Source organism: Stenotrophomonas sp. GD03777 (assembly GCF_029842485.1).
GTDB classification, from domain to species: domain Bacteria; phylum Pseudomonadota; class Gammaproteobacteria; order Xanthomonadales; family Xanthomonadaceae; genus Stenotrophomonas; species Stenotrophomonas sepilia.
The window spans coordinates 1-45,800 of the sequence record NZ_JAOCGL010000021.1 but is presented as its reverse complement, the minus strand read 5'-3'; the positions used below and the strand labels follow the sequence as shown (position 1 = coordinate 45,800).

General features: G+C 66.1%; 38 protein-coding genes, 5 tRNA genes and 1 pseudogene. 23 read left to right on the top strand and 21 right to left on the bottom strand.

What is annotated here, in order from left to right; all coding sequences use genetic code 11:
* The first annotated feature begins 141 nt into the window (after positions 1-141).
* The 6 genes from lexA to N5E02_RS07325 all read left to right on the top strand — a co-directional run bounded on the left by lexA (position 142) and on the right by N5E02_RS07325 (position 5,901).
* Positions 142-777: a transcriptional repressor LexA gene (lexA, locus tag N5E02_RS07350; RefSeq protein WP_005416045.1), complete on the top strand. Its 636-nt coding sequence runs from the start codon at positions 142-144 to the stop codon at positions 775-777.
* Between the two features lie 204 nt (positions 778-981).
* Entirely contained in the window at positions 982-2,019 is a 1,038-nt protein-coding gene (recA, locus tag N5E02_RS07345; RefSeq protein WP_005416046.1) for a recombinase RecA, read from the top strand.
* 110 nt (positions 2,020-2,129) lie between these two features.
* Positions 2,130-2,621 carry a recombination regulator RecX gene (gene recX, locus N5E02_RS07340; RefSeq protein WP_005416047.1) on the top strand — a complete coding sequence of 164 codons (492 nt, stop codon included), beginning with the start codon at positions 2,130-2,132 and terminating at the stop codon, positions 2,619-2,621.
* A gap of 109 nt (positions 2,622-2,730) precedes the next feature.
* The gene (gene alaS, locus N5E02_RS07335) at positions 2,731-5,379 is read left to right on the top strand and encodes an alanine--tRNA ligase (RefSeq protein ID WP_053499106.1); all 2,649 of its coding nucleotides are present in this window, start codon (positions 2,731-2,733) and stop codon (positions 5,377-5,379) included.
* A gap of 147 nt (positions 5,380-5,526) precedes the next feature.
* Entirely contained in the window at positions 5,527-5,730 is a 204-nt protein-coding gene (csrA, locus tag N5E02_RS07330) for a carbon storage regulator CsrA (protein ID WP_004152909.1), read from the top strand.
* Between the two features lie 78 nt (positions 5,731-5,808).
* Positions 5,809-5,901 (top strand) — tRNA-Ser (locus N5E02_RS07325).
* Between the two features lie 120 nt (positions 5,902-6,021).
* On the opposite strand, the gene N5E02_RS07320 is transcribed toward N5E02_RS07325, so the two are convergent.
* Complete coding sequence (locus N5E02_RS07320; protein ID WP_279946126.1) at positions 6,022-8,352, bottom strand: TonB-dependent receptor; 2,331 nt, start codon at positions 8,350-8,352, stop codon at positions 6,022-6,024.
* A 223-nt stretch (positions 8,353-8,575) separates the two neighbouring features.
* On the opposite strand from N5E02_RS07320, the gene N5E02_RS07315 reads away from it, so the two are divergent.
* A complete protein-coding gene (locus tag N5E02_RS07315; protein ID WP_005416092.1) occupies positions 8,576-9,058 on the top strand; it encodes a hypothetical protein in 483 nt (160 codons plus the stop codon).
* 113 nt (positions 9,059-9,171) lie between these two features.
* On the opposite strand, the pseudogene aceE reads toward N5E02_RS07315, so the two are convergent.
* A pseudogene (gene aceE / locus N5E02_RS07310) lies at positions 9,172-9,465 on the bottom strand (pyruvate dehydrogenase (acetyl-transferring), homodimeric type); the annotation flags it as partial.
* A gap of 244 nt (positions 9,466-9,709) precedes the next feature.
* Positions 9,710-10,009 (bottom strand): hypothetical protein, encoded by a 300-nt coding sequence (locus N5E02_RS07305; RefSeq protein WP_005416094.1) that lies wholly within the window; start codon positions 10,007-10,009, stop codon positions 9,710-9,712.
* Between the two features lie 139 nt (positions 10,010-10,148).
* On the opposite strand from N5E02_RS07305, the gene N5E02_RS07300 reads away from it, so the two are divergent.
* The 4 genes from N5E02_RS07300 to N5E02_RS07285 all read left to right on the top strand — a co-directional run bounded on the left by N5E02_RS07300 (position 10,149) and on the right by N5E02_RS07285 (position 16,364).
* Positions 10,149-10,664 carry a sigma-70 family RNA polymerase sigma factor gene (locus tag N5E02_RS07300; RefSeq protein WP_095377465.1) on the top strand — a complete coding sequence of 172 codons (516 nt, stop codon included), beginning with the start codon at positions 10,149-10,151 and terminating at the stop codon, positions 10,662-10,664.
* Positions 10,661-11,683 (top strand): FecR domain-containing protein, encoded by a 1,023-nt coding sequence (locus tag N5E02_RS07295; protein WP_005416096.1) that lies wholly within the window; start codon positions 10,661-10,663, stop codon positions 11,681-11,683. The genes N5E02_RS07300 and N5E02_RS07295 overlap by 4 nt, the downstream gene beginning before the upstream one ends.
* A 141-nt stretch (positions 11,684-11,824) precedes the next feature.
* Positions 11,825-14,758, top strand: coding sequence for a TonB-dependent receptor (locus tag N5E02_RS07290; protein WP_279946124.1), 2,934 nt, complete (start codon positions 11,825-11,827; stop codon positions 14,756-14,758).
* Between the two features lie 10 nt (positions 14,759-14,768).
* Complete coding sequence (locus N5E02_RS07285) at positions 14,769-16,364, top strand: alkaline phosphatase D family protein (RefSeq protein WP_138953697.1); 1,596 nt, start codon at positions 14,769-14,771, stop codon at positions 16,362-16,364.
* Positions 16,365-16,473: 109 nt separating this feature from the next.
* Here the strand turns inward: N5E02_RS07285 and N5E02_RS07280 are convergent, their stop codons facing one another.
* Complete coding sequence (locus N5E02_RS07280) at positions 16,474-18,582, bottom strand: phospholipase C, phosphocholine-specific (RefSeq protein ID WP_164230025.1); 2,109 nt, start codon at positions 18,580-18,582, stop codon at positions 16,474-16,476.
* Between the two features lie 8 nt (positions 18,583-18,590).
* Positions 18,591-20,969 (bottom strand): TonB-dependent receptor, encoded by a 2,379-nt coding sequence (locus N5E02_RS07275; RefSeq protein ID WP_279946123.1) that lies wholly within the window; start codon positions 20,967-20,969, stop codon positions 18,591-18,593.
* Between the two features lie 150 nt (positions 20,970-21,119).
* Between N5E02_RS07275 and N5E02_RS07270 the strand changes: the two genes are divergently transcribed.
* Positions 21,120-22,649 carry an OmpA family protein gene (locus N5E02_RS07270; RefSeq protein WP_279946122.1) on the top strand — a complete coding sequence of 510 codons (1,530 nt, stop codon included), beginning with the start codon at positions 21,120-21,122 and terminating at the stop codon, positions 22,647-22,649.
* Between the two features lie 12 nt (positions 22,650-22,661).
* Here N5E02_RS07270 and N5E02_RS07265 read toward each other — a convergent pair whose 3' ends face one another.
* On the bottom strand, positions 22,662-23,588 hold the full coding sequence (locus N5E02_RS07265; RefSeq protein WP_065185218.1) for a c-type cytochrome: 927 nt from the start codon (positions 23,586-23,588) through the stop codon (positions 22,662-22,664).
* Complete coding sequence (locus N5E02_RS07260) at positions 23,585-24,931, bottom strand: cytochrome c (RefSeq protein WP_279946127.1); 1,347 nt, start codon at positions 24,929-24,931, stop codon at positions 23,585-23,587. Before N5E02_RS07260 ends, N5E02_RS07265 begins: the two co-directional genes overlap by 4 nt.
* Positions 24,932-25,113: 182 nt before the next feature.
* Between N5E02_RS07260 and N5E02_RS07255 the strand changes: the two genes are divergently transcribed.
* Positions 25,114-26,232, top strand: coding sequence for an alpha/beta fold hydrolase (locus N5E02_RS07255; RefSeq protein WP_005416104.1), 1,119 nt, complete (start codon positions 25,114-25,116; stop codon positions 26,230-26,232).
* An 81-nt stretch (positions 26,233-26,313) separates the two neighbouring features.
* Here the strand turns inward: N5E02_RS07255 and N5E02_RS07250 are convergent, their stop codons facing one another.
* Both N5E02_RS07250 and N5E02_RS07245 read right to left on the bottom strand, forming a co-directional pair.
* The gene (locus N5E02_RS07250; RefSeq protein WP_279946121.1) at positions 26,314-27,453 is read right to left on the bottom strand and encodes an MFS transporter; all 1,140 of its coding nucleotides are present in this window, start codon (positions 27,451-27,453) and stop codon (positions 26,314-26,316) included.
* Between the two features lie 169 nt (positions 27,454-27,622).
* Positions 27,623-28,324, bottom strand: coding sequence for a pirin family protein (locus N5E02_RS07245; protein WP_005416106.1), 702 nt, complete (start codon positions 28,322-28,324; stop codon positions 27,623-27,625).
* Between the two features lie 139 nt (positions 28,325-28,463).
* On the opposite strand from N5E02_RS07245, the gene N5E02_RS07240 reads away from it, so the two are divergent.
* Positions 28,464-29,384, top strand: coding sequence for a LysR family transcriptional regulator (locus tag N5E02_RS07240; protein ID WP_005416107.1), 921 nt, complete (start codon positions 28,464-28,466; stop codon positions 29,382-29,384).
* A gap of 666 nt (positions 29,385-30,050) precedes the next feature.
* Here N5E02_RS07240 and N5E02_RS07235 read toward each other — a convergent pair.
* From N5E02_RS07235 to N5E02_RS07190, 10 genes are all read right to left on the bottom strand, one after another.
* Positions 30,051-30,127: transfer RNA gene (locus N5E02_RS07235), tRNA-Arg, on the bottom strand.
* Between the two features lie 32 nt (positions 30,128-30,159).
* Positions 30,160-30,236: transfer RNA gene (locus N5E02_RS07230), tRNA-Arg, on the bottom strand.
* A gap of 69 nt (positions 30,237-30,305) precedes the next feature.
* Positions 30,306-30,382 (bottom strand) — tRNA-Arg (locus N5E02_RS07225).
* Positions 30,373-31,299 carry an alpha/beta fold hydrolase gene (locus N5E02_RS07220; protein ID WP_065179405.1) on the bottom strand — a complete coding sequence of 309 codons (927 nt, stop codon included), beginning with the start codon at positions 31,297-31,299 and terminating at the stop codon, positions 30,373-30,375. Before N5E02_RS07220 ends, N5E02_RS07225 begins: the two co-directional genes overlap by 10 nt.
* Positions 31,296-32,105 (bottom strand): bifunctional hydroxymethylpyrimidine kinase/phosphomethylpyrimidine kinase, encoded by an 810-nt coding sequence (thiD, locus tag N5E02_RS07215; protein ID WP_065179406.1) that lies wholly within the window; start codon positions 32,103-32,105, stop codon positions 31,296-31,298. Before thiD ends, N5E02_RS07220 begins: the two co-directional genes overlap by 4 nt.
* A gap of 127 nt (positions 32,106-32,232) precedes the next feature.
* Positions 32,233-32,901 (bottom strand): YoaK family protein, encoded by a 669-nt coding sequence (locus tag N5E02_RS07210; protein ID WP_053500054.1) that lies wholly within the window; start codon positions 32,899-32,901, stop codon positions 32,233-32,235.
* Between the two features lie 12 nt (positions 32,902-32,913).
* Positions 32,914-33,420 carry a hypothetical protein gene (locus N5E02_RS07205; RefSeq protein WP_005416111.1) on the bottom strand — a complete coding sequence of 169 codons (507 nt, stop codon included), beginning with the start codon at positions 33,418-33,420 and terminating at the stop codon, positions 32,914-32,916.
* Positions 33,417-34,817 (bottom strand): PhoH family protein, encoded by a 1,401-nt coding sequence (locus tag N5E02_RS07200; RefSeq protein ID WP_005409049.1) that lies wholly within the window; start codon positions 34,815-34,817, stop codon positions 33,417-33,419. Before N5E02_RS07200 ends, N5E02_RS07205 begins: the two co-directional genes overlap by 4 nt.
* Positions 34,818-34,901: 84 nt before the next feature.
* The gene (locus N5E02_RS07195; RefSeq protein ID WP_005416113.1) at positions 34,902-35,381 is read right to left on the bottom strand and encodes a peroxiredoxin; all 480 of its coding nucleotides are present in this window, start codon (positions 35,379-35,381) and stop codon (positions 34,902-34,904) included.
* 79 nt (positions 35,382-35,460) lie between these two features.
* Entirely contained in the window at positions 35,461-36,021 is a 561-nt protein-coding gene (locus N5E02_RS07190; RefSeq protein WP_005409051.1) for a glycine cleavage system protein R, read from the bottom strand.
* Positions 36,022-36,185: 164 nt separating this feature from the next.
* On the opposite strand from N5E02_RS07190, the gene dapA reads away from it, so the two are divergent.
* Positions 36,186-37,079: a 4-hydroxy-tetrahydrodipicolinate synthase gene (dapA, locus tag N5E02_RS07185; protein ID WP_005416114.1), complete on the top strand. Its 894-nt coding sequence runs from the start codon at positions 36,186-36,188 to the stop codon at positions 37,077-37,079.
* A 32-nt stretch (positions 37,080-37,111) separates the two neighbouring features.
* Positions 37,112-37,627, top strand: a complete 516-nt coding sequence (locus N5E02_RS07180; protein ID WP_005416115.1) for a hypothetical protein — start codon at positions 37,112-37,114, stop codon at positions 37,625-37,627.
* 198 nt (positions 37,628-37,825) lie between these two features.
* Here the strand turns inward: N5E02_RS07180 and fdxA are convergent, their stop codons facing one another.
* Positions 37,826-38,149 (bottom strand): ferredoxin FdxA, encoded by a 324-nt coding sequence (gene fdxA / locus N5E02_RS07175; RefSeq protein ID WP_005409054.1) that lies wholly within the window; start codon positions 38,147-38,149, stop codon positions 37,826-37,828.
* 194 nt (positions 38,150-38,343) lie between these two features.
* Here fdxA and N5E02_RS07170 point away from each other — a divergent pair, with 194 nt between their 5' ends.
* Complete coding sequence (locus tag N5E02_RS07170) at positions 38,344-39,768, top strand: sugar porter family MFS transporter (RefSeq protein ID WP_065179408.1); 1,425 nt, start codon at positions 38,344-38,346, stop codon at positions 39,766-39,768.
* A gap of 333 nt (positions 39,769-40,101) precedes the next feature.
* On the opposite strand, the gene N5E02_RS07165 is transcribed toward N5E02_RS07170, so the two are convergent.
* A tRNA-Glu gene (locus tag N5E02_RS07165) sits at positions 40,102-40,176 on the bottom strand.
* Between the two features lie 46 nt (positions 40,177-40,222).
* On the opposite strand from N5E02_RS07165, the gene pcnB reads away from it, so the two are divergent.
* From pcnB to pgi, 6 genes are all read left to right on the top strand, one after another.
* Positions 40,223-41,602 (top strand): polynucleotide adenylyltransferase PcnB, encoded by a 1,380-nt coding sequence (gene pcnB, locus N5E02_RS07160; RefSeq protein ID WP_164229560.1) that lies wholly within the window; start codon positions 40,223-40,225, stop codon positions 41,600-41,602.
* A 3-nt stretch (positions 41,603-41,605) separates the two neighbouring features.
* Entirely contained in the window at positions 41,606-42,091 is a 486-nt protein-coding gene (folK, locus tag N5E02_RS07155) for a 2-amino-4-hydroxy-6-hydroxymethyldihydropteridine diphosphokinase (RefSeq protein WP_005416118.1), read from the top strand.
* A 34-nt stretch (positions 42,092-42,125) separates the two neighbouring features.
* On the top strand, positions 42,126-42,941 hold the full coding sequence (gene panB, locus N5E02_RS07150) for a 3-methyl-2-oxobutanoate hydroxymethyltransferase (RefSeq protein ID WP_049439732.1): 816 nt from the start codon (positions 42,126-42,128) through the stop codon (positions 42,939-42,941).
* Positions 42,938-43,777 (top strand): pantoate--beta-alanine ligase, encoded by an 840-nt coding sequence (gene panC / locus N5E02_RS07145; protein ID WP_065179410.1) that lies wholly within the window; start codon positions 42,938-42,940, stop codon positions 43,775-43,777. Before panB ends, panC begins: the two co-directional genes overlap by 4 nt.
* A 161-nt stretch (positions 43,778-43,938) precedes the next feature.
* Entirely contained in the window at positions 43,939-44,319 is a 381-nt protein-coding gene (panD, locus tag N5E02_RS07140) for an aspartate 1-decarboxylase (protein WP_006432456.1), read from the top strand.
* Positions 44,316-45,800, top strand: a 1,485-nt coding sequence (pgi, locus tag N5E02_RS07135; protein ID WP_279946120.1) for a glucose-6-phosphate isomerase, incomplete at its 3' end; no start/stop codon positions are given. The genes panD and pgi, both read left to right, overlap by 4 nt.

Genomic DNA, 45,800 nt, shown 5'->3' with positions numbered 1-45,800 from the left:
TGGTCGGCTGCTCTCGCTTTTGCCTTTGCCGCCCGGCCATTGGCCCAACTGCCGAGCATGGCTCGGCACTACAGATCCCCATCACCTGTTTGTCGTACCCGGCACTTGCAGTTATGCGCATTAGTAGTAATACTACTAACCATGGACCTGACCGACACCCAGCAGGCGATCCTGCAGTTGATTGCCGAGCGTATCGAGAGCGAAGGCGCACCGCCGTCGCAGACTGAAATCGCACGTGCGTTCGGCTTCAAGGGCGTGCGCGCGGCCCAGTACCACCTGGAAGCCCTGGAGCAGGCCGGTGCGATCCGTCGCATCCCGGGCCAGGCTCGCGGCATCCGCCTGGTGCAGGCACCGCCGGTCGAAAAGCTCGCCGAGCCGGGCCTTCCGGACAGCGTGCTGCGCTTGCCGGTGCTGGGCCGGGTCGCTGCCGGCCTGCCGATCGGTGCCGACATCGGCTCCGACGATTTCGTGGTGCTGGACCGGGTGTTCTTCTCGCCGGCGCCGGACTACCTGCTGAAAGTGCAGGGCGACTCAATGATCGACGAGGGCATCTTCGACGGCGACCTGATCGGCGTACACCGCACCCGCGACGCCCGTTCCGGGCAGATCGTGGTGGCCCGCATCGATGACGAGATCACCGTCAAGCTGCTGAAGATCGCCAAGGACCGCATCCGCCTGCTGCCGCGCAATCCCGATTACAAGCCGATCGAGGTGCTGCCGGACCAGGATTTTGCGATCGAAGGCCTCTATTGCGGCCTGCTTCGGCCCAATCGTTGACCCGCTCCATAGTGCATTACCCCGCGGTCTTTTGTGGCGATTCTCTGGTTCCACTGAGGTTGGTACGGATGTCCGATAATTCCTTTAAGAGCGCCGGGCAGAATCTCAGCCTGTGCGATACGTCCGACTTAAAGTGAACCCATGGCAAAGAAGACCCCCAAAGACAGCACCCCCAACGACATGACCTCTGCAAGGACCAATACGATGGACGAGAACAAGAAGCGGGCCTTGGCTGCTGCTCTGGGCCAGATCGAGAAGCAGTTCGGCAAGGGCTCGGTGATGCGCATGGGCGACCGTGTGGTCGAGCCCGTCGAAGCCATCCCGACCGGTTCGCTGATGCTCGACATCGCACTGGGCATTGGCGGTCTGCCGAAGGGCCGTGTCGTTGAGATCTACGGCCCGGAATCCTCGGGCAAGACCACCCTGACCCTGCAGGCCATCGCCGAATGCCAGAAGATGGGCGGTACCGCAGCTTTCATCGACGCCGAGCACGCGCTTGACCCGATCTACGCCGCGAAGCTGGGCGTGAACGTGGACGACCTGCTGCTGTCGCAGCCGGACACCGGTGAGCAGGCGCTGGAAATCGCCGACATGCTGGTCCGTTCGGGCTCGGTCGACATCCTGGTGGTCGACTCGGTCGCCGCGCTGACACCGAAGGCCGAAATCGAAGGCGAAATGGGTGACCAGCTGCCGGGTCTGCAGGCCCGCCTGATGAGCCAGGCGCTGCGTAAGCTGACCGGCAACATCAAGCGTTCCAACACCCTGGTGATCTTCATCAACCAGCTGCGCATGAAGATCGGCGTGATGATGCCGGGCCAGAGCCCGGAAACCACCACCGGTGGCAACGCGCTGAAGTTCTATGCCTCGGTCCGCCTGGACATCCGCCGTATCGGTGCGATCAAGAAGGGCGATGAGATCATCGGCAACCAGACCAAGATCAAGGTCGTCAAGAACAAGCTGGCGCCTCCGTTCAAGCAGGTGATCACCGAGATCCTGTACGGCGAAGGCATCAGCCGCGAGGGCGAGCTGATCGACATGGGCGTGGATGCCAAGCTGGTCGAGAAGGCCGGCGCCTGGTACAGCTACGGTGAAGAGCGCATTGGCCAGGGCAAGGACAATGCCCGCGGCTACCTGCGCGACAACCCGACCGTCGCCGCCAAGCTCGAGGCCGAGCTGCGTGAGAAATTCCAGCCGGCCGAAGCGGCCCGCGAGGAAGGCGACGACGAAGGCGACGACGAGTAAGGCTTGCTGTGGGGCAGGGCGGCGCCGTCAGTGACGTCGCCCTGTCCCGCAGGATCGAATCGCCCAGGGATGGGCAGGGCGCCAAGGACGGCGCCACCCTTGGAGCACCGATGTCCGACGCCGAAGACATTCCCACCGGCCGCAAGCGCCGGCAGCGTGAGCAGACTCCCGTCCAACGGGCGCTGGGCCTGCTGGTCCGCCGCGAGCACTCGCGCAAGGAACTCACCCGCAAGCTGACCGCCCGTGGCATCGAAGACGAAGCCGCGCAGGCCGCTGTCGCCAAGCTGACCGAAGCGGGCTGGCAGGACGACACCCGTTTTGCTGAGAACCTGGTGCGGATGCGCGCCAATACGGGTTATGGCCCGATCCATGTCCGCGCCGAGCTGGGCACCCATGGCCTGGACAGTGCCGCGATTGCCGCGGCGATGGACAGTTACGATGGCGACTGGCAGGAAAATGCCCGTGATCTGGTCCGCCGGCGCTTTGGCGAGGCCGGTCCGCAGGACCTGACGCAGCGGCGCAAGGCCGCCGATCTGCTGGCCCGACGGGGCTTCGACGGCGACAGCATCCGCCGTGCGACCCGCTACGACCCGGATGACTGAGACTGGCGGCGCCGGGCCTGATACCCTTTAGGTTTTCGGCGCTCCCTCGCGACCCTGGCCAACACGGCCGGTGGTCCGGGTCCGCCGGCCCGCAGACTGCCAGCCCCCAATGAACGCATCCGCCAAATTCACGACATCCCAGATCCGCAGCGACTTCCTTGAATTCTTCAAGGGCAAAGGCCACACCATCGTGCCCTCGGCGCCGCTGGTGCCGGGCAATGATCCGACCCTGCTGTTCACCAACTCCGGCATGGTGCAGTTCAAGGACGTGTTCCTTGGCGCGGAGAAGCGTAGCTACGTGCGCGCGGCCGACGTGCAGCGCTGCCTGCGCGCGGGCGGCAAGCACAACGATCTCGACCAGGTCGGCTACACCGCACGCCACCACACCTTCTTCGAAATGCTGGGCAACTGGTCGTTCGGCGACTACTTCAAGAAGGACGCGATCGCCTGGGCCTGGGAGCTGCTGACCCAGGTCTGGAAGCTGCCGGCTGAACGCCTGTTGGTCACCGTCTACCAGACCGATGACGAAGCCTACGAGCTGTGGCGCGACATGGTCGGCGTACCGGAAGAGCGCATCGTGCGCATCGGCGACAACAAGGGCGCACCGTTTGCCTCGGACAACTTCTGGCAGATGGCCGACACCGGCCCGTGCGGCCCGTGCACCGAGATCTTCTACGACCACGGTGACCATATCGCCGGTGGCCCCCCGGGTTCCCCGGATGAAGACGGCGACCGCTTCATCGAAATCTGGAACCTGGTGTTCATGCAGTTCGACCGCCAGCCCGACGGCACCCTGGTGCCACTGCCGGCGCCATGCGTGGATACCGGCATGGGCCTGGAGCGCCTGGCGGCGATCCTGCAGCACGTGCACACCAACTATGAGATCGACCTGTTCCAGGCGCTGATCCGCAAGGCCTCCGAGCTGACCGGCACCGCCGACCTGGAGAACAAGTCGCTGCGCGTGATTGCCGACCACATCCGCGCCTGCTCGTTCCTGATCGTCGACGGCGTGCTGCCGTCCAACGAAGGCCGGGGTTACGTGCTGCGCCGTATCATCCGCCGCGCCCTGCGCCACGGCTGGATGCTGGGCGTGCGCCAGCCGTTCTTCAGCAAGCTCGTGCCGACGCTGGTCGAGCAGATGGGCGAGGCCTATCCGGAACTGCCGGCTGCGGTGGACACTGTCACCCGTGCGCTGCAGGCCGAGGAAGAGCGTTTCGCCGAAACCCTCGATGCCGGCATGAAGATCTTCGAAGACGTGGCCGGCAAGGCCAGCAATGGCGTGATCCCGGGCGTTGACGCCTTCCGCCTGTATGACACCTATGGCTTCCCGCTCGACCTGACCCAGGACATTGCCCGCGAGCGCGACCTGACCGTCGACATCGCCGGCTTCGATGCCGCGATGGAGCAGCAGCGCGAGACCGCGCGCGCCGCCGGCAAGTTCGGTGGCGGCGTGACCCTGCCAGCCGAGCTGGTGGCGACCCTCAGCCCGACCCAGTTCCTGGGCTATGACCGCCTGCAGGCCGACGGCCTGAGCGTGCTGGCCCTGCTCAAGGACGGTCGTCCGGTGCAGTCGGCCGATGCGGGTGACGCAGTCATCGTCATCACCAACCAGACCCCGTTCTACGCCGAGTCCGGCGGCCAGGTCGGCGACACCGGCGTGCTGACCGGCAACGGCGTGCGCCTGGTGGTGGAAGACACCCAGAAGTTCGCCGGCCAGTTCCATGGCCATGTCGGCACCCTGTCCGAAGGCGGCCTGAAGGTCGGCGACGTGCTGTCCGGCCAGGTCGATGGCGAGCGCCGTGGCGCCACCATCCTCAACCACTCGGCCACCCACCTGCTGCACGCCGCGCTGCGCGAAGTGCTGGGCACCCACGTGCAGCAGAAGGGCTCGCTGGTCGCGCCGGACCGCCTGCGCTTCGACTTCTCGCACTTCCAGCCGATCAGTGCCGACGAACTGGCGGTGATCGAGCGCAAGGTCAACCAGCAGGTGCGCGCCAACAACGCCGCCGAAGTGCACACCATGGGCATGCAGGAAGCGCTGGACTTCGGCGCGATGGCTTTGTTCGGGGAGAAGTACGGCGAGCACGTGCGCGTGCTGAAGATGGGTGACTATTCCACTGAGCTGTGCGGTGGTACCCACGTCAACCGTACCGGCGACATCGGCCTGTTCAAGATCACCTCCGAGGGTGGCGTCTCCGCAGGCGTGCGCCGCATCGAGGCCGTCACCGGCCAGGGTGCGCTGGATTACGTGGACGCCGAAGAGGCCCGCCTGGCCGAGGCCGCTGAACTGCTCGGTGGCAGCGCTGCCGACGTGGTCGAGAAGATCCGTGCCCTCGGCCAGCGCCAGAAGCAGCTGGAGCGCGAACTGGAAGGCGTGAAGGCCAAGGTTGCTGCGGGTGCCACGGCCGACCTGTCCGGCCAGGCCGTCGAGGTTGCTGGCGTGAAGGTGCTGGCCGCCCGCCTGGAGGGCTTCGACGCCAAGGCCTTGCGTGACGCCATGGACCGCCTCAAGCAGCAGCTGGGCGACGCGGTGATCGTGCTGGCCGGCGCCCAGGACGGCAAGGCCGCCCTGGTCGCAGGCGTGAACGGCAGCGCAATGGGCAAGGTCAAGGCCGGGGAACTGTTGTCCCATATCGCCGGTCAGATCGGGGGCAAGGGCGGCGGACGCCCGGACCTCGCCCAGGGTGGTGGCGAGGACGGGCCCGCCCTTGCCACTGCGCTGGCTGCAGTCGTCGAATGGGTCAGCCCCCGCCTGTGATGAACCTGGCCGTCCCCCTCCTTGTAGGAGCGGGACGGCTGACGGTACCATTGCGAATCTTTTCCCTTTGTCGTGGTAGCGCTTCTTGACGGAGCGTCAAGCCGGTGGGGGATACCCTTCCACACGGTTCCATGGAGACTTACAAAAATGTTGATCCTGACTCGCCGCGTCGGCGAAACCCTGATGATCGGAGACTCGGTGAGCGTCACCGTGCTTGGCGTCAAGGGTAACCAGGTGCGTATCGGCATCACCGCGCCGAAGGACGTCGCTGTGCATCGCGAAGAGATCTATCAGCGCATCCAGCGTGGTGATGAAGCCGGTGGCACCGGTAGCGAAAATTCTGCCGAATAACGCTTTACCTTCGCACTCGATTAACGTTATGATTCACGCCCCGCTGAGGTGCAACGCACCAGACGCGGAGAAAACCCCGGAGTGATGCCCGAGTGGCCGAAGGGGCTCCCCTGCTAAGGGAGTATAGGGTCAAAAGCTCTATCGAGGGTTCGAATCCCTCTCACTCCGCCAGATACAAAGAAGCGCCTGCAGATCATCGATCTGCAGGCGTTTTTCTTTGCACGGATGCAGGGTCCCGGCGTGCCATCCAGTGATCATTGAGCGCTGGATGGTGGCCGAATCAGGCTCTCCTCAGAGCTTTAGCGTCACACCCACCTGGAAGCCCCGCCCCGGCAGTGGCGCGATGTATTTCAGTGGCGAGTTGTGTGGACGCGCTTCCTCATTGAGCAGGTTGCTGCCGTTGACGAACACTTCCATGCCGGCGATGTAGCTGCTGCGCACCGGCAGTTCGCGGCTGACCTGCAGGTCAACCAGGTTGAACGCATCCAGCGGGATCTCCTCGCTGACGTTGCGGCCGAGGTACTCCTGCGTGTCGTAGTAGGTGCTCGACAGCTGCGCCTTCCAGCCTTCGCGCTGCCATTGCAGGTTGGCGCCGTAGCGGTTGGTCGGCATGTTCGGCAGGTACTCGCCATCGTTGTGGGCGCGCAGCGGATCGGGGTGGTCGGCCTTGTTCTTCACCAGATCGGCGAAGGCAGAGATGTTCAACGTGCCATAGCGGCCCAGGTCAAGTGCCTGCGATGCGTCGATCTCGAAACCCTTCACCGTGGTGTCGGTCTGCTTCCAGTACTTGAGCGGCAGACGGTTGGCGGTCTGCAGGCCGGAATGGCCGAGGTAGAGATAGTTCTCGTACTTCATCCGGTAAGCAGTGGCCGACAGTTCGAAGCCGCCGATGTGGAACAGGCCGGTCAGCTCCAGGTTCTTCGCGCGCTCCGGCTTGAGGTTCTGGTTGCCTTCTTCCTGGGTCATCACCGAATAGTGTGCGTTGCTGGCATACAGCTCGTTGATCTCCGGTGCGCGCTGCGAGGATGCGTAGCGCACCTTGGCGGCGAACAGAGGACCGAGCTCGACACGGGAGCCCACGCTGTAGCTGTTGAGCCGGTAGGAACGGTCCTGCAGCTTGGTATTGGCGGCGTTGCGTGCGGTCCTGAAGCGGCTGGGCTGCAGCTCGTGGTCGATGCGCTCGTGGCGCACACCTGCATCGAAGGTGGCCCAGCCGACGTCCAGTGCCTCTTTCAGGAACACCGCGTTGCTGCGGGTGTCGACGTCGGGCAGGTAGCGCAGTGAACCGCTGCCGGTGACCTGGCGCGACTGGTGGCTGAAGCCGAGCAGGCCGCTGAGCGGACCGACGCGCTGATGGCTCAGAAGCAGCTCGGCCTGGGAGCTTTCGAAGTCGTAGTCATTGGCCTTGGATGCACCGAGGCGCTCGCCCGACGTGTTGTCCAGCCTGGAAACTCGCAGCTCCGCGCGCTCGAACCACGGCAGCGGATCGCGCAGCAGGGCTTCCAGCGCGTAGCGTTCCTGCTTGATCACCACGCCCACCGGCAGGCCATCGGCATCGTTGGAACCGAACGACAGATTCTGCATCGAGAAGCCCGGCACGCCGTACTCGCTGTCTTTGGCATCGATGCTGACACCCGCGTAGCCACGGTCGAAAAAAAGCGTCGACCCGAAGGCCACCTGCGAGTTGCGTGCGTAGCTGTTGCCCAGCCGGTGATGGTAGTCGGGCGTGACATCGTTGTTGATCTGCTTCTGCACGTACGACGGCGTGCCGGGCACGTAGGCCGGGTTGGCCGGATTGATGTAGGTGCGGCGCTGCCAGACCGAGGTCGGATGGTTGGTGTAGAACGAGAAGTCGCCATCGGCCCAGTCCGGATTTTCGCTCATGAACTGGTCGATGTAGGGCTGCGAGGCCTTGTTGTAGATCTGCTGGACGCGCGCCTCTTTCTGGCAGCTGTCGGCCAGCGCCGAGTTGACGCCGCCGGTCGGCGGGAACAGGCGGGTGTTGCAGACGGCGGCCTTGCTGTTGCCCGGGATGTCGTAGTGCGAGATGCGCTGACGCGAGACCTGCAGGTTGGTCGAGAGGTTGCGCTGGTTGTTGAAGTTCATGCGGAAGCCCTGCGCGTCGGCGGCATTGAAGCCCTTGCGCAGGATCAGTTCCATCGACTGCTCCTTGTCTCCCATGCGGCGCGGGATCAGGCCCGAATCGATCTCCACGCTGCCGCCGATCGCATTGCCGCCATAGCGCACGGCGTCCGAGGACTTGTTGACGGTGACGCTGCGCACGAACAGTGGATCGAACGGAATGTTGATGTCGCCGCTGATCGCGTTCATGCCGAGGATGGACTGGCCATCCTGCAGGATCTGCACGCGGTTGCCGCTGAGGCTGCGGATGACCGGGGCGCCCGCGTTCGGCCCGAAGGCGCTGTTCTGCACGCCGGAGACATGTTCGAGCACGCTTCCGAGGGTACGGTTCTGCGCCTGTGGATTATCGACGGTGACCCGGCTGTCGATGCGCGAGAGCGGGGAGGCCTGTACCTGGAGGGTGGGAAGGGTAGGCGCGTCCGCAGCGTGGGCGGTGTGGACGGCGAACAGGATGGCGGCAGCAAGCAGGTGGCAACGCATGGCAGGACTCGTGACATAGAAGTGAAATGTTATAACGTAACTATTTGTATCGACAAGGACGTGATGAGGCCTTGCCGCCAGACCTGAATCGCGGGAGGCGCGAACGAGGTTGCCGCGCGTTCAGCGCCCTGCCTTGTGCGGGGCCCCGATGCTGTGCACGATCCGAAGCGCTGCGCCCCACAACGCGTCACGCAGCACCTTCTTCACTGGAACGGAGCAACGTATGAAGCTGTTGTCCGCTGTGTTGTTGTGTGCGTGTTCGCTGCCGGCCGGGTCGGCGCTGGCCGTGGAAGCGTCCCCGTCGCCGCTGCTGGGGCGCTGGTCGCTGGACACCGCGACCTCGGCACTACCCGAGGCGCAGCGTCCGAAGCAGGTGGTGCTGGAGTTCAAGGACGCCGGCGGTGGCCGCTGGAGCTCACACGTGGATATCGTCCTGCACGACGGCAAGACCATGAAGTCCGACGGCACGTTGGCGCTGGATGGCACGCCGGGTGCCTTGTCCGGCACCTACGGCGCGGACAAGGCAAACCTGAAACTGCCGGCCCCGAATACGCTGGTGATGCAGTTGGTGGATCACGGGACGCCCGCCTCCACCCGCATCTACACCGTGGCGGATGACCGGGCGACGATGACCGAGACCAAGGCGTTCTACGGCCACGACGGCACGCCGATCCTGCAGACCAATCTGTTCAAGCGCATGCCGTAGCGATGCTGCGTTCACCAGGCTCGCACAACGGGCGTGGTGAACGCAGCCGCCTTACACCGCGGCCGGATCGTGCTTGCCAGTGTCGATGCCGTACTTGTCGACGGTGTCCTGCATCCAGCACGCTGCACCATCACCATCGCGTTCCAGCGGATCATCGCGTTCAGGCGGCGCTCGATGGCCAGGTCACCGGGATGGGGCGGCTGGCGTTCGGGCGGGATGGTATTGACGTAGGCCGTCCATGCGCGGGTATGCAGGTCGCCGTGCTGTTGCGCGTCCAGATCGCTCAGCTGGTCGATCAGGTAGTGCGCGCGTGGGCGGCCACCGGCCTGCATCACCGCCTCCAGCGATTCACACCACTCCCGCGTTTCCAGCGGGTCGGTATCGAAGGGGATCGGGGCTTGGTTCATGACTGTCTCCAGAGCGCGCTGTTTGGACGTCTGCCTGAGCGACAACACCATCAGGGCGCACAGCACTGGAGCGAGGTCGCAACGGCAATGCCGTGACGCGAAGGGCGACCGTGGCGGCCACCGAGAAGACAAGCGTAGGCCTGGCCCCCGCGGCTTCGATAGGGGGCCCGGCTTGGGTCTCTGGCAAGCAAGGGTTGGTGCCGGGCGCCGCATCATGCGCGGATGCACTGCGTACCGCCGCTGATCAGGCCGGGTACAGTCCAGGCAGGAACATCGGGATGACCGCCACGCCGACGCACAGCAGGCACCAGGCGACGATGGGCAGCCAGCGCGCCAGACGCTGGGCCGGTTCTGGTACGCGACCGCCGCCGATCCACAGCAGCAGCGTGAGCACGCCCAGTGCATAGGCGAGGGCGACGATCACCGGATGCACATGGATGACCCGGCTGGGCGGCCACATCCGCTGCTGGTAGGCGGTGGTGTGGGCGACCAGCAGCAGGAACAGCAGGCTGCTGAAGGTGTGGATGGCGGTGCGTGCGTTCATTGCTGGGCACTCCTTGTGCCGGCTGCCAGGACATTGCAGGGGCGGCATTCTAGCGGCTGCCTGCCGGTCGTTGAAACGCCACTGTCATCGATGGCGGTCACCCTGCTGGGCTTTCCAGCCTCGGGGTGGTTGGCCGGCCGTGAACAGCGTGAGGATCTGGGAGAAGAGCTACGAACTGCGGCGCCGGCTGCTGCGTGGCTTCTTCCTGCGTCGCGGTTCAGCCAGCGAAGATGCCGAAGACCTGGCGCAGGAGGTCTATCTGCGGCTGCTGCGCAGCACCGGCGAGGATGCCGACGCGGTCCAGAACCCGGAAGCCTACCTGTTCACCGTGGCGGCCAACCTGGCGCGCGAGCACGCCCGCGTGCGGTCGTCGCTGCCGCCGCTGGAAGACATCGATCTGCTGGCCGAAGTGCTGAAAAGCGAAGAAGACATCGAGCGCGAATTCGAGCGTGCGCAGCGCTGGAACGATATCCGCAGCACCATCGCGCGGTTGCCGGCGACCACGCGCCGGGTGATGGAGCTGCACTACCGCGACGGGCTGGACTGCCCGGGAATCAGCCAGCAGCTGCAGGTGTCGGTGCACATGGTGCGCAAGCATATCGGCAAGGGGCTTGACGCCTGCAGGAAGGCGCTGGGCGCCAGGGAGCTCACATGAATCGGTATCCATCACGCAGGCCTGACGACGAGGTCGCACGTGAGGCGGCGCACTGGTTCCTGTGCAATCGCGAGGGGGTGCTGGACAAGGCCGGGCGTGTCGCGTTCCTGGACTGGATGAAGCGCTCGCCCGAGCATGTTCGCGCCTACATGCGCGCGCTCGCGTTGCACCGGCAGGTGGGCGAGGCGCTGCAATCGCCGTTGGCTGATGAGGCGCTGGTGCCACCGCGGCAGGTCGCCGCCAAGGTGGTGCCGCTGTTCGGTCGTGCGCACGCGCCGCCCCGCGCCGTGCTGCGTCGCGGTCGCGTGCGCTGGTGGATGGTCTCTGCCGCGGCCTGTGTTGCCCTGATCGGCGTGGGCCTGGTTTCGCAGGTGATGCCCACCCAGCAGCTCTACAGTGCCGGGCATGGTGAACTCCGCGACCTGGTGCTGCCCGACCAGACCCAGGTGCGGCTCAACGCGGACAGCCGACTGCGGGTACGCATGGGCTGGTTCAGCCGAAAGGTGGAGCTGCTGCAGGGGGAGGCCACGTTCGACATCGCCCGCGACCGTCGTCCGTTCGAGGTGGAAGTGAACGGCCTGGAGATCCGGGATATCGGCACGGTGTTCGATGTATCGCGACGGCTGCAGAGCACCCGCATCGGCGTGGTCTCCGGCGAGGTCGAGGTCTGGAGCCAGGGCGCGGGTGCACGCCGCCTGGCCCAGCTGGAGCAGGGCCGGGTGGTGCAGGTCGATGCGCGAAGCCATGCCGTCGAGTCAGTGGACATGCCGCTGTCGATGCTGCTGGATTGGCAGCAGCGCAAAGTGTCCTTCCTCGATGAGCGGCTGGACGAGGTAGCAGCTGCCTTCAACCGGCACAACCTGGTGCAGGTGCGCGTGCTGGACGAAGGCGCGGCATCGGCACGGTTGTCCGGCAGCCTCGATGCGCATCGCATCGGTGCGCTGCAGGCCTTCCTCGAACGCGACCCACGCTTCGTGGTGAGGCGCGAAGGCGACACAGTGCGGGTCGGCAGTCGCTGAGGCCCGCGCGGTGGTGGGCTGTCAGAAAAAATTCATCGAATCCGCGTTCTCCACTTCGGTGGATGCGGGCTCTTACTTGGAAGAAGCCGCTGCCGAGCCACGCAGCGGCGCCTGCTGCCTTCTCTCTTCCAAGGACCCGTGATGCGCAACACGCTCTACCTGTCGATCATCCTCGCCCTGTCTCCCTGCAGCGTGCCAATGGCGGCCGCGGCCGCTGCCGATGGCCTTGAAGCCCGCGTGTCGGCGCCGATCGCGGCGCAACCGCTGGCCCGTGCACTTGAGCAGTTGTCGCGCAGTTCCGGCGTGCAGTTCCTGTACTCGGGTAGCGGTGAAGCGCACATGGCCGGGGCTGTGCCACGTGGCGCCACCGTCAAGCAGGCGTTGGACGCACTGCTGGCGGGTACCGGCCTGGGCTACACCGTGGTGGATGGCAATGTCATCGCCATCGATCCGGCACCCGCACGCAACGCGCCGAAGCCAGCCGCGCCGATGCCGCGCGAGGCCGGAGCGGTGGTGGCGCCGACCCTGGACACGGTGAAGGTGATTGCCGCGCACGAGGTGATCGACCAGAAGAAGTCGTCGCCGGTGATCAAGGATTCGGTGGTCTACGACGAGATGGACAGCTACGGCGACGAGACCCTGGCCGAGAGCCTGATGGCCGCTCCAGGCCTGAGTGCGGTGGAGGATGCTGGTGAGCCACGTTACGTGACGGTACGCGGCGTGCAGGCCAACCTCAACTACACCACCATCGATGGCATCGCGATTGCCAGCGTGGGTGGCAGTGGCTCCGGGGAGCGCATGAACAACCTGCAGCTGATTCCCAGCGACATCGGCACCCGTACCGACATCTACAAGAGCTTCAGCGCGGAGCAGGCACCGGATGCGATCGGCGGTGTGATCGACATCATCAGCCGCAGTGCCTTCGACCGGTCGGGCAGGTACGTGTTTGCCGACGTGGCAGGCATCTATTCCACAGCCGAGACCAACGTCGAGCGCAGCGCTGGCGGCAACCACGAGACCCTGGGCCATTTCGGCAAGAGCGCCAAGATGGTGTTCTCCAACCAGTTCGGCGCCGACCAGGAGTTCGGCATCGTTGCGGTGGCACGCTATGAGCAGCGTTCACGCAACAGCGTCAAGCGCTGGGTGGAGTCGAACTACTACTACAACGACGCTGGAAAATACCTCACCGACGGCACCACGGGTCCGGACGAGGCCAAGGGCTGGAACGGCCTGCGTGCGCCTGGCAACTTCAGCACCGGCACCTATACCAACTTCATCACCAACTTCGGTGGCTCCGCCAAGCTTGAGTGGAAGCCCTCGGATGATCCGTTCTACGCATCGCTGTTGCTGTACTCGTACCGGTTCTACGAGAACTCGACGATGAACAAGACGGATCTGTATGGAAACGCCAAGTTTCCGATCCGCAACCAGACCGAGGACAGCGGCACCACGCAGATCAACAGCATCTACATCAAGAACCGCCACGACCGCTGGGACCGCAGCAACCGTGGCGCCATCGCCAGCTTCAACTGGGACGTCGGCGACCGTTCGCGCCTGACCCTGCGTGGTGGCCACACCGAAGAGACCTTCCACAACAACCAGGTCTACTGGGGTGTGCGCGCCTATCCAAGCAATCTGTTCGTCGACTACGAGAATGACAGTCACGGGTTCCCAAACGCGGTAGCGGTTTCTGATTCCAGCCTGTTGACCAGCTCCGCGTTCAAACTCAATCCGGCGCAGGCCTATGTCTCCCCGCGCGATGCCAAGGAGAGCATCGACAACCTGCGCGCGGACTTCAGCTACAACATCGACGCCGATGCGCGTGGCTTCGGCCTGGCCACCGGTGCCGAGTACCGCCACCTGAAGATCTGGCAGGACATCGACTTCGACTACTTCAGGAGCAGTGCCACGCTCAACGATTACCTGTATCCGGGTTCGACGCTGCTGGGCAGCGTGCCGGGCTTCCCGCTGATCGACAACCGCAAGTGGAACGAGGAACTGCTGCCGAAGCTGGGCAACAACAATGCGGCGTATCCGAATGCCAACTTCACCAGCGACTACAAGTACGTGGAGGACATCACCAATGCCTATGTGTCCGCTCACTACGCCTGGGACCGGCTGCTGCTGATCGGCGGCCTGCGTTACGACCACACCCGCTTCGATGCCTACAGCCCGTTCAGCGATGATGGCGGCAGTACGTATACCTCCGCCTTCCGCAACACGAGCGGTGGCTACAACAACCTGCTGCCTTCGTTGAATGCGACGTTCAAGCTGAGCGAGGACCAGCGCCTGCGCTTCTCCGCCAGCCGTACGCTGGGCCGGCCGACGCCGAGCAACATCGCCCAGGCCACCAGCACCAGCTGTGGCGATGACGAGGAGGGCAGGGGCTTCTGCACCATCAAGCAGGGCAATGCCAACCTGCAGCCGCGCCGTTCCACCAACATCGACCTGGCGTGGGACCTGTATTTCAACGGCAACAATGGCCTGGTCTCGGTGGCGCTGTTCGACAAGGTGATCAAGGACGATATCTACACCCTGACCACGTTCGAGAACGTGGGGGACACCCGCTACCGGGTCACCCAGCCGATGAACACCGACGAGTCGAAGCTGCGTGGCGTTGAGTTCGCGGTGGCCAATCGCAATCTGCAGTGGGGCCGCCAGCGCTTCGACATGTACTTCAATGCAACCCGGCTGGAAGGCCAGACCAACTACCGCATCAGCGACGGCACCGAGCGTCGCCTGGATCGCCTGCTGTACCAGCCGGACTGGTCGCTCAATGGTTCGGTGATCTGGCGCATGCCATGGAGGAGCGCCCAGCTGCGCCTGTCCGGAACCTACCGCAGCCGGATGCTGGTCGACTTCGGTGACACCGAATGGCTGGATTCGTACTACGACCCATACCTGACGTTCAACATGGCTTTCAGCCACAAGGTCGGCAAGCACGTGACGCTGAAGTACGAGGCCAAGAACCTGTTCAACACCCAGCCAACCTACAGCACCGGTCCGAACGGGCGTTTCCGAACCGAGATCGACGACTACGGCCGCTTCTTCTACTTCCACATCATCTACAACTGAGGGCACAGCCGTGGATACGATCAATCGCAGGCGATTCCTGGCGCTGGCCGGCCTGTCCGCTGCCGGTGCCTGGATGGGCACGGCACATGCGCTGGCCGCGCGGGCCGATGCCACCGCGCTGAACCCGCGCAACCTGCTGGCCAAGCCGCGCTTTGCCAGCACACCTTTCACCCTGGGCGTGGCCTCGGGGGATCCCTCGGCCGATGGCATGGTGCTGTGGACGCGCCTGGCGACCGAGCCGCTGGTGTTCGGCAGTGGCATGCCGGCCCGGCCGATGCTGGTCGATTGGCAGCTGGCAGCGGACGAAGGCATGCGCAAGGTAGTGCGCCAGGGTTCGGCGATGGCGCATCCCGAACTCGGTCACGCCGTGCATGTGGAGCTGGACGGGTTGGCGCCCGGAAGGCCCTACTGGTACCGCTTCACCGTGGGTGGCCATGCCAGTGCGGTCGGTTGCACCCGCACGCTGCCGGCAGCCACGGCAGCGGTGGATCGCGTGCGCTTTGCGGTGGCAGGTTGCCAGCACTACGAAGAAGGCCACTACACCGCGTGGCGGCGCATCGCCGAGGAACCGCTCGACTTCGTCTTCCACTACGGCGATTACATCTACGAAGGCGAAAGCCAGCCGGGCCTGCGGAAGATGAACGGCCAGCCGTTCACCAACCTGCGCAACCACGTCGGCCCGCAGATCTATACGCTGGATGATTACCGCCGCCGCTACGCCCAGTACAAGAGCGATGCCGACCTGCAGGCCGCTCATGCATCGGCTCCCTGGTTTGTCACCTTTGACGACCATGAAGTGGACAACAACTGGGCCGGCGCCGAAGACCAGGACGATACGCCCAGCGAAGTGTTCCTGCTGCGGCGCGCGCAGGCGTTCCAGGCCTACTACGAGAACATGCCGCTGCGCCGTTCGGCGTTCCCGCGCGACGGCCACATGCAGATGTACCGGCGCGCACGCTACGGCACGCTGATGGACCTGCACCTGCTCGACACCCGCCAGTACCGCAGCAAGCAGGTGAACATGACGCTGCGCGAGGAGGTGGAATCGCCGGAGCGCAGCATTGTGGGGGCGAAGCAGGAACGCTGGCTGTTCGACGGCCTGTCCGATGCTGCACCGCGCTGGCATACCATCGCCCACCAGGTGGCGCTGGGCAATTACATGCGCGAGAAGGACGGGGTAGTGCAGTCGTCCGATGACCAGTGGTCGGGCTACCTGGACAGCCGCCGGCGCTTGCTTGAGCACATCCAGAAGGTGGGCTTCGGCAACGTGGTGACCGCCTGCGGCGACGCGCATCGCCACTATGCCAGCGATCTGGTGCAGGACCACCGTGACTCGGGCGTGATCTCCAGCGAGTTCCTCGCCACGTCGATCACCTCTGGCGCCGATGGTCAGGGTGTGGATGCGTATGCCAGGAACCAATTAGCGCACAGCCCCTATCTGAGGGCGACCACCGACAAGCGTGGCTACGTGCTGTGTGATGTCACCCGCGATGCGTGGATCGGCGACATGAAGACGCTGGACTCCGTGATGCAGCCGAATGGCGTGCTGCAGAGCTGGAAACGCTATGCGGTGGAGCACGGCCGGCCGGGGCTGCAGGAGGCCTGAATCTGCCGATCTGCCGCGTAGAGCCGAGCCCATGCTCGGCTGCTTTGTCGGGGCAATGCGACCAGGGCGAGAAGCAGCCGAGCGTGGGCTCGGCTCTACAGAGGGCTCCTCAATCGTGCTCGAACCGCAAGGGCTCGCTGCCCATTGCCGGGTCACTGGTGCCGGGGCGCCCATCCTCGGCGCGGCCGGCCAGTCGCAGTGCACTGTCGCCCGTACCGATGCGCAGGTCGTACCACCCTGCGGTGGGCGCCGCGTCCCATGCCACCGTGGCCTCAGCATGCGCCGGCAGCGCCAGCGCCTGCTCAGGCATGTGCCCGGCATAGGCACCGGCCTGCACCCGCACATTCTGCGCGCTGTTGTGCAGATTGCGCAGGTGCAGCCGCAGCTGGCCGTCCGCGCGCTCGATTGAAGCCTGCACGGCAGGAGCCTTGAACGCACCTTGGAAGTGGCGGTGGAAACCGTTCGGACCAAGCAGCCAAAGGTCATAGCGGCCCTGGGCGTCCAACGGCCAGCGCTCGCGCAGCGGCGTACCTGGAAGCAGCGTGTAGCGGCGTGGTACCGCATCCAGCCGCAGCCGATCGTAGACATGCAGCACGGCCGCCGCGCCTTCGCAGGACAGCGTCAGATCCACACCCAAGGCATCGACTGCGGCAATCGATGCCTGCGGACGATAGGGCAGGGCGCGCGCCGGGCGTACACCGCTTTCCTGTTTCGCTGGTTTCAGCCCCTCTGGCAGCGTGGGCACGGTGCGTCCCGGCAAGGCAGCGGCGCGTGCGGCAACCGCACTTACGTCGGGCAGGCCGCGGACGAACGGGCGGGTATCACGCTGGGCAAAGTCGAACGCAGTGCTGAGGTCGCCGCAGACCGCGCGGCGCCACGGCGAGATGTCCGGTGCGGCCACGCCAAAGCGGCGCTCGATCAGCCGTATGACCGAGGTGTGGTCGTACACCTGCGAATCGACCCAGCCACCGCGACTCCACGGCGAGATCACGTACAGGGGCACGCGCGGTCCCAGACCGTACGGGCGCCCGCGCAGTTCGGCGAGATCGTACTTTTCGTCACCCGGTGCCGGGTGCCGGTGGTACTCGCCTTCGGTGCTGACCGAGGACACACCCGCCCAGCCACCGTCCACCGGCGAAGGCGGGGCAGGGGGCGGCATGTGGTCGAAGAAGCCATCGTTCTCGTCGAACATCAGCAGCAGGGCGGTACGGCTCCACACTTCCGGATCGGCGGTCAGCGCATCCAGCACGCGTGCGGTATAGGCCGCGCCCTGTGCCGGGCTGGACGGGCCGGGATGTTCGCTGCCGGCCGCGTCGGCGATGATGAAGCTGACCTGCGGCAGGCGCCCGTTAATGACGTCCTGGCGCAGCTGCGCCAGGCCCCGCGTGCTGACCCCGCGCGCGCGCAGCTGCGGGTCATGCCCCGGTGCCGCGCGGTGGGCCTGGCGGAAGGCCTCGAAGCCCGCCAGCGGGTTGTCGGTGAAGTTGTCGGCCATGTCCTGGTAGATCTGCCAGGACACGCCGGCCCTCTGCAGGCGCTCGACATAGCTGGTCCAGCGGTACGACGCCGGGTACCCGCCCTGTTCGGGAAAGTTGTCGTGCGAATTGGCGATCACCGGGCCGCCGGCACGCGCATGCCCATCGTTGTGGCCGGTCCACAGGAACACCCGGTTCGGGTTGGTGCCGGCCTGCATTGCGCAGTGGTAGGCATCGCAGATCGTGAAGGCATCGGCCAGGGCGAACTGGAACGGCAGGTCGCTGCGCTGGAAGTAGCCCATCGAGTGGTTCTGCTTGGCCTTCGGCCATTGCCCCATGCGCCCGTGGTCCCACGCCCGATGGGCATCGGGCCAGGTATGCGGCGTGCCTTCCACCCGCATGTAGCCGAAGTGCGCGGCGGTATCCAGCGGGAACGGCGCGATCGCGCGCTCGCCGCTGGCATCGGGCTGCAGCCACAGGCTGCGGACGCGGCCACCTGCTTGCAGCGCGGCGGCCGGGGCGACGAACCGATCACCGAAGCCACGTACGCCCGGCAGCGTGCCGAAGTAGTGGTCGAACGAACGGTTCTCCTGCATGAACACCACGATGTGCTGCAGGTCTTCCAGGCTGCGCGTCTGCGCGGCGGGGGCGATCGCGGCGGCCCGGGCGATGCTGGGCAGCAGTGGAGAGAGGCCGGCGGCAACGCCGGCCTGCAACAACCGGCGTCGGCCGATATCGGTCACGGGCTCACTCACAGGTCCACGCGGAAAGAGATGCCGACGGTGCGCGGAGCGCCGATGAAGGCGTTGTCGCGCCCGTCCACCCCTGCAAGATACCGCTTATTGGTGAGGTTGCTCACCACCAGGTTGGCGCCCATGCCCTTCAGGCGCGGCGACAGGCCCTGCAGGTCGAAGCCGATGTTGGCGTTGAGCACGGTCGCCGACGGCAGCTTGTTGACGTTGGCGGCGTCGAGATAGCGCGTGCCCAGGTAACGGCCGGACAGGCCGAAGTTCCAGTTCTCACCCTGCCAGTCCGCCGACAGGACGAGGGTCTGTTCGGGCTGGCCGATCACCTTGGCGCCATCGACGATGCCCAGCTGGGTATCGCGCGCGGCATCGCCGCTGCCGAGGTACCTGGAGCGGTTGTAGGTATAGGCGGCGTTGAGGCGCCAGCCGTTGTCCCAGCCGTAGCCGAACGCGGCTTCCAGCCCGTTGCTCTCCACGCCGCCGAAGTTCTCATAGACGCCGTCGGTCTCGCCGAGATAGTCGATGCCGCTGACGAAACCTGCCGGCAGGTAGACGATGCGATTGTCGAACTTGATGTTGTACAGGGTCACCGAGGCGGTCAGCGGCCAGCGGCTGATGCGCATGCCCACTTCAATGTTGTCGGCGGTCTCCGGCTCGACGTTGCGGAAGCGCTGCGGGTCGGTCTCGCCGAGCACGCCGGAAGGAATCGCGGCAAAGTTCTGCGAGAAGCCGGCGAACAGCTCCATGCCTTCCACGCCCGGTGCCCAGGTCAAGCCGGTGGACAGCAGCGGGTCGGACCTGGAATCGGATTTGACGTGTTCGCTGGCACCGATCACGCGGCGGCGCGACTGGTCGACGAAGAACTGCTTCACGCCCAGGCGTGCGCTGAACGGCCCGAATCGCGCCACGTCCTCGACGTAGTACATCTGCTCGTCAACCTTGTACTTGTCCTCGAACTGTACCCAGTACGGCTGGTGGTCGAAGGCGATGTCCTGGCCGACGTTGAGCAGGCGATGCCAGTCGCGGCGCGCCGAACGGTCCAGCTTCTCCACCCACAGACCGCCACGGATCGTGTTGTCGACCGTGCCGAAGGTCTGCCGCCACTCGACGTCGGCGGTCACGCCCATGCGGTCGTTGTCGTAGTGCGTGTGGCGATACGACTGCGCGCCCAGCACGTTGCCGGCGTAGCAGTTCGGATCGTATTCGGCGGTGAAGCCCAGCCGCGGCGTGCAGTTGGCCAGGCGCTGCGCGGCGCTGCCGTCGGGATTGACGAAGAAGATCTGGCCACGGTTGCTGCCGCCGTACACGGTTTTGCCACCGAGATATTCCGATTCGGGGCGGCCCGCACCCTCATCGCTGACCTGCGCCAGGTAGGGTGGAAGCCAGTCGCCACGACCTTGCATGCGGTGCCCGTAGGCGGCCACCGAGGCCTTGAAGCCGTTGCCGCCGTCGAAGGCCGCACGCAGGTAACCGAAGGTGTTCTCGCGCAGCGCACGCGAGCCCGAACGGTAGTTCTGGTCCAGGTAGGGAATGCCGGTGAGGGCACCGACCAGGTTGTCGCGATCCGGGTTGGTCGCGAAGCCCTTCGGTGAGACGCTGGTGTATTCCGGCTCGTCGGCATCGTTGTAGGACAGGTAGCCGGTCAGGGTCCAGCGATCCAGTTCGGTGATGAACTTGCCGGCGATGTGGTCGTTGCTGGTCTTGCCGCTGCCATCGATCCAGTCATGCACGCGCGCCGACGAGGCACTGACCCAGGCGCGGGTGTGGCCGCCGAGCAGGCCGGTGTCGTAGCGCACGTAGTACTTGCGCGCATCGTTGTCACCGGCGCCGACCACGAAGCGCAGACGGCTGTCCTGCAGCGGGTCGCTGGTAAGGAAGTTGAGCGTGCCGCCCAGGGCCTCGTTCGAGCGCGAGGAGATATCGGCAGTGCCCTGGCTGACTTCCACCGTTTCCAGGTCGAGGGTGTCGATGTAGCGGTTGGCCAGCGAGCCGCCGCCGTAACCCGAACCGCCGTTGGGGAGGCCGTCGATGGTAGTGCCGATCTGCTGTGTGTCGCGGTTGGTGACAAAGCCACGCATGCTGATCTGCGTGCCCCACACCGATGAGCCGGTGGCATCGGCTTCGCTGACCACCACGCCGGGCACCTCGTTGAGTGCATCGTTGACGCTGCTCATCACGGTCTGCCGGTTCAGCGTTTCCGCGCGCACCGATGTCTTGGCGTAGCTGGTGGCCTGCCCGATCACCTGCACCTGATCGAGGGTGCGGGCATCGCTGCTGCGCGCTTCGGCCGCCTCGCCCTGCGGTGCTTCGGCCAGGGCGTCCAGTGCGGGGGCGATCAGCAGGGCCAGCAGCGAGACACGGGGAAAACGCGCAATCGTTCGCATCGAAACCGGACCTTCAGAGGGAGGAAACCCCGGAGTGTCGGCAGCGCCAATGACATCGGCATGACGTGGCAGCGCAGGAACGATGGCACTGTGGGGGCGGTCACGGCCTTCGGGTATGCTCGGCGCTTCAATGGACCTGAGGTGGTGGCGATGCAGAAGCGATCGAAGATCTGGCTGGGCGGGGCAGCCCTGGTGTTGCTGGCAGGATGCAACCTGGCGCCCTCGAATGGAGAGGTGGCACCGCCCGCGCCAGCCACGGCGGATGAGACCGCAGCAGCGGCCGCCGCCCCGGCCGGTTCAACAGCCGCCGCCGATGGCGTCGCGCTCACCGACCGTGAGGGCAAGGCTGTGCCGCTGGTGCCCTTCGACCCAGCCAGCGTGCCGCTGAGCGACGCCGCGCTGGGCGAACTACCGTTCTTCAGCCTGCCGCAGGGCTATGCGCCGCAGAACGCACCACACCCGCGGGCATGGGCCCGCTTCCCGTTCCGCATGGGCGAGGGGGTGCATTGGGTGGAAGGCCCGAGCTGGTCGGCGCGCATCGTGGCCGACAGCAACAACGCTCCGGACAAGACATTCTCCGCAATGGAAGTGCAGCGCAACTTCGATGGCGTGATCACCGCTGCCGGTGGCCGCAAGGTGTTCGAAGGCGAGCTGCTGCGCGACATCTACTACGGCCCGCAGCTGGAAGGCGAGATTGGTGGTGGCTTCATCGACGCAGTGAACGGTGAACAGGACGCGCCCACCACGGTCTATGTGCTGCGCCAGGCCGACCGCACCGTGTGGGTGCAACTGGCGGTGGACAGCAATGGCGCCGGCCTGGTGGTCGTGGATGAAGTGCCGTTCAAGGCCACCGCGCAGTGGTCGGACAGCTTCCCGCATCTGTCCTTGCCCGCCGGTTATCGTGACCGCAACAAGGCCGAGCAACGTGATTTCGATGCCTTCCCGTTCTGGACCGGTGATCGGTTCGAACAGGTCGAGGGCCGCACCTTCGCGGCTGATTTCGACAAGGGTGAGCGCGAGTACTCGATGCACGAAGTGCGCCGCAACCTTGAGGCGATGATGGCCCAGGCCAACGGCACCAGGGTATTCGAGGGACGCATCCCGCATGAGGCGGCCGAGAGCGTGCCGAAGCAGGTGCAGTCGTCCTACGGCAACGCGGCCAGCTACAGCTGGGACAACCATGACACCGTGGTCTACCGCGTCGATCTGGCAGACGGCCGCCAGGTCTGGGTACACGCCCGCCTGGAATACCTCAGTGCCGGCTGGGTGGTGGCCGAACGCACGGGCTTCACCCAGACCGCGGCGCTGTTGCCGGCCGATGCGCTGAAGAAGAAGCTGGACAGCGACGGCCGCGTGGCGATCCAGGTCAACTTCGCCACGGACAAGGCGCAGATCCTGCCGGCCTCCGAACCGCAGCTGGCGCAGGTGCTCGAGCTGCTGCGGGCTGATCCGGCGTTGAAGCTGTCGATCGAAGGCCACACCGACAACAGTGGTGCCGCAGCACGTAACCGCAGCCTGTCGGAGGATCGCGCGGCCTCGGTGGTGGCCGCGCTTACCGCAAAGGGCATCGCCGCCGACCGCCTGCAGGCGGCCGGATTCGGCGCCGACAGGCCGGTGACTGACAACGGCAGCGAAGAAGGCAAGGCACGCAACCGGCGGGTCGAGCTGGTCAAGCGCTGACCCACGGGGTGCTCAGTACCGCGCGTCCTTGGGTTTCGGGTCGCGCGGCCAGTCCTTGCTCTTGTTGGCGAAGTCCGGCCGCGGCTGGTTGATGAAGTAGCTGGCGATGTCCACCGCATCCTGGTCGGGCATCACCTGCTGCCCCAGTGGGGGCTCGCGGGTCACCGCCGGCGGCATGTTGTGCTTGACGAAGCCGGCGGCCTTGTACAGGCGCGCCATGCCGGCGCCGATGTTGAAACTGTGGTCGCCCCACAGCGGCGGGAAGGCGATGTCACCGCTGGCGTCGCGCCGTCCTTCGCCGTTGTCGCCATGGCACGCGGCGCACTGCACGGCGTACAGTGCCTGGCCGCGGATCGGGTCCGGGGCCAGCGTGCTGTCGATGGGCCCCTCACTGGGGGCGGACACCTTTGCACCCTCTGGCACAGGACTGCTCAACCACGCCATGTAATCGAGCATCGCGCGCATCTGCGGCGAGTCCTTCGGCAGAGGCTTGCCGTTCATCGAACGCTGCAGGCATCCGTTGATGCGCTCGGTCAGCCCGATCACCTTGCCCGGGCGCGGCATGTAACGCGGATAGGCGCCGCCGCCGGTGTTGAAGTAGTGATTGCCGAAAGGCCGCTTGCCTTCGGCCATGTGGCACGAATTGCAGTTCAGATCGTTGCCGACATTGTCCGGCAGCAGCCGTGCAGTCTCGTTGAGGAGGCGGCGGCCGAGCATCACCGATTCGGCATTGCCGAGACCGGCGATCTCCTCGGCACTCGGCGCATGGTAGTGGCCGACCACTTTGCCCTGCGCATCGAGGATATCGATCGTGCTGGCGACGGCGGCATCCAGGTCCGGGTACAGATGACGGTAGGCCAGGGTACCGGCGCCGGTCAGCACCATGAGGGTGATCGCACTGCCGATCAGCAGGCGGGGACGCGTGCGCGAACGCTTCATTGTGCGGCCTCCTGCGGAACGTAGTGCACCGGCTTGTCGCGCACCACCCGACGCATGCGCGCCACGTCGACCTCGCTCACTGCGCTGGCCTGATTGCCCCAGCTGCTGCGGATGAAGGTCAGGATCTGTGCCAGCTGCGCGTTCGGCAGCTGCTCGAAGCCTGGCATGCTGAAGGCCATGCGGTCGTGCCGGGTATGTGGTGTGCGGCCGCCGATCAGGGTCACCTGCACCAGCGAGCTGGGGTCATCGGCGAACACGATCGAGTTGCCCGCCAGCGCCGGATAGACGCGGGCCATGCCGCGGCCGTCGGCGCGGTGGCAGGCCTGACAGTGCTCGGCATAGGCCAGCGAACCGGCCACGCGATAGTCGCCGCTGCGCAGTGCGGCGGTGGTGGTGTCGGTACCGGGGGACCACTGCGAACTGCGGCCCTCACGCGCCGGCAGCTGTTTCAGGTAGCGGGCCATGGCCAGCAGGTCCGCGTCGGACAGGTACTGCGTGCTGTGCTCGACCACGTCGGCCATGCCACCGAAGGCCGCCGATCGATCAGTGCGCCCGGTGCGCAGGAAGTCCACGATCTCACCCTCGCGCCAGCTGGCCAGGCCGGTCGATTCGCTGCGCAGGTTCTTCGCGTACCAGCCTTCCAGCACCGAACCGGACAGGAACTGGCGGCTGCCATCATCGGCCATCGCCTTTTCCTGTAACGCCAGCCCGCGTGGCGTGTGGCAGGCACCGCAATGCGCCAGGCCTTCCACCAGTTCGGCACCACGCTGCTGGCCGGCGTCCAGCGACGGATCCGGGCTGAAGCTGCGTGGGCGTGCGAACAGCAGTTGCCACCATGCCAGAGGCCAGCGCATGTTGGCGGGCCATGGAATCGTGCTGTCGGCGTTGTCCTGCTTCACCGGCTGCACCGAGCCCATGAAATAGGCGTACAGCGCCTTGATCTCGGCGTCGCGGGCAATCACGTACGAGGCGTACGGCATTGCCGGATACAACGGCTGGCCATCGTGACGGATGCCGCGACGTACCGCGCGTTCAAAGTCGGCGTAGTCGTAGGCGCCGATGCCGGTGTCCGGATCGGGGGTGATGTTGGTCGAGTAGATCGTCCCCATCGGCGTCTGCATGCCGAGGCCACCGGCGAACGGCTTGCCGCCCGGCGCGGTGTGGCAGGCCGCACAGTCGGCGGCGCGCGACAGGTACTGCCCCTGTGCGATCAGCGCCGGGTCGTGGATGTCGACCTGCGCGGCCTGCCGAGGTGCGAACCAGTAGGGCGTGCTGCGGGCGATGCCATAGGCGGCGGCCAGCGTGGCGGCCAGGGCAATGGCGAGCTTGAACGAGGTGCGCATGGGGGCACTGTGGGCAAGCATGCCGGCGTATTCATTGATCCGGATCAATGCCGAGGTCGATCGCGCCATTGTGACAACCTGAATCGATCCCGCATTGTCATCAAGCCGTCATCCACGCGCGATAGATGGCCCACGCCCGCGTCGTTAACCTGCCACGCTGTCGCATCCTTTCCCGATTGCCCATGAAGCGCCTGCTGCTGTTGCTGCTGGCGTGCGCCGGCCTGTGGCTGGCTGCATGCTCATCCTCGATCAACGCCTCGTCCACCTCGCTTGCCGACCGGCTGATCGCGCCAGGCGGCGTGTCGACCCTGCTCGATCGCCCGCGCATCGCCGCGGCCATTGCCGGGCTGCCCAACCGCCATGGCTTCGCAGCGGGTCGCGATGGCGTGCCGATCTTCTGGCGCGTGTTCGACCCCGGCGACTACGGCGCGCGGTACCACTACCTTCCGCAGCGTCATGAGAACGGCCTGCCTCTTGATACCGGCCTGAGTCTGGCCGTGCCACAGCCGTTCCGCGCGCAGGCGCCACGCGGCACCGTGGTGCTGCTGCATGGGTGGATGATGAATGGTGATTCGATGCTGCCATGGTCGCTGCAGCTGGCCGAGTCCGGCTACCGCGTGGTCACGCTCGATCTGCGCAACCATGGCCAGTCCGGTGCAGGTCCGTCCGGCTATGGCACCTATGAATCGGATGACGTCGTCGATGTCATCGGCGAGCTGCGCGCGCGCGGCGAAGTGACCGGCCCGCTGTACCTGTTCGGTGTGTCCTATGGTGCGGCCACGGCGGTGTTCACCGCCGACAAGCTGGGTGACCAGGTGGCCGGCGTGGTGGCGATGGAATCGTTCGCCAATGCCGGTGCGGCGATCCGCACGATGATCCCGCACCTGATGGGACTGCAGCCGGAGGGCCTGAAGGCGCAGGCGGTGGCGTCGTACGCACGCTGGCGCTATGGGGGCCAGGACATCAACCAGGTGATCGCCGCCGCCAGCCGCCGTATCGATGTCGATCTGGACCGCGTCGACGTCGCGCGTGCGCTGGCCGATACCCGCGCCTGCGTGCTGTTGCTGCACGGGCAGGGTGACCAGCATATTCCGGTCAGCCAGGGCCGGCAGCTTGCGCAGGCCAACCCGCGCGCGCACTACATCGAAATGCGTGGAGAGGACCACATCACCCTGCCGCTGCGGCTGGACCTGCTGGCCGGCGTGGTCGATGACTGGATGGCGCGCGACGAGCACCACCCGCAGAGCGCGTGCCCAGCCCCACAGCTGCCGGCCCAGGCCGAATGGCTGGCACACGGCTGAAAAAAGGGGACGGAGGGGATTAAGTCGTTTGCAGCACACTTGGGGCAGATGCGACTTAATCCCCTCCGTCCCCTTTTTCTGTCAGGCCACGCGTCGGGCCAGTGAGCGGGCGGAGGCGGCTACGCCCAGCAGCAGTAGGGCGACGCACAGGAAGGCAAAGCCGAGGCTGGTGGCATGTGCCACTGCGCCGATCGCCGCCGGGCCAGCGAGGATGCCGGCGTAACCCAGTGTGGTCACGGCAGTGATGGCGATGCTTTCCGGCATCACCCGCTGCTGGCCTGCCATCGAGAACAGCGCCGGCACGATGTTGGCGCAGCCCAGCCCGACCAGTACGTAGCCGGCCAGCGCCACCGGAAACGAGGGCACCAGCATGGCCAGGGTGAAGCCTGCCGCGGCCGTGATACCGCCAAAGACCAGGGTGCGGGTGCGGCCGAGGTGCTCGACGATGCCGTCACCGAACAGGCGCATTGCCGTCATCGCCAGGGTGAACAACGCGAAGCCGGCGCCGGCCTGGTCACGCGGCACCTGCCGCACTTCGGCCAGGAACACGGCGCTCCAGTCCAGCATCGAGCCCTCGGCGAGGAACACCACGAAGGCCAGTACGCCGATGAACAGCACCACGCCATGCGGCAGTGCCAGCAAGGGGCCTTCGTGCAGGATCCGTTGCGGACGCCAATGCGGCGCCGACAGCATCGCAACCAGCAGCAGCGCCACCACCGAAACCAGTGCGGCCAGCCACAGCGGCGTGCCGAGGATCAGCAGCCCGGTCATGCAGCCAGCGCCGACGAATCCACCGATGCTGTAGAAGGCGTGGAAGCCGGACATCATCGCGCGCCCGGCATCGCGCTCGACCGCCACCGCCTGCATGTTCATCGCACAATCCAGTGCACCGACGCCGGCACCGAACACGAACAGCGCCGCGCCCAGCGACACCGGCGAGGGTGCCAGCACCAGCAAGGGCAGGGCGCACAGCATCATCGCGCAGGTGATCACCATCACCCGGCGGCAACCCAACCGCCCCGTCAGTGCACCTGCCAGCGGCATCGCCAGCAGCGAGCCGAGCCCGAGGCACAGCAGCACGGCGCCGAGGCTGGCGTCGGTCAGCCCGGCCTTGGCCTTGGCGTAAGGCACCATCGGCGCCCACGCGGCGGTGGCGAATCCAGGAATGAAGAAGGCGGCACGGGTGGCGTGCTGCTGGGCACGTGGGGATGAAGGCGTCATGCGAGAGCGGGTCCGGATAAACACTGCCATGAAAGCGTTTCCAGTCGCATCGGGCAAGGGGCATTCGGGTCACCGAACGCCGAATACGATTGCGGGCCGTCCATCAGGCGCAGCGGGCCCGGCGATGCCTTTCCGCATCGCTGGGCCACGTCTTCAGGACAGGGCGTGTTTACAGCGGCAGGTCGAACACCAGCACTTCGGCGTCGTTGCCGTTTTCCAGGGTCAGCTGGGCTTCGTCACTGACCTGCAGCGCATCACCGGCTTCCAGGGTGATGCCGTTGACCTGCAGCTGGCCACGCGCCACCTGCACATAGGCGCCACGACCGTTGCCGAGGGCGTGATGCAGCTTCTGGCCGCCATCGAGAATGGTGGCGAAGATGCGGGCATCCTGGTGGATGCGCAGCGAACCCTCGGCACCGTCCGGCGAAGCGATCAGGCGCAGCTGGCCGCGCTTGCTGTCCGGCGTGAAGTGGGTCTCTTCGTAGGACGGCGCGATGTTCTCGGTGTCCGGGAAGATCCAGATCTGCAGGAAATGCACGGTCTCGTCGGCGGAGTGGTTGAACTCGCTGTGGGTGACGCCGCTGCCGGCGCTCATGCGCTGCACGTCGCCGTAGCGCAGTACCGAACCGGTGCCCATCGAGTCCTTGTGTTCCAGTGCACCGCCCAGCACGTAGGAGATGATCTCCATGTTGCTGTGGCCATGGGTGCCGAAGCCCTGGCCGCCGATCACCTTGTCTTCGTTGATCACCCGCAACGGGCCGAAGCTGACGTAACGGGGGTCGTAGTAGTTGGCGAAGGAGAAGGTGTGGCGCGAGGACAGCCAGCCATGCTCGGCCAGGCCACGGGTAGCGCTCTTGCGGATCTGCAGCATGATGGAATCTCCTTGTTCGATGGTTTCGATGGGGCGGGGTGGTCGGTGACCGCTGTGTTTTCCCGTTGGAGAGAAGTATCCGCTTGCGCCCGGGGTTTGAAAAACGGATAGTTTTGACGGCCATCATCGAAAAATTCGAATGCTCAAGCTCAGCCTCGATGCCCTGCAGATCCTGGATGCCATCGACCGCCGTGGCTCCTTTGCCGGCGCCGGCAAGGCCCTGCACAAGGTGCCCTCGACGATTTCCTATACCGTGGCCAAGCTGGAGGAGGATCTGGGTGTGCAGCTGTTCGACCGGGTCGGCCCACGTGCAGAGCTGACCGAGGCCGGGCGCGCGCTGCTGGACGAAGGCCGGCATCTGCTGCGCGCGGCCCGCGAGCTGGAGCTGCGGGTGCGCCGGGTGGCGTCGGGTTGGGAGACCGAACTGACCCTGGCGGTGGATTCGGTGTTCCCGACCTGGCTGCTTGGGCCGGATATCGCCGCATTCCGTGAGGCCGAGGCACCGACCCGGTTGCGGTTGATCGGCGAGGCCCTGTCCGGCACCTGGGAGGCCCTGCTCGACCGCCGTGCGGACCTGTTGGTCGGCGCGCCGGGCGAAGGGCCCAGTGGTGGCGGCTATGTGGTCGAGCCGCTGGGCACGGTGGAGTTCGTGTTCGCGGTCGCACCCGAACATCCGTTGGCCAACGTGTCGGGCGTCCTGGGTCGCGAGCAGCTGGTCGAGCATTGCGCGATCGCCGTTTCCGATTCGGCGCGCAGGCTGCTGCCGCGCACGGTGGGCCTGTTGATGGGGCAGGAGATGCTGACGGTGCCGGACATGGCCAGTAAATTGAAGCTGCAGTGCGAAGGCGTGGGCTTCGGCTTCCTGCCCGAGCCGTGCGCGCGCGCTGCAGTGGCGCGCGGCCAGCTGGTGATCCGTGAGGTGGAGGAGCACAAGCCGGAAGAGACCTTCTGGCTGGCCTGGCGCACCGGTGAGGATGGCGCGGCATTGCGCTGGTGGCGCGAGCGCCTGCGCAGGCCGGAGCTGCTGTCGCAGTGGTGGCAGGCAATGGCCAGGGGGTAGGCGTACGGCAGGGCTGCGCCCTGCACCCGCTACGATCCAGAGCAACAGCAACAGCAACAGCAGAAGCTGGTTTGCTGAGGGATGGCGGGGTGGGTCCGGTTGCGGGAGACGCCGTAGACCCGTCCATGGGGGCTTGGCCGCGGCTTGCTCGTGTGTGCAGTCCTGCACACACGGCAAGACCAGGGTTGGGCGTCCTGCCCAACCCGCCCGAGGCATGCCTCGGGCCCATGCCGCGGACACTCCCGCAACCGGACCCACCCCGCCTTCGACAGTTTCCGCTGCTGTTGGTAGGTGTCGACCTTGGTCGACACGGCAGATCCACGCCATGCGTGGATGCTCTTCGATCAATTGTCGAAATACTCGAACTCGATGAAGATTCATCCACGCATGGCGTGAATCCATCAGATCGCGGAAATCTGTCAGAGGTGGGGCAGTGTCGGAGTGCGGGGTGTCAGCCGCATGGATGCGGCTGCCAAGCCTACATGGACGTACTTGCGGCGTCCCCGCACTCCGACACCGCCCCGCCAACCCACAGAATGCCAGCTTTTGCTGTTGCCGTTGCCGTTGCCGTTGCCTTGGCTTGAAGCATCTGCAGGTGCAGGGCGCAGCCCTGCCGAAAAACACGCATAAAAAAACAGCAGGCCGAGGCCTGCTGTTTCGGTGTAATGGTGCGCCCGGAGAGATTCGAACTCCCGACCGCCTGGTTCGTAGCCAGGTACTCTATCCAACTGAGCTACGGGCGCCAATTACATAAACTTGTTGTGCCGACTGTGTATGGTGCGCCCGGAGAGATTCGAACTCCCGACCGCCTGGTTCGTAGCCAGGTACTCTATCCAACTGAGCTACGGGCGCGCGGTACACAATCAACTTACTGCCTAATTTTACTGCATTTTCAGCGGCGGATGCTGAAAACCTGTCGAGTGGTGCGCCCGGAGAGATTCGAACTCCCGACCGCCTGGTTCGTAGCCAGGTACTCTATCCAACTGAGCTACGGGCGCCCTGCGACAGGAGCGGAATTATGCGGATGTCGGCGCACACCGTCAACAGTTTTGTGAAAATTTTCATCCAACTGAATGAAAAAGCTGTCCGCCACGGCATCCGGTGCCTTGAGCCAGGCGAAGTGATCGGCGCGCGTGCGCAGTTCCTGCGCGGACAGCACGCGCAGCTTCGCGTCCACATTCGGCAGCTTTGCCAGCAACGCCTGCATCGATCCGGTCGGGGCCAACCAGTCGTGTTCCATCAGCACGGCCTGGGCGCTGCCGTGCACGCGCGCCATCTGTGCGTCGAGGTCTTCACCCATGCCCGCGGCGGCGTAGTGGTTGTTCAGGCCGACGCGCGCCCAGTCGGCGATCAGTCCGCGTGCTTCGGTGCCACCGAATCCGAGACGACGGCCATGCAGCACGCCCTGGCGCTGCGCGATCCACGGCAGGAAACGGTAAACCAGTGGCAGCAGCCAGCCGCGCGGTGGCGGGAATCCACGCCAGAACGGTGAGCCGCTGGCCGCCAACCACAAGTGGTGGAAATGCAGAGGGTTGCGGCCGGCATGCACGCAGGCCAGCTGCCCGCCCAGGCTGTGGCCACCGATGATCCAGGGCAGGGGGCCTGCTTCCTCGTCGGCGGCCGCCATGACCGCTTGGCTGGCCGGCAGATCCTGCTCGAGTACCTCGCGATAGCCCCAGTCGTGCGCGCGCGACGGGCGTAGTGAGCTGCTGCCGTTGCCGCGCCACTCATGCAGGTAGACCGCCACGCCCTTCGCTGCCAGCGCCTGTGCCAGCGGCAGGTAGTGGCGCGCGGCCACACCCAGCGCTGGCAGCCACAACAAGCGGGCGATGGCCTGTGCGGGCATGCAGGCCATCACTTCGTAGCGATGCCCGTCGTTGCACTGCACTGGAAGGAGGGCCGGCGTCAGGTTCATGCGTGCGGTGCAGCGCCGAAGTGGTCGAGCACCAGCACCTCGCTGCGGCCGGGGGCATAGCCCTGCTGCAGGCCGCGCGCAACGTAGTCGATGCCGGCTTCGCAGGCGTTGGCCAGGCTCAGGCCGTTGCACAGCTGCGCGGCGATGGCCGAGGCCAGCGTGCAGCCAGTGCCGTGCGCATCCAGCGGCAGGCGGGCGTGGATGAATTCTTCGCTGCTCACGCCGTCGAAGTAGCGGTCGATCACGCGGTTGCCTTCCTGCAGGTGGCCACCTTTCAGCAGCACCGCACCGGCGCCCAGGTCGAGCAGGGCGGAGGCTACCTGTTCGGCGTCATCGCCGTTGCCGATCTTCCATCCGGCCAGCAGCTCCGCTTCCGGCGTGTTCGGGGTGATCAGCGTGGCCAGCGGGATCAGCCGCTCACGCATTGCCTGCAGAGCGCTGTCTTCCAGCAGGCGCGCGCCGCTGGTGGCGACCATCACGGGGTCCAGCACTACGTGCGGCGGGCGATGGCGCTCCAACGCATCGGCGACGGCATTGATCACCTCGGTGTTGGCCAGCATGCCCAGCTTCACCGCATGGATGTCGAAGTCATCGAAGCAGGCATCCAGTTGTGCACGCAGGAAATCGATCGGCGGCACGTGCACGGCGATGACGCCACGGGTGTTCTGTGCGGTCAGTGCGGCGATCGCGGAGAGTCCGTGCACGCGATGTGCTGCAAAGGCCTTCAGGTCGGCCTGGATGCCTGCGCCACCGCCGGAGTCGGAGCCGGCGATGGTGAGGGCAGATACGGGAGTGGTCGGGCTCATCCAGCGATTGTGCCGTGGTCCGGCAGGGGAAGGTAGATCCACGCCATGCGTGGATGCCTTTGATCCGTCAGGCGGGGTCAGGTCCCTTTTCCGCAGGAAAAGGGATCTGACCCCCAGAGTGCGGCCCTCAATGCCGCCAGCGCGCCCACTGCTGGTACACCACATAACCCAGGCCGGTCAGGCCGGTAAGCAGGGCGGGAGCAAGCAGGGCGTCGTACTGCCAGCGCGCGAACAGCCAGGCGCCGATCACGCCGCCGGCAAGGAAACCACTGATGATCAGGCCGCTGAGGGTCAGTCGTCGTACCTGCAACGGCAGCCCGCGCAGCAGGTGGCCCAGGCCGATGCCGAGATCGGTGAACATGCCGCTGAGATGGGTGGTGCGTACCACCGCGCCGCTGAAGGTCGTAGCCATTGCATTCTGCAGGCCGCAGGCCATGGCGGCGGCCAGTGCGCCCCAGATCTGGTGCTCTTCAAACAGCGGAATGGCCACCAGCAAAAGAGCCGATTCCAGCGCCAGTGCCACGCCGTAGCGCCGGCCCAGCTGCAGGGTGCTGTCCTGGATCAGCAGGCCGCTGAGCATCGCGCCCAGCGAGAACGCGATCAGCAGGCCCCACAGGTGGCCGACCGCGCGCCAGTCGCCCTGGGCCAATGCCATGCCGAGCTGGCTGGTGCTGCCGGTCATGTGGCTGACCGCCTGATGCTCGAACCCGAGGAAGCCGACCACGTTGACCATGCCGGCCACGCACGAGAGTGCAACCGCGCCGATCCAGACCCAGGTGGGCAGGCGTATTCCCATCGGCGAGGCCCCTCAGGGCCCGCCGAAGCCGCCGTTGAACTGCAGCTCGCTGAAGGTGTTGCTGGCCGGGTCGAACACGGCGCCCCAGAACTGTGCGCCGCCATCGCAGACGCGGATCGCTTCACGGGCCGGATTGACGCCGCTGTCGTCAGGCAGGTGGAAGGCGTTGATGTAGATCAGCCGCTTGCCGGCGCTTTCGATGCCGACGTACTGGCGGTCGAAGTCCAGCACCTTCGGGACCTGCGCTTCCAGCGACGACAGCTTCGCCTCCAGCTGGTCGACCTGCTGCCGGCTGGGCGCCCAGTAACCCGACACCCGCCCGGCCTCGCGGCCGGGGCTGGGGCGCGAGCAGGTGTCGAGCACCTGCGCGGCGATGATCGGGCGGGTGACCACCCAGGACTGGCCGGTGCGCTCGGCGGTGGGCACGCTGGCCGGGCCGCGCGTGGTCGTACAGGCACCGAGCACGGCGGCGAGGGTGATCGCAGCCGTGGGCAGCAACAGGCGCGTGCATCGGTTCACAACACCTCCGAAGCGTAATCGGCCAGGCGCGAACGCTCGCCACGGCGCAGGGTGATGTGCGCACTATGCGGCCAGTTCTTGAAGCGGTCCACCGCGTAGGTCAGGCCCGAAGTGGTCTCGGTCAGGTACGGGGTGTCGATCTGCTCGACGTTGCCCAGGCAGACGATCTTGGTGCCGGGGCCAGCGCGGGTGATCAGCGTCTTCATCTGCTTGGGGGTGAGGTTCTGCGCCTCGTCCAGGATCAGGTAGCGTGACAGGAAGGTGCGGCCGCGCATGAAGTTCATCGAGCGGATCTTGATGCGGCTGGCCAGCAGGTCGTTGGTGGCCTGGCGGCCCCAGGTGCCGCCTTCCTGGTTGTGCGTGAGCACTTCCAGGTTGTCGGTCAATGCGCCCATCCACGGCGTCATCTTCTCTTCCTCGGTACCGGGCAGGAAGCCGATGTCCTCGCCCACGCTGACCGTGGCGCGGGTCATGATGATCTCGCGGTAGCGCTGCTGGTCCATCGTCTGCGCCAGGCCGGCGGCCAGTGCCAGCAGGGTCTTGCCGGTGCCGGCGGTGCCCAGCAGCGTGACAAAGTCGATCTCCGGGTCCATCAGTGCGTTGAGCGCGAAGTTCTGCTCGCGGTTGCGTGCGCTGATGCCCCACACGGCGTGGCTGCCGTGGCGGAAATCATCGACCAGCGACAGCACCACCTTGCCATCGCCGACCACGCGGCTGACGCGCAGTTCGACTTCATCCTCGCCCGGCAGGTAGACGTACTGGTTCGGATACCACTCCTCGCCGTCCTGCGCCTGGATTTCGTAATGCGAGCGGCCCTTGTCGCTCCAGCTGCGCAGGTCATCGCCGTGGCGTTTCCAGAAGTCTTCCGGCAGCTCGGTAGCGCCGGTGTAGAGCAGGCTGAAATCGTCCAGCGCGCGGTCGTTCTCGTAGTCTTCGGACACGATACCGGCGATGGCGGCCTTGATCCGCAGGTTGATGTCCTTGGAGACGAACACCACCGGCAGGTCGGGGGTTTCTTCCTTCAGGGCCAGGATCGCGCCGAGGATGGCGTTGTCCGGGATCACCTTGCCGAAGCTCTTGCCAGCATCGAAATGACTGGTCTGGAAGCGCAGCTTGCCGGCGCTCTGCTTGCCGCGCAGCTGCAGGCCATTGGGCCGCTGCAGCGGAATGCCGTCGGCCAGGTTGTCCAGGCCCGATTCCTGCACCAGCTCGTTGAGGAAGCGGCTCACCTGGCGGGCGTTGCGGCTCGCTTCGGAGGTGCCCTTCTTGCCGTTGTCCAGCTCCTCGATCACCTGCATGGGCAGGTAGATGTCGTGCTCCTCGAATTTGAACAGCGCGGTCGGATCGTGCATCAGCACGTTGGTATCCAGCACGTAGATGCGCTTGCCTCGGGTCATCGTCGATTCCTGGTTACGGACAGGGAAAAACCACCACGGCCTGCTGCGGGGCAGGGTGATGGCAGACACAGTAGGCAGTGGGACTCACTTGGACTGGGAGGCCTTCAGTTCGGCGAGAACGGCATCGGCATGGCCGGCAACCTTGACCTTGCGCCAGGACTGCACGATGCGGCTGTCGGGGGAAATCAGGAAGGTACTGCGTTCGATGCCACGTACCTGCTTGCCGTACATGTTCTTCATCCTGATCACGTCGAAGGCGGTGCACAGCGCTTCGTCGCCATCGCTGACCAGCGGGAAGTTGAAGCCCTGCTTGGCACAGAAGTTGTCGTGCGACTTCACCGAGTCGCGCGAGACGCCCAGCACGACGGCGCCGGCTTTCCTGAACTTCGGCAGCAGGGCATTGAAGTCGATGCCTTCGGTGGTGCAGCCCGGGGTGCTGTCTTTGGGATAGAAGTACAGCACCAGCCATTGGCCGGCATAGTCGCCGAGGGTGGCCTGGTCGCCGCCGGACAGGGCCAGCGGCAGGGAGAGGGTGGTGCTGTCCAGGGTGTCGCCGTTGTTCATGAGGTCCTTCTGTCGAGCCTGGGTTCTTGCCATTACAGCTACATGAAACGCCACGCGCCCGTGAGAGACGCGCGAAGAATCAGAACTTCATCGGATCCATGATCGCGTCCAGGTTCAGGTGGTCGCAGAACTCGAGGAAATCGTCGCGCAGCGCGGCGATGTGCATGTTGGCCGGCACGCCGATGGTGACCTGTGCGCTGAACATTTCCGCGCCGGTCTGCATGGCGCGGTAGCGCGTGCTCTGCAGGTTCTCGATGGTGATGCCCTGGCGGTCGAAGAAGTCGGCCAGCTGGAACAGGATGCCCGGCTTGTCGGCGGCGATCACTTCGACGATGTACGGCAGCAGGTTGGACTGCGCCTGCTTGGCGGCGGTGCGGTACCAGACCAGCTTCAGGCCTTCCTCGCGCTCCAGCCGGGTCAGCATCGCCTCAAGCTTGGCCACCGAGTCCCAGGAGCCGGTGGCCAGGGCGGTGACCGAGACATCGCGGCCGACCGTGGCCAGGCGTGCATCCACCAGATTGCAGCCGCTGTCGGCGATGCGGCGGGTGACGGACAGCAGGGGGGACTCCGGATGCGTCGTATAGGCGTTGATCAGGAGGTGGTTTTCGCTCGGCGCGGGGCGCGGGGTGGTGTCGGTCAAGGCGATTCCGGGTAATGCATGCGTTAGTCTGAATGCCCGCCAGAGGCGGGGATCCACCGGTGTCCAGCATACTTGCCCGTGCTTTCGCGCCGCAAGTAACATTCAAGTCGCCCCCGGCCTTTCGTGGCGGGCGTTTTCCCTTCCCAGCCAAGAGCAGCACGTCCTTGTCCCTTTCCGGCCTCATCACCGCGCTGGCGACCCCGTTCCGGGCCGACGGCGCCCTCGATCCCGACGGTTGGCAGCGCCTGCTGCACCTGCAACTGGAAGGTGGCGTCCATGGCGTTGTCGTAGCCGGCTCTACCGGCGAAGCGGCAACGCTCACCGACGCCGAGTACGACCTGCTGCTGGCCAGCGCGGTCGAGCGCATCGGCGGCCGCATTCCGGTCCTGGCCGGTACCGGCCTTTCGGGCACTGCCAAGACCATCGAACAGACCCGTCGTGCCGCCGCCCTCGGCGCCAGCCACGCGCTGGTGGTCACGCCGCCGTACGTGCGCCCCACCCAGGCCGGTCTGATCGCGCACTACCGTGCGGTGGCCGACCAGGGCGGGCTGCCGGTCGTGCTGTACAACGTGCCCGGCCGTACCGGTTGCGACATGCAGCCTGAGACCGTGGCCGAGCTGGCCAGCCACCCCAACATCGTCGGCATCAAGGAGGCGGTGGGTGACACCGGCCGGGTGCAGGCGCTGCTCGCCCTGCGCAGCCCACAGTTCGCCGTGCTCAGCGGTGACGACGGTACGGCCGCGCGTTCGATCCAGGCCGGTATCGACGGCCTGATCTCAGTGGGTTCCAACGTGCTTCCCGGTGCCTACCGCCGGATGTGCGAGCTGGCCGCCGCACACGACCACGAAGCCACCGCGTCGTGGGATGCGCGCCTGCATCCCTTCCATGATTTCTGCGGCGTCGAACCGAACCCGATCCCGGTCAAGGCGCTGCTGCGCCGCATCGGCATCGGTCACGACCTGCGCCTGCCACTGCTGCCGTTGTCGGCAGCGCATCATCCGGCTGCCGACCATCTTGCCGGCGACATCGCCGCCCTCGAAGCCCTTTCCAGCCACTGACCTTCCGTCTTGGTCTGACCCAGGAGATTCACATGCGTCAATCCGTTTCCACCGTCCGCGTGCTGTCCTATGCCCTGCTTGCCGTGGCGGTCGCTGCCGGCACCACCGGCTGCTTCAAGCGCGGCGCCAAGGGCGACTACGCCCTGGCCCCGGAAATGCGTCCGCTGGAAGTGCCGCCGGACCTGAACCTGCCCAATGCCACCACCGACAACAAGGTGCCGACGTTGGCCTCGGCCACCAAGCCGGCGGCGCCGGTTGCTGCGGCTCCGGCAGCCGGCAGCACCGGTTTCACCATTGCCGGTGGCAAGGATGAAGCCTTCGCCAAGGTCGGTACCGCACTGGAAGGCGTGGAGGGCGTGACCATCGCCAGCCGCGCGCAGTTGCTGGGTTCGTACGACGTGGCCTACGAGGGCAGCAACTTCCTGGTCCGCGTAGTGGCCGTCGACGCCGGCGCCTACATCTCCGCGGTTGACCCGCGTGGCCTGCCGGCCACCGCCGAAGCGCCGGTGAAGCTGATCGCCGCGCTGAAGGCGAAGCTCGCCCAGTAAGGGCTGGTCGGATGGCTGCGGGCCTTGGTCCGCCCCCGCTCTGGTAGCGGCCGACCTTGGTCGGCGCTTTTGTGCCAACCAAGGTTGGCACCTACCAGGTTGCGCGGTTGGCACCTGCCGGAGCGCACGGTTGGGGTCTGCCGAAGAACAGAAAAGGGCGCCCATGGGCGCCCTTTTCGTTACCGCCGTGGGCGCTTCTCAGCGCTCCAGCAGCTTCAGCTTGTCCGGCTTGCCATCCCATTCGCCGGCGTCGGCGGGCGGGTCCTTGCGCACGGTCAGCACCGGCCATTCCTTCGCCAGCTCGGCGTTGAGGGCAACGAAGCCTTCCTGTCCGGCAGGAACATCGTCCTCCGGGAAGATCGCATTGACCGGGCACTCCGGCTCGCAAAGGGTGCAGTCGATGCACTCATCCGGGTCGATCACCAGGAAGTTCGGGCCTTCGTGGAAGCAATCCACGGGGCACACTTCCACGCAATCGGTGTGTTTGCACTTGATGCAGTTTTCGGTGACGACAAAGGGCATGGGCTTGGGGGTGGATCGATTCCTGAACCTGCCAATTCTAGAACAGGTTGGCCCCCGGTGTCGGCGCGGGGCGCAGAACGGGCGTCTGGCAGGCGCGACCGTGGGAGTCATTGGCGGCACGGCGGGGGCTGTGCGACGCTGCGGGGCACTCGGTCGCCCACCGTGGCCGGACTCCCTTCCCAGCAGGATCGTCCATGTCCCAAACCCAGCCCAGCACCGCGCCCCATGGCGGTGAGAACACTGCATTCATCGTCCTGATCAGCTGCGTGGCCACCCTTGGTGGATTCCTGTTCGGTTTCGACAGTGGTGTCATCAATGGCACGGTCGATGGCCTCCGCCAGGCCTTCAACTCCAGTGAGGCGGCGCTCGGTTTCGAAGTCGCCTCGATGCTGCTGGGCTGCGCGATCGGCGCCTTCCTGGCGGGGTGGCTGGGTGATCGCCTGGGACGCCGCGGTGTCCTGATCGTGTCAGCGCTGATGTTCCTTGTCTCGGCGCTCGGTGCCGGCGCGGCCCACGCGTCCTGGCTGTTCATCGCCGCCCGCGTGCTGGGCGGTTTCGCGGTGGGCGCGGCCAGCGTGATGTCACCGGCCTACATCGCCGAAGTCGCCTCGGCGCGTTACCGCGGCCGGCTGGCCACGGTGCAGCAGATGGCGATCATCTGCGGCTTGTTTGCGGCCTTCCTCAGCAATTACCTGCTGGCGCGTGCCGCCGGCGCCTCGACCGAGCCCCTGTGGCTGGGCCATGAGGCCTGGCGCTGGATGTTCTGGATGCAGGTGCTGCCCTCGGGGCTGTTCCTCCTGTTGTTGCTGGTGATCCCGGAAAGCCCCCGTTTCCTGGTGTTGAAGGGGCGCCAGGGGCAGGCGAGGGCGGTGCTGGCGCGGCTGTACGGCGAGGCCGCGGCCACGGCCAAGCAGGCCGAGATCGAGGCGAGCCTGGCCCAGGACCAGCACAAGCCGCGCTTCGGCGACCTGCGCAACAAGGCCACCGGCAAGCTGCGCCCGATCCTCTGGGTGGGTATCGGCCTGGCCATGTTCCAGCAGCTGGTCGGCATCAACGTGGTGTTCTACTACGGCGCGGTGCTGTGGCAGGCGGTGGGTTTCTCGGAAAGCGACGCGCTGCTGATCAACGTGTTGTCCGGCGCGCTGAGCATCGGTGCCTGCCTGCTGACGGTACTGCTGATCGACCGCATCGGGCGCAGGCCGCTGCTGTGGATCGGTTCGGTCGGCATGTCGGTGGCGCTGGTGCTGATGGTGGTGGCGTTTGCCAGTGGCAGCCTGGCCGACGGTCGCCTGCAGTTGTCCGACGGCATGGGGCGGCTGGCGCTGGTGGCAGCCAACGTCTACGTGGTGTTCTTCAACATGTCCTGGGGCCCGGTGATGTGGGTGATGCTGGGCGAGATGTTCCCCAACCAGATCCGCGGCCCGGCGCTGGCGGTGGCGGGTGCGGCGCAATGGACCTCGAACTTCGCGATCACCGTGACGTTCCCGATGCTGCTGGCCGGCATCGGCCTGGCCGGCGCCTATGGCATCTACGCCGTCGCGGCGATCCTCTCGATCGTCTTCGTGGTCCGCCACGTGCGCGAGACCAAGGGCAAGGAGCTGGAGCAGATGGAAGGCTGACGGCTGGCCTGCCGCCTCTCGACACATTGCGGGTGGCGGACGCAGGTCTGCGCGTCGGGATTGAATTGGCTGCGGAGGGGCGAAGCTGTTCGTGCCGCCTTCGCGGGAAACTGTCAGGAGGGGGCGGGCCACCCTGGCCTGGACCGTTGGCGCCATGGATGGCGCCATCGAGCACCATGGATGGGCTTTTGCGTGTCCAGGCCAGGGTGGCCTGCCCCCTCAACACAGGAAAAGGGAGGCGCTACTGCGACCAAACCGATCGATGCCAATGCAAATCCCGGAAAACAGAAAAGCCCGCACAAGGCGGGCTTTTTCGGTTCCTGCTGCGGCGACTGGCGCTCCCTAGGGGACTCGAACCCCTGTTTTAGCCTTGAGAGGGCCACGTCCTAACCACTAGACGAAGGGAGCGTAACTGTGTCGCTGCCGAGGCAGGAGCGCTAGTATATGCACCTCGATGCCATTGGGCAATCCCGAAACTTCAACCGGAAGCGCCAACATCATTTCCCCTGCTACATCACCGTTCAGCCTGCGCGTCATCCCGCGCGACCAGCACACGATCTCCCGCAAGGACATCAGCCCGAACGCCCTGCGCGTGCTTTATCGCCTGCGCGATGCCGGCTTCGGCGCCTACCTTGTCGGCGGCGCGGTGCGCGACCTGCTGGTCAATGGCCAACCCAAGGATTTCGACGTGGCCACCGATGCCACGCCCGAACAGGTCAAGCAGCTGTTCCGCAACTGCCGCCTGATCGGTCGTCGGTTCCGCCTCGCCCACGTTGTGTTCGGCCGCGAAATCATCGAAGTCGCCACCTTCCGTGCCAACAGCGATGACGGCAGCGGCGACCGCGAGATGGAAAACGGCATGCTCGTGCGCGACAACGTGTACGGCACCATCGAAGACGACGCGGTCCGCCGAGACTTCACCTGCAACGCCCTGTACTACGCCATCGAGGACTTCTCGGTGCGCGACTACACCGGCGGCTTCGAAGACGTCCAGGCGCGCCTGATGAAACTGATCGGCGATCCCGAGCAGCGTTATCGGGAAGACCCGGTGCGCATGCTGCGTGCGGTGCGCCTGGCGGCCAAGCTCGGCTTCCAGATCGAAGAGGGTACCGCCGCGCCCATCCCGCACCTGGCCGGCCTGCTCAACGAAGCCGCGCCGGCGCGCCTGTTCGAGGAAGTGCTCAAGCTGTTCCTGTCCGGGCACGGCGTGGCCAGCTTCGAAGGCCTTGAGCGTTACGGCCTGCTCGACGTGCTGTTCCCGGAGAGCGCCAGGGCGCTGAAGTCCAACCGCACCGGCGCGCTGCGCCGCATGCTGGTCGAGGGCCTGGCCAACACCGATGCCCGCGTGGCCAACGACGAGCCGGTCTCGCCGGCGTTCCTGTTCGCATTGCTGCTGTGGCCGGCGTTCTGCCGCGCACAGGCGACCCTGCTCAAGCAGGGAGTGGCACCGGAAGAGGCGCAGCGCCGCGCCGCCGACCGGGTCACCGTGCAGCAGCTCAGCACCATCGCGCTGCCGCGCCGCTTCTCGCTGCCGATGCAGGAGATCTGGCTGCTGCAGTCGCGCTTCAGCTCGCGCCAGCGCAAGCGCGTATTCCGTACCCTGACCCACCCGCGCTTCCGCGCCGCGTTCGATTTCCTCAGCCTGCGCCAGGTCGCTTCGTCCGAGCATGCAGTGGATGTCCAGTTCTGGCGCGAAGCACAGGCGCAGTCCGGTCGCGAGCTGGAGTCGTCGCTGGATGCGATGCACAGTGAAGACGGCGATGACGAGAGCGGGGCACCGCGCAAGCGCCGCCGTCGCCGTCGACGTCCCGGTGCTGCTGCGGCGGGCGAGTAAGCGATGACCCTCGCCTGGATCGGCCTCGGCGCCAACCTTGGCGACGCGGCCGCGACCGTGGGCGCGGCGATTGCCGCGCTGGACGGCCTGCCGGGAACGCGCCTGCGACAGGCCTCGCGGCTCTATGCAACCCCGGCCTGGGGCAATGAAGATCAGCCGCCGTTCGTCAATGCCGTGGCTGCGGTCGAAACCACCTTGGCGGCCGATGAGTTGCTGCAGGCCATGCTGGCGCTGGAGCGGGGCTTTGGCCGCGTGCGCGATCCGGCGGTGCACTGGGGGCCGCGCGCGCTGGACCTGGACCTGCTGCTGTATGGCACGCAGGTGATCGACCTGCCCGGCCTGCAGGTACCTCATCCCTACCTGCACGAGCGTGCCTTCGTGTTGGTGCCACTGGCCGAAATCGCGCCTGATCTGGCCATTCCCGGTCATGGCAGCGTGCGGGATGCAGTGGTGCGGGTGGATGCCTGCGGGATTGCGCCGATAGGGTGATAATGACCGGGTTATCTCCCCCGGTTATCAGCACATGAGCACCCACGCAGACAGCAAGCCCTGGACCGTTCCCGCCCTGGCCGAGGCCAAGCGCAATGGCCAGAAGCTGGTCATGTTGACCGCCTACGACGCCGGCTTCGCCCGCACCTTCGATGCCAACGGCGTCGATCTGATCCTGATCGGCGATTCGCTGGGCATGGTCGTGCAGGGTCATGATTCGACCCTGCCGGTGACCGTGGCCGACATGGTCTACCACACCCGCGCCGTGGCCCGCGTGCTGCAGCGTGCGCTGCTGGTGGCCGACCTGCCGTTCGGTGCCGATGCCACCCCGGAACGCGCGCTGGATGCCTCGCTGCAGCTGCTGCAGGCCGGTGCCGAGATGGTCAAGATCGAAGGTGCCGGCTTCAAGGTCGACATCATCCGCTACCTGGTCGAGCGCGAGATTCCGGTCTGCGCGCACCTGGGCCTGACCCCGCAATCGGTGCTGCGCCTGGGCGGCTTCAAGATCCAGGGCCGCGGCGATGCTGCGCGCCAGCTGGTGGAGGATGCCAAGGCCGTGGCCGCCGCAGGCGCCAGCATCATGGTGCTTGAATGCGTGCCGACCCCCGTCGCCGCCGAAGTGACCGCTGCGGTGGATGTGCCGACCATCGGTATCGGTGCTGGCCCGCAGTGCGATGGCCAGGTGCTGGTGCTGCACGATTTCCTCGGCCTGGACAGTGGCCATCGCCGTCCCAAGTTCGTCAAGGATTTCCTTGCCGAAGGCGGCTCGGTGGCCGGTGCCACCCGCGCATTTGCCGACGCCGTGCGCGACGGCAGCTTCCCCGACGAACAGCACGCGTACGCCCAATGATCCAGACCTTCAACGAGCTCGGCGCACTGCGCGAGCAGATCGCCCAGTGGAAGCGCGAGGGCCTGCGCGTGGCGCTGGTGCCGACCATGGGCAACCTGCATGGGGGCCACCACTCGCTGGTGGCCCTGGCCCGCCAGTATGCCGACAAGGTGGTGGCGAGCATCTTCGTCAACCCGACCCAGTTCGGGCCGAACGAGGACTTCAGCCGCTACCCGCGCACGCCCGAGGCCGACGTTGCCGGGCTGGAGCAGGTTGGCTGCGATGCGGTGTGGCTGCCCAGTGTCGAGGCGATGTACCCGCTGGGCGTGGACAGGACCACGCGCGTGCACGCGCCGGGCGTGAGTGAAGTGCTGGAAGGTGCCAGCCGCCCGGGGCACTTCGATGGCGTCTGCACGGTGGTGGCGCGCCTGTTCCTGCAGGTGCAGCCGGAGGTGGCCGTGTTCGGTCGCAAGGACTACCAGCAGCTTGCCGTGATCAGGCAGATGGTGGCCGAGCTGTCGTTCCCGATCCAGATTGTTGGTGCGGAGATCGTGCGCGACGAGGATGGCCTGGCCAAGAGCTCGCGCAACCAGTACCTGAGCGCCGAACAGCGTCCGGTCGCGACCACCATCCACCGGACCCTGCTGGGCATGCGCGAAGGCTACGTGGCCGGGCAGGCACGTGATCGCATCGAGGCCGAGGCCACTGCCGCATTGCAGGCGGCCGGTTTCCAGGTTGACTACGCGGTGCTGCGCACTCCGGAGCTGGCCGAGCCGACCTTCGACGGCGGCGGCCGGGTGGCGCTGATCGCCGCACGGCTGGGTACCACCCGGCTGATCGACAACCTGGAGTTCTGAACTCCGGCGGCGCCGCGCGATGCATGGGGTCAGATCCCTTTCCCAGGGGAAAAGGGATCCGCCTCCGGTTTCACCGCCTACCTGAACAGGTTGCCGGCCGTAATGCCCGGCGCTGTGCGGGTGCTAGAATCCGCTCTTTCCTTTGCCGTTGCAGCGCCCCCATGCACCTGTCCCTGCTCAAGACCAAGATCCACCGCGCCACCGTCACCCATTCCGAGCTGAACTACGAAGGCTCGATTGCCATCGATGACAACCTGCTGGCTGCCACTGGCATCCGCGAGTTCGAACAGGTGCACATCTGGGACGTGACCAACGGTGCGCGCTTCTCGACCTATGCCATCCGCGCCGAAGCCGGCAGCGGCGTTGTCTCGCTCAACGGTGGCGCCGCGCGCCACGTGCAGGTCGGTGACATCATCATCATCGCCGCGTTCGCCAGCATGACCGAGCAGGAAGCTGACAGCTTCAAGCCGAAGCTGGTGTACGTTGATGGCAACAACCAGATCACCCACACCAACGACACGATCCCGACCCAGGCCGCATGACAACGAACAACGGATTCGACTCGCTGCACTCCCACGCCCAGCGCCTGAAGGGCGCAAGCATTCCCAGCCTGCTCGCCGCCGAACCCGGCCGCGTGCAGGACCTGGCGCTGCGGGTCGGTCCGTTGTACGTCAACTTCGCCCGTCAGAAATACGATGCCGCGGCGCTGCAGGCGTTGCTGGCGCTGGCTGCCGACCGTGATGTCGGTGGCGCCATCACCCGCCTGTTCCGCGGCGAGCAGGTCAATCTGACCGAAGGCCGCGCCGCGCTGCATACCGCGCTGCGTGGCGACGTGGTCGATGCGCCGGTGGCGGCCGAGGCCTATGCCACCGCGCATGGCATCCGCCAGCGCATGGGCGTGCTGGTGCGCGCGCTGGAAGACAGCGGCGTGACCGATGTGGTCAGTGTCGGCATCGGGGGTTCCGACCTCGGCCCGCGCCTGGTCGCCGATGCGCTGCGCCCGGTCAGCGGTGCGCGCCTGCGCGTGCATTTCGTGTCGAACGTGGACGGCGCCGCCATGCAGCGCACGCTGGCCACGCTGGATCCGGCGAAGACCGCCGGCATCCTCATCTCCAAGACCTTCGGCACGCAGGAAACGCTGCTCAACGGCCAGATCCTGCACGACTGGCTGGGTGGCAGCGGGCGCCTGTATGCGGTCAGCGCCAATCCGGAGCGCGCCGCCAAGGCCTTCGCGATCGCCGCCGATCGCGTGCTGCCGATGTGGGACTGGGTCGGTGGCCGTTATTCGCTGTGGTCGGCGGTCGGTTTCCCGATTGCGCTGGCAATCGGCTTCGAACGTTTTGAACAGTTGCTGGAAGGCGCGGCGCAGATGGATGCGCATGCGCTGGATGCACCGCTGGAGCGCAACCTGCCGGTGCTGCATGGCCTCACCGACATCTGGAACCGCAACCTGCTGGGCCATGCCACCCACGCGGTGATGACCTACGACCAGCGCCTGGCGCTGCTGCCGGCTTACCTTCAGCAGCTGGTGATGGAAAGCCTGGGCAAGCGCGTGCAGCGCGACGGCCAGCCGGTCACCGTCGACACCGTGCCGGTGTGGTGGGGTGGGGCGGGCACCGATGTGCAGCACAGCTTCTTCCAGGCGTTGCACCAGGGCACCAGCGTCGTTCCGGCCGACTTCATCGGCTGTGTGCACAACGATGATCCCTATACGATCAATCACCAGGCCTTGCTGGCCAACCTGCTGGCGCAGACCGAAGCGCTGGCCAATGGCCAGGGCAGCGAAGATCCGCACCGCGACTACCCGGGGGGCCGGCCGAGCACGCTGATCCTGCTCGACGCGCTGACCCCGCAGGCGCTGGGTGCACTGATCGCCATGTACGAGCACGCTGTGTACGTGCAGTCGGTGATCTGGAACATCAACGCCTTCGACCAGTTCGGTGTCGAACTGGGCAAGCAGCTGGCCAGTGGCCTGCTGCCGGCGCTGCAGGGCGAGGATGTGGCGGTTGCCGACCCGATGACC

Coding starts and splice junctions, on each gene's coding strand:
- lexA (WP_005416045.1), top strand. CDS start 142: ATGGACCTGACCGACACCCAGCAGGCGATCCTGCAGTTGATTGCCGAG.
- recA (WP_005416046.1), top strand. CDS start 982: ATGGACGAGAACAAGAAGCGGGCCTTGGCTGCTGCTCTGGGCCAGATC.
- recX (WP_005416047.1), top strand. CDS start 2,130: ATGTCCGACGCCGAAGACATTCCCACCGGCCGCAAGCGCCGGCAGCGT.
- alaS (WP_053499106.1), top strand. CDS start 2,731: ATGAACGCATCCGCCAAATTCACGACATCCCAGATCCGCAGCGACTTC.
- csrA (WP_004152909.1), top strand. CDS start 5,527: ATGTTGATCCTGACTCGCCGCGTCGGCGAAACCCTGATGATCGGAGAC.
- N5E02_RS07320 (WP_279946126.1), bottom strand. CDS start 8,352: ATGCGTTGCCACCTGCTTGCTGCCGCCATCCTGTTCGCCGTCCACACC.
- N5E02_RS07315 (WP_005416092.1), top strand. CDS start 8,576: ATGAAGCTGTTGTCCGCTGTGTTGTTGTGTGCGTGTTCGCTGCCGGCC.
- N5E02_RS07305 (WP_005416094.1), bottom strand. CDS start 10,009: ATGAACGCACGCACCGCCATCCACACCTTCAGCAGCCTGCTGTTCCTG.
- N5E02_RS07295 (WP_005416096.1), top strand. CDS start 10,661: ATGAATCGGTATCCATCACGCAGGCCTGACGACGAGGTCGCACGTGAG.
- N5E02_RS07290 (WP_279946124.1), top strand. CDS start 11,825: ATGCGCAACACGCTCTACCTGTCGATCATCCTCGCCCTGTCTCCCTGC.
- N5E02_RS07275 (WP_279946123.1), bottom strand. CDS start 20,969: ATGCGAACGATTGCGCGTTTTCCCCGTGTCTCGCTGCTGGCCCTGCTG.
- N5E02_RS07270 (WP_279946122.1), top strand. CDS start 21,120: ATGCAGAAGCGATCGAAGATCTGGCTGGGCGGGGCAGCCCTGGTGTTG.
- N5E02_RS07265 (WP_065185218.1), bottom strand. CDS start 23,588: ATGAAGCGTTCGCGCACGCGTCCCCGCCTGCTGATCGGCAGTGCGATC.
- N5E02_RS07260 (WP_279946127.1), bottom strand. CDS start 24,931: ATGCGCACCTCGTTCAAGCTCGCCATTGCCCTGGCCGCCACGCTGGCC.
- N5E02_RS07255 (WP_005416104.1), top strand. CDS start 25,114: ATGAAGCGCCTGCTGCTGTTGCTGCTGGCGTGCGCCGGCCTGTGGCTG.
- N5E02_RS07250 (WP_279946121.1), bottom strand. CDS start 27,453: ATGACGCCTTCATCCCCACGTGCCCAGCAGCACGCCACCCGTGCCGCC.
- N5E02_RS07245 (WP_005416106.1), bottom strand. CDS start 28,324: ATGCTGCAGATCCGCAAGAGCGCTACCCGTGGCCTGGCCGAGCATGGC.
- N5E02_RS07240 (WP_005416107.1), top strand. CDS start 28,464: ATGCTCAAGCTCAGCCTCGATGCCCTGCAGATCCTGGATGCCATCGAC.
- N5E02_RS07220 (WP_065179405.1), bottom strand. CDS start 31,299: ATGAACCTGACGCCGGCCCTCCTTCCAGTGCAGTGCAACGACGGGCAT.
- thiD (WP_065179406.1), bottom strand. CDS start 32,105: ATGAGCCCGACCACTCCCGTATCTGCCCTCACCATCGCCGGCTCCGAC.
- N5E02_RS07210 (WP_053500054.1), bottom strand. CDS start 32,901: ATGGGAATACGCCTGCCCACCTGGGTCTGGATCGGCGCGGTTGCACTC.
- N5E02_RS07200 (WP_005409049.1), bottom strand. CDS start 34,817: ATGACCCGAGGCAAGCGCATCTACGTGCTGGATACCAACGTGCTGATG.
- N5E02_RS07195 (WP_005416113.1), bottom strand. CDS start 35,381: ATGAACAACGGCGACACCCTGGACAGCACCACCCTCTCCCTGCCGCTG.
- N5E02_RS07180 (WP_005416115.1), top strand. CDS start 37,112: ATGCGTCAATCCGTTTCCACCGTCCGCGTGCTGTCCTATGCCCTGCTT.
- fdxA (WP_005409054.1), bottom strand. CDS start 38,149: ATGCCCTTTGTCGTCACCGAAAACTGCATCAAGTGCAAACACACCGAT.
- N5E02_RS07170 (WP_065179408.1), top strand. CDS start 38,344: ATGTCCCAAACCCAGCCCAGCACCGCGCCCCATGGCGGTGAGAACACT.
- pcnB (WP_164229560.1), top strand. CDS start 40,223: ATGCCATTGGGCAATCCCGAAACTTCAACCGGAAGCGCCAACATCATT.
- folK (WP_005416118.1), top strand. CDS start 41,606: ATGACCCTCGCCTGGATCGGCCTCGGCGCCAACCTTGGCGACGCGGCC.
- panB (WP_049439732.1), top strand. CDS start 42,126: ATGAGCACCCACGCAGACAGCAAGCCCTGGACCGTTCCCGCCCTGGCC.
- panC (WP_065179410.1), top strand. CDS start 42,938: ATGATCCAGACCTTCAACGAGCTCGGCGCACTGCGCGAGCAGATCGCC.
- panD (WP_006432456.1), top strand. CDS start 43,939: ATGCACCTGTCCCTGCTCAAGACCAAGATCCACCGCGCCACCGTCACC.